53 protein-coding genes and 1 other annotated feature (2 of these 54 cut by a window edge) are annotated in these 57,671 nt (G+C 44.8%); of the genes, 14 read left to right on the top strand and 39 right to left on the bottom strand.

Going from position 1 to position 57,671, the window contains the following annotated elements; translation table 11 throughout:
- The 3 genes from SB658_RS00585 to trmB all read right to left on the bottom strand — a co-directional run.
- On the bottom strand, window positions 1-748 hold the beginning of the coding sequence (locus tag SB658_RS00585) for an NAD-dependent malic enzyme (protein WP_003229258.1). It extends 953 nt beyond the left edge of the window; only the first 748 of its 1,701 coding nucleotides appear in the window; its start codon is at window positions 746-748; the stop codon falls past the left edge of the window.
- Window positions 749-830: 82 nt separating this feature from the next.
- A complete protein-coding gene (locus SB658_RS00580) occupies window positions 831-1,676 on the bottom strand; it encodes a YtnP family quorum-quenching lactonase (protein ID WP_021480320.1) in 846 nt (281 codons plus the stop codon).
- Window positions 1,677-1,745: 69 nt separating this feature from the next.
- On the bottom strand, window positions 1,746-2,387 hold the full coding sequence (gene trmB / locus SB658_RS00575) for a tRNA (guanosine(46)-N7)-methyltransferase TrmB (RefSeq protein WP_021480321.1): 642 nt from the start codon (window positions 2,385-2,387) through the stop codon (window positions 1,746-1,748).
- Window positions 2,388-2,593: 206 nt separating this feature from the next.
- Here trmB and SB658_RS00570 point away from each other — a divergent pair, with 206 nt between their 5' ends.
- Window positions 2,594-2,872, top strand: a complete 279-nt coding sequence (locus SB658_RS00570; protein WP_003237926.1) for a YtzH-like family protein — start codon at window positions 2,594-2,596, stop codon at window positions 2,870-2,872.
- Here SB658_RS00570 and SB658_RS00565 read toward each other — a convergent pair whose 3' ends face one another.
- The 5 genes from SB658_RS00565 to thpR all read right to left on the bottom strand — a co-directional run bounded on the left by SB658_RS00565 (window position 2,873) and on the right by thpR (window position 8,501).
- Window positions 2,873-3,670, bottom strand: coding sequence for a phosphotransferase family protein (locus SB658_RS00565; protein ID WP_009967993.1), 798 nt, complete (start codon window positions 3,668-3,670; stop codon window positions 2,873-2,875).
- Between the two features lie 179 nt (window positions 3,671-3,849).
- Window positions 3,850-6,006 (bottom strand): type I pullulanase, encoded by a 2,157-nt coding sequence (gene pulA / locus SB658_RS00560; protein WP_049141017.1) that lies wholly within the window; start codon window positions 6,004-6,006, stop codon window positions 3,850-3,852.
- 25 nt (window positions 6,007-6,031) lie between these two features.
- Window positions 6,032-6,961 (bottom strand): YegS/Rv2252/BmrU family lipid kinase, encoded by a 930-nt coding sequence (locus SB658_RS00555; protein WP_021480323.1) that lies wholly within the window; start codon window positions 6,959-6,961, stop codon window positions 6,032-6,034.
- 48 nt (window positions 6,962-7,009) lie between these two features.
- The gene (locus tag SB658_RS00550; protein WP_077671506.1) at window positions 7,010-7,924 is read right to left on the bottom strand and encodes a hypothetical protein; all 915 of its coding nucleotides are present in this window, start codon (window positions 7,922-7,924) and stop codon (window positions 7,010-7,012) included.
- A gap of 25 nt (window positions 7,925-7,949) precedes the next feature.
- Window positions 7,950-8,501: an RNA 2',3'-cyclic phosphodiesterase gene (gene thpR, locus SB658_RS00545; RefSeq protein ID WP_124058867.1), complete on the bottom strand. Its 552-nt coding sequence runs from the start codon at window positions 8,499-8,501 to the stop codon at window positions 7,950-7,952.
- A gap of 148 nt (window positions 8,502-8,649) precedes the next feature.
- On the opposite strand from thpR, the gene cysK reads away from it, so the two are divergent.
- Window positions 8,650-9,585 carry a cysteine synthase A gene (cysK, locus tag SB658_RS00540; protein WP_003229237.1) on the top strand — a complete coding sequence of 312 codons (936 nt, stop codon included), beginning with the start codon at window positions 8,650-8,652 and terminating at the stop codon, window positions 9,583-9,585.
- A gap of 33 nt (window positions 9,586-9,618) precedes the next feature.
- Here the strand turns inward: cysK and pepV are convergent, their stop codons facing one another.
- On the bottom strand, window positions 9,619-11,010 hold the full coding sequence (pepV, locus tag SB658_RS00535; protein WP_086344208.1) for a dipeptidase PepV: 1,392 nt from the start codon (window positions 11,008-11,010) through the stop codon (window positions 9,619-9,621).
- A gap of 96 nt (window positions 11,011-11,106) precedes the next feature.
- On the opposite strand from pepV, the gene pbuO reads away from it, so the two are divergent.
- Window positions 11,107-12,405 carry a hypoxanthine/guanine permease PbuO gene (pbuO, locus tag SB658_RS00530; RefSeq protein WP_003229234.1) on the top strand — a complete coding sequence of 433 codons (1,299 nt, stop codon included), beginning with the start codon at window positions 11,107-11,109 and terminating at the stop codon, window positions 12,403-12,405.
- A 40-nt stretch (window positions 12,406-12,445) separates the two neighbouring features.
- On the opposite strand, the gene SB658_RS00525 is transcribed toward pbuO, so the two are convergent.
- Both SB658_RS00525 and SB658_RS00520 read right to left on the bottom strand, forming a co-directional pair.
- Complete coding sequence (locus tag SB658_RS00525) at window positions 12,446-13,603, bottom strand: ABC transporter permease (protein ID WP_015714538.1); 1,158 nt, start codon at window positions 13,601-13,603, stop codon at window positions 12,446-12,448.
- On the bottom strand, window positions 13,600-14,310 hold the full coding sequence (locus SB658_RS00520; RefSeq protein WP_015714539.1) for an ABC transporter ATP-binding protein: 711 nt from the start codon (window positions 14,308-14,310) through the stop codon (window positions 13,600-13,602). The genes SB658_RS00525 and SB658_RS00520 overlap by 4 nt, the downstream gene beginning before the upstream one ends.
- Window positions 14,311-14,599: 289 nt before the next feature.
- Between SB658_RS00520 and SB658_RS00515 the strand changes: the two genes are divergently transcribed.
- Window positions 14,600-14,821 (top strand): DeoR family transcriptional regulator, encoded by a 222-nt coding sequence (locus SB658_RS00515; RefSeq protein ID WP_003152337.1) that lies wholly within the window; start codon window positions 14,600-14,602, stop codon window positions 14,819-14,821.
- A 121-nt stretch (window positions 14,822-14,942) separates the two neighbouring features.
- Here the strand turns inward: SB658_RS00515 and SB658_RS00510 are convergent, their stop codons facing one another.
- Both SB658_RS00510 and murJ read right to left on the bottom strand, forming a co-directional pair.
- Window positions 14,943-15,662 carry a pseudouridine synthase gene (locus SB658_RS00510; protein WP_015714540.1) on the bottom strand — a complete coding sequence of 240 codons (720 nt, stop codon included), beginning with the start codon at window positions 15,660-15,662 and terminating at the stop codon, window positions 14,943-14,945.
- A gap of 68 nt (window positions 15,663-15,730) precedes the next feature.
- Window positions 15,731-17,365: a lipid II flippase MurJ gene (murJ, locus tag SB658_RS00505; RefSeq protein ID WP_014480588.1), complete on the bottom strand. Its 1,635-nt coding sequence runs from the start codon at window positions 17,363-17,365 to the stop codon at window positions 15,731-15,733.
- Between the two features lie 203 nt (window positions 17,366-17,568).
- Between murJ and SB658_RS00500 the strand changes: the two genes are divergently transcribed.
- Both SB658_RS00500 and opuD read left to right on the top strand, forming a co-directional pair.
- On the top strand, window positions 17,569-18,831 hold the full coding sequence (locus tag SB658_RS00500; RefSeq protein WP_074794674.1) for a BaiN/RdsA family NAD(P)/FAD-dependent oxidoreductase: 1,263 nt from the start codon (window positions 17,569-17,571) through the stop codon (window positions 18,829-18,831).
- Between the two features lie 188 nt (window positions 18,832-19,019).
- The gene (gene opuD, locus SB658_RS00495) at window positions 19,020-20,558 is read left to right on the top strand and encodes a glycine betaine transporter OpuD (RefSeq protein WP_015384403.1); all 1,539 of its coding nucleotides are present in this window, start codon (window positions 19,020-19,022) and stop codon (window positions 20,556-20,558) included.
- Between the two features lie 36 nt (window positions 20,559-20,594).
- Here the strand turns inward: opuD and SB658_RS00490 are convergent, their stop codons facing one another.
- The 6 genes from SB658_RS00490 to rmgP all read right to left on the bottom strand — a co-directional run bounded on the left by SB658_RS00490 (window position 20,595) and on the right by rmgP (window position 25,427).
- A complete protein-coding gene (locus SB658_RS00490) occupies window positions 20,595-20,777 on the bottom strand; it encodes a sporulation protein Cse60 (RefSeq protein ID WP_003223398.1) in 183 nt (60 codons plus the stop codon).
- A gap of 67 nt (window positions 20,778-20,844) precedes the next feature.
- Complete coding sequence (locus SB658_RS00485) at window positions 20,845-21,513, bottom strand: YesL family protein (protein WP_015251427.1); 669 nt, start codon at window positions 21,511-21,513, stop codon at window positions 20,845-20,847.
- A gap of 21 nt (window positions 21,514-21,534) precedes the next feature.
- Entirely contained in the window at window positions 21,535-22,821 is a 1,287-nt protein-coding gene (locus SB658_RS00480; RefSeq protein WP_015714542.1) for a Gfo/Idh/MocA family protein, read from the bottom strand.
- A gap of 11 nt (window positions 22,822-22,832) precedes the next feature.
- Window positions 22,833-23,336, bottom strand: a complete 504-nt coding sequence (gene rmgS / locus SB658_RS00475; protein WP_074794659.1) for a rhamnogalaturonan transport/degradation protein RmgS — start codon at window positions 23,334-23,336, stop codon at window positions 22,833-22,835.
- Window positions 23,333-24,454 carry an unsaturated rhamnogalacturonyl hydrolase gene (gene rmgQ / locus SB658_RS00470; RefSeq protein ID WP_133516487.1) on the bottom strand — a complete coding sequence of 374 codons (1,122 nt, stop codon included), beginning with the start codon at window positions 24,452-24,454 and terminating at the stop codon, window positions 23,333-23,335. The genes rmgS and rmgQ overlap by 4 nt, the downstream gene beginning before the upstream one ends.
- 7 nt (window positions 24,455-24,461) lie before the next feature.
- The gene (rmgP, locus tag SB658_RS00465) at window positions 24,462-25,427 is read right to left on the bottom strand and encodes a polygalacturonan/rhamnogalacturonan ABC transporter permease (protein ID WP_015251423.1); all 966 of its coding nucleotides are present in this window, start codon (window positions 25,425-25,427) and stop codon (window positions 24,462-24,464) included.
- Window positions 25,428-25,636: 209 nt separating this feature from the next.
- Between rmgP and SB658_RS00460 the strand changes: the two genes are divergently transcribed.
- Window positions 25,637-27,961 (top strand): helix-turn-helix domain-containing protein, encoded by a 2,325-nt coding sequence (locus tag SB658_RS00460; RefSeq protein ID WP_144500635.1) that lies wholly within the window; start codon window positions 25,637-25,639, stop codon window positions 27,959-27,961.
- A 40-nt stretch (window positions 27,962-28,001) separates the two neighbouring features.
- On the opposite strand, the gene SB658_RS00455 is transcribed toward SB658_RS00460, so the two are convergent.
- The 10 genes from SB658_RS00455 to SB658_RS00410 form a co-directional block, all read right to left on the bottom strand.
- Window positions 28,002-29,498 carry an extracellular solute-binding protein gene (locus SB658_RS00455; RefSeq protein ID WP_014480599.1) on the bottom strand — a complete coding sequence of 499 codons (1,497 nt, stop codon included), beginning with the start codon at window positions 29,496-29,498 and terminating at the stop codon, window positions 28,002-28,004.
- Between the two features lie 24 nt (window positions 29,499-29,522).
- The gene (locus SB658_RS00450) at window positions 29,523-30,383 is read right to left on the bottom strand and encodes a carbohydrate ABC transporter permease (protein ID WP_010886597.1); all 861 of its coding nucleotides are present in this window, start codon (window positions 30,381-30,383) and stop codon (window positions 29,523-29,525) included.
- A 205-nt stretch (window positions 30,384-30,588) separates the two neighbouring features.
- Window positions 30,589-31,350 carry an NAD-dependent epimerase/dehydratase family protein gene (locus tag SB658_RS00445; RefSeq protein WP_003245974.1) on the bottom strand — a complete coding sequence of 254 codons (762 nt, stop codon included), beginning with the start codon at window positions 31,348-31,350 and terminating at the stop codon, window positions 30,589-30,591.
- A 76-nt stretch (window positions 31,351-31,426) separates the two neighbouring features.
- Window positions 31,427-32,614, bottom strand: a complete 1,188-nt coding sequence (gene bioI / locus SB658_RS00440; RefSeq protein WP_120363493.1) for a biotin biosynthesis cytochrome P450 — start codon at window positions 32,612-32,614, stop codon at window positions 31,427-31,429.
- 68 nt (window positions 32,615-32,682) lie between these two features.
- On the bottom strand, window positions 32,683-33,690 hold the full coding sequence (gene bioB / locus SB658_RS00435) for a biotin synthase BioB (RefSeq protein WP_120363494.1): 1,008 nt from the start codon (window positions 33,688-33,690) through the stop codon (window positions 32,683-32,685).
- A gap of 2 nt (window positions 33,691-33,692) precedes the next feature.
- The gene (gene bioD / locus SB658_RS00430) at window positions 33,693-34,388 is read right to left on the bottom strand and encodes a dethiobiotin synthase (RefSeq protein ID WP_046663901.1); all 696 of its coding nucleotides are present in this window, start codon (window positions 34,386-34,388) and stop codon (window positions 33,693-33,695) included.
- Window positions 34,385-35,554: an 8-amino-7-oxononanoate synthase gene (gene bioF, locus SB658_RS00425; RefSeq protein ID WP_046663902.1), complete on the bottom strand. Its 1,170-nt coding sequence runs from the start codon at window positions 35,552-35,554 to the stop codon at window positions 34,385-34,387. The genes bioD and bioF overlap by 4 nt, the downstream gene beginning before the upstream one ends.
- Window positions 35,544-36,890, bottom strand: a complete 1,347-nt coding sequence (bioA, locus tag SB658_RS00420; RefSeq protein ID WP_032726441.1) for an adenosylmethionine--8-amino-7-oxononanoate transaminase — start codon at window positions 36,888-36,890, stop codon at window positions 35,544-35,546. Before bioA ends, bioF begins: the two co-directional genes overlap by 11 nt.
- Window positions 36,880-37,656 carry a 6-carboxyhexanoate--CoA ligase gene (gene bioW / locus SB658_RS00415; protein ID WP_032726442.1) on the bottom strand — a complete coding sequence of 259 codons (777 nt, stop codon included), beginning with the start codon at window positions 37,654-37,656 and terminating at the stop codon, window positions 36,880-36,882. Before bioW ends, bioA begins: the two co-directional genes overlap by 11 nt.
- A 209-nt stretch (window positions 37,657-37,865) precedes the next feature.
- Entirely contained in the window at window positions 37,866-38,765 is a 900-nt protein-coding gene (locus SB658_RS00410; RefSeq protein ID WP_017695465.1) for a dienelactone hydrolase family protein, read from the bottom strand.
- Window positions 38,766-38,982: 217 nt separating this feature from the next.
- Between SB658_RS00410 and SB658_RS00405 the strand changes: the two genes are divergently transcribed.
- The 5 genes from SB658_RS00405 to melA are packed head-to-tail and all read left to right on the top strand — an operon-like array spanning window position 38,983 to window position 44,380.
- Window positions 38,983-40,017 carry a LacI family DNA-binding transcriptional regulator gene (locus SB658_RS00405; RefSeq protein WP_003229188.1) on the top strand — a complete coding sequence of 345 codons (1,035 nt, stop codon included), beginning with the start codon at window positions 38,983-38,985 and terminating at the stop codon, window positions 40,015-40,017.
- A 33-nt stretch (window positions 40,018-40,050) separates the two neighbouring features.
- Entirely contained in the window at window positions 40,051-41,331 is a 1,281-nt protein-coding gene (locus SB658_RS00400; RefSeq protein ID WP_086344219.1) for an ABC transporter substrate-binding protein, read from the top strand.
- Window positions 41,324-42,235, top strand: a complete 912-nt coding sequence (locus tag SB658_RS00395) for a carbohydrate ABC transporter permease (RefSeq protein WP_015251409.1) — start codon at window positions 41,324-41,326, stop codon at window positions 42,233-42,235. The genes SB658_RS00400 and SB658_RS00395 overlap by 8 nt, the downstream gene beginning before the upstream one ends.
- Window positions 42,232-43,062, top strand: coding sequence for a carbohydrate ABC transporter permease (locus SB658_RS00390; RefSeq protein ID WP_014480612.1), 831 nt, complete (start codon window positions 42,232-42,234; stop codon window positions 43,060-43,062). Before SB658_RS00395 ends, SB658_RS00390 begins: the two co-directional genes overlap by 4 nt.
- A gap of 19 nt (window positions 43,063-43,081) precedes the next feature.
- Window positions 43,082-44,380: an alpha-galactosidase MelA gene (gene melA / locus SB658_RS00385; protein ID WP_144500634.1), complete on the top strand. Its 1,299-nt coding sequence runs from the start codon at window positions 43,082-43,084 to the stop codon at window positions 44,378-44,380.
- Between the two features lie 21 nt (window positions 44,381-44,401).
- Here melA and SB658_RS00380 read toward each other — a convergent pair whose 3' ends face one another.
- The 3 genes from SB658_RS00380 to SB658_RS00370 all read right to left on the bottom strand — a co-directional run bounded on the left by SB658_RS00380 (window position 44,402) and on the right by SB658_RS00370 (window position 48,003).
- Window positions 44,402-44,713, bottom strand: a complete 312-nt coding sequence (locus tag SB658_RS00380) for a rhodanese-like domain-containing protein (RefSeq protein ID WP_015714554.1) — start codon at window positions 44,711-44,713, stop codon at window positions 44,402-44,404.
- Between the two features lie 115 nt (window positions 44,714-44,828).
- Window positions 44,829-47,243: a leucine--tRNA ligase gene (gene leuS / locus SB658_RS00375; protein ID WP_015251406.1), complete on the bottom strand. Its 2,415-nt coding sequence runs from the start codon at window positions 47,241-47,243 to the stop codon at window positions 44,829-44,831.
- A gap of 107 nt (window positions 47,244-47,350) precedes the next feature.
- Window positions 47,351-47,565: a binding site (T-box leader), on the bottom strand.
- Between the two features lie 102 nt (window positions 47,566-47,667).
- Complete coding sequence (locus tag SB658_RS00370; RefSeq protein WP_003246114.1) at window positions 47,668-48,003, bottom strand: DUF4257 domain-containing protein; 336 nt, start codon at window positions 48,001-48,003, stop codon at window positions 47,668-47,670.
- Between the two features lie 404 nt (window positions 48,004-48,407).
- On the opposite strand from SB658_RS00370, the gene ytvA reads away from it, so the two are divergent.
- Complete coding sequence (gene ytvA / locus SB658_RS00365; protein ID WP_144500633.1) at window positions 48,408-49,193, top strand: YtvA family blue-light photoreceptor; 786 nt, start codon at window positions 48,408-48,410, stop codon at window positions 49,191-49,193.
- Between the two features lie 235 nt (window positions 49,194-49,428).
- Here the strand turns inward: ytvA and SB658_RS00360 are convergent, their stop codons facing one another.
- Window positions 49,429-50,622 (bottom strand): MDR family MFS transporter, encoded by a 1,194-nt coding sequence (locus SB658_RS00360; RefSeq protein WP_015714556.1) that lies wholly within the window; start codon window positions 50,620-50,622, stop codon window positions 49,429-49,431.
- A 188-nt stretch (window positions 50,623-50,810) separates the two neighbouring features.
- Here SB658_RS00360 and SB658_RS00355 point away from each other — a divergent pair, with 188 nt between their 5' ends.
- Entirely contained in the window at window positions 50,811-51,557 is a 747-nt protein-coding gene (locus SB658_RS00355; protein ID WP_106611040.1) for an LMBR1 domain-containing protein, read from the top strand.
- Between the two features lie 36 nt (window positions 51,558-51,593).
- On the opposite strand, the gene bceB is transcribed toward SB658_RS00355, so the two are convergent.
- The 6 genes from bceB to ytrE form a co-directional block, all read right to left on the bottom strand.
- Window positions 51,594-53,534 carry a bacitracin ABC transporter permease BceB gene (gene bceB, locus SB658_RS00350; protein WP_106611039.1) on the bottom strand — a complete coding sequence of 647 codons (1,941 nt, stop codon included), beginning with the start codon at window positions 53,532-53,534 and terminating at the stop codon, window positions 51,594-51,596.
- Window positions 53,524-54,285: a bacitracin ABC transporter ATP-binding protein BceA gene (gene bceA, locus SB658_RS00345; protein ID WP_003229137.1), complete on the bottom strand. Its 762-nt coding sequence runs from the start codon at window positions 54,283-54,285 to the stop codon at window positions 53,524-53,526. The genes bceB and bceA overlap by 11 nt, the downstream gene beginning before the upstream one ends.
- Before the next feature lie 101 nt (window positions 54,286-54,386).
- Complete coding sequence (bceS, locus tag SB658_RS00340) at window positions 54,387-55,391, bottom strand: two-component sensor histidine kinase BceS (RefSeq protein ID WP_015384427.1); 1,005 nt, start codon at window positions 55,389-55,391, stop codon at window positions 54,387-54,389.
- Window positions 55,384-56,079, bottom strand: coding sequence for a two-component response regulator BceR (bceR, locus tag SB658_RS00335; RefSeq protein ID WP_070547660.1), 696 nt, complete (start codon window positions 56,077-56,079; stop codon window positions 55,384-55,386). Before bceR ends, bceS begins: the two co-directional genes overlap by 8 nt.
- A gap of 96 nt (window positions 56,080-56,175) precedes the next feature.
- Complete coding sequence (gene ytrF, locus SB658_RS00330) at window positions 56,176-57,486, bottom strand: ABC transporter permease YtrF (RefSeq protein WP_021480351.1); 1,311 nt, start codon at window positions 57,484-57,486, stop codon at window positions 56,176-56,178.
- Window positions 57,476-57,671, bottom strand: partial view of an ABC transporter ATP-binding protein YtrE gene (gene ytrE / locus SB658_RS00325; RefSeq protein WP_144500632.1) — the final stretch only. The gene runs 500 nt beyond the window's last position; 196 of the gene's 696 nt are visible here — the last part of the coding sequence; its start codon lies beyond the right edge, outside the window; the stop codon is at window positions 57,476-57,478. Before ytrE ends, ytrF begins: the two co-directional genes overlap by 11 nt.

Here is a 57,671-nt window from a genome sequence, read left to right as displayed (position 1 = left end):
CCTCCCAATGCAGCAATGCATTCGGAAATGTTTCTCTCGCCAGCGCAACGTAGTCGTCAATAAATTGGTCATAGCGTTCTCCGCGCACTCTAGAATGCTGGTTGCCGACATAAAGCGGGTCGTTCAAGAGGCTCTCCTGATTTGTCCCCGCATCTAAAACAACAGCCAGCACTCTGCTCGGATCAATGCCCGCAGCCGCTGTATAAACCGCCAGCTTGCCAATAGAAATTGCGATTCCTCCGACGCCCCAGTCACCGATTCCTAAAATTCCTTCCGCATCAGTTGCAACAATTAAATCGATCGTATCGCTTTGATCTTTATACTGTTTAAATGCTTCTTTCATACCGTCCGGGTCATCGATTGACAGATAGAGCCCTCGTGGTTTTCTGTATTCATGGCTGTATCTCTGGATTGCCGTTCCGACTGTCGGTGTGTAGACAATCGGGAGCATTTCCCCTAAATGGTCATTTAACAGGCGGTAAAACAGCGTTTCATTCCGATCGTGCAGCGCCGTTAAATAGACATTTTTGCTCAAATCGTCAGGCTGTGCGGAATATTGCTCATACGCTCTTTTCGCCTGATCATCAATTGTTAATACCTTGGGCGGCAGAAAGCCTTTTAAACCAAGTTCTTTTCTTTCTTCCTCAGTAAAAGCAACACCTTTGTTCAAAAAAGGAACAGAGAGCACTTCAAGGCCTCTTAATGTTGTTTGAATGTCTCCTTCGTTTGTTACTCTGAATTGTTTCACCCTGCCTCTTCCTTTCTGAGCATAATTAGTACTAGGTTTGCATTATTAGCCGGAAAACATGCAGGGTAAACATAAAAATATGCTATTGCTTCATTCGCTTGACTGAATCTTTGATGCTTCCGTCCTCCTCCCATTGAAGGGCGCGATACTCGGCATCATGATAAAAAATAAACCAAGCGTCTTTTTCTGCTGCGAACGCCTGCCATTTCTGCTTTTGCGGGATAGAGGTCATCGGATAATCATCGTAAGCCAGCACCCATAGCGGATTGCGGTGGGCATGTGTCGGCATCAGATCTGCCATATGTACGGCAGTTTCACCCGCATCCTCGCATATCAGGACACTGTGTCCGTCGCTATGGCCTCCGGTGTGATGCATTGTAATACCCTCTGTGATCGTTAAGGTGTCTTCAAAGGTTTTGACTTGGCCAGCTACAGCCTCCCAATTTTCTTTCCAATACGTATTTTTCGACCTGATATTCGGATGGCGCATTTCGTCCCATTCAACAGCTGATGTATAAATCACTGCATTCGGAAAGACAGAGACGAGCCGTTCACCTTCATATTCCGTTAAACCGCATGCATGATCAAAATGAAGGTGTGTCATTGCGATCACATCTATATCGGCAACCGTTAATCCGAGTGCAGCTAATGAGGGTTTCACATTCGACTCTTGTGTCACGCCATAGTTTCGTTTTTGTTTATCAGTCAGCTTGCCGGACCCAATTCCGGCGTCAACGATGATATTGAGCCCATCCTTTTGAATCAAAATAGGGTCTGTCCTTAGTTCAATCTGGTTTTTTTCATTGACTGGATATTTTTTAGACCAAAGCGGCTTTGGCACAACGCCGAACATGGCGCCTCCGTCCATATGCGTCACGCCTCCGTCAAGCCAGGTCAACGTGATGTTTCCAATTTTCATTGTTTCCATTTTCATCCCCCCTGTCATCATGGTAGCAAACGGCCCATAAAAAAAACAGACTCCTGTCAGAGTCTGTCTTTACGTTCTCCATTCAACCTCAGCCCGATAGATCGGCTGGCCGAGTGCAGAGAATTTTTCTTCATATTCTGTCATAATATTGCCTTCGAGATTGCTGTTATGCAAATCAAGACTGACGTATGTCAGCAGGAGGCCGTACTCAGAGAAGCTCTTCAAAGAGTACTCAAACAAACCTCGGTTGTCCGTTTTAAAATGAATCGCTCCGCCTTTGCCCATTACTTCTTCATATTTTTTGAGGAAGTGGGAATATGTCAGGCGGCGTTTTTCATGCCGTTTCTTCGGCCAAGGATCAGAAAAGTTCAAGTAGACCCGTTTCACTTCCCCCGGCTCAAACACATCCGTCAGCGTGTCCGCATCTATATTCAGAAGCTTTACATTCTGCGCTTCGCTGTCTTTTACTTTTTGGACGGCTGTCACGATGACGCTTTTAAATAACTCAATACCAATATAATTGATGTCGGGATTTTGTTTGGCCATACCAGAAATAAATTGGCCTTTTCCTGTACCAACCTCGATATGGATCGGATTGTCGTTGCCAAACACTGTGTTCCATTTCCCTTTATAATCAGCAGGATTGCTGATGGCAATATCTGCGTTTTCAGCCAAAAAGTCATCAGCCCAAGGCTTGTGGCGCATTCTCATATGATTGACACCTCTATCTATTATTTCGACTAACAACATACCATGAATTAAAAAGACCCGCAAGCTCGTTTTTCCAGTGTATCTCTCTTAAGGCCGAGCGCATAAAAAAAGAGGGTCCCGTCTGCTGGAACACTCCTTTCACATGTATAAAAGCGCTCTGTTTTGAACAATTTAACCCGTATGATACTGAAGGGATGTGTACCGTTATGGGTTTACATTATGAGCATCAAGTTCATTTATTGAAGGATATATTGACTGACCATCAATTGGACTGCTGCGGAACAGTCGCAGAGTACGAGCAGCTTGAGCGTGTGATTAAATCACTGATGGCAAACACCGAGCTTGATTCAAATTTCAAAAACGTGCTTGAAGATGTTTACCGCTACAGCCAATCAGGAATATCGTCCAAATCCATCGACTCACACATACAAGAGCATCAGAATAGCCTGTCTCAATGGGTAGAGCAAATGGATTCGTATTCCTGATTAATCAACAATTCGTTTCATGAGGATATGCAGCTCTTCCATTGCATCATGAAATTCCTTATCATTGCCTTTTGCTTTATGCCAGGCAATGAAAGTAATTGTTTCAGATAACACATACCAAGCCATTCGCAACCGAAGGCTTTCTGTCAGCTCTATGCCGTACATGCTCAGCCAGCTCTCCCAAGCTGGCTTTTCGACGTAGTGGTACAGCAAAGGCCCGAGGTCCATCGCCGGATCAGCGATCATGGCGCCGTCCCAGTCAATTAAATACAGCTGGTTGTCTTCAGACAATAGCCAGTTATTATGATTGACATCACAATGGCAAACGACTTTCTCACCGAAATGCACTTCATGCAGGTGTTCTTCCAAATACTTGATCCCTTCTTGAATCAGCGGCGAAGATTGCTGCACAGCAAATACAGCCTGCTTCAGCTGAGACAAAAGAGCCCCCGGGTTCAGCGGTTCTTTTCCAAGTCTCTTCAGCATGTCCAGCAAGGCTTTTGATGTGTGTATTTTACGAAGCAATTCAGCAACGGGCCGTCCGCTCATGTCTTTAGGCTTCAGCTCTCTGCCGGTCATCCAGTGCTGGGCCGTAATGACGTCCCCATTTTCCATCCGTTTTGTCCAAACCAGCTTCGGAACAATGCCTTCGGCGGATAAAACAGCTAAAAAAGGTGAGCTATTACGTTTTAAAAAAAGCTGCTGCCCGTTATGTTTCGCATAATATGCATCTCCTGTAGCTCCTCCGGCGGGGAAGATCTCCCAATCGCTACCTAGTAATTGTCCCAACCAGTTCATATCAATGTTCAACCCATCATTTCTTAAAATATTTTAGAATTAAGGCTAATCGTTTCTAGTCTATCCAGCGAATGCCTTTTTCGTACGAATCGTATAAAAATAAAAAAGACAGCTATTGAGAGTCTCATATGCTAATCAATAGCCGTCCTTTAAATTTTAGCGCTATAGCACAAACTTCGTCAAGCAAAACTCTTAAGATCTGATGCTAAATATAAGATAACTGTTCCGATGCCGTTTACTGCAACCGTTTTCTTAATTTCTGCCGGGTCTTCCTGAAATCCTGATGGATCACATAAAAGCCGATAAGGTATGTCGTTTGGCAGCCTCCACTCGACGGAGTCAGGACTCGCGTGATGGATAACAATGATATCTTTCCATTCGTCAACCTCGTCAAGATCATAAAGCCTGTATGCGATAAGGTGTTCTTTTAGCGTCAAGCATTCAAGATGGCGCCGGATGTCTGCAGCGGACCTAAGACGGAATGCAGGATGCGCTTTTCTCAGCGAGATCAGCCTGCGGATATAGTGAACATCTTCTTTGAATGTTTCACGGCGATCCCAGTCGAGCTGGTTGATGCTGTCACTGGATTGATAGCTGTTTTCCACTCCCTGCTTCGTCCGGAAAAATTCCTGGCCGCTGTGAATAAACGGCACCCCTTGGGCAAGCAAAATAATCGCGGCTGCAAGCCTTTGCCTGCTTCGCTTTCGGCTGTCATTTTCTTGAGGAAGCGCAAAGCTCATTTTATCCCAAAAGGTGTGATTGTCGTGTGATTCGACATAATTGATGGACTGGCTTGGTTCCGGAACAATCGGTGCTAATGCCTTCCATCCGGAAGACCCGGCAATTCCATGCATCACAGCTTGTGCTGATTCACCGCTGCCGAGCGCAAACCCTACTGCCTTAAGGTGAAAGGTGTTCCCTTTTACAGCGTCACGAAACATATCATTAAAAAAGCCGATGCCCGGCATTCTTGGCGCGTTCGCCAAAGCAGCTTTCTGTTCATGCGGCAGCGGTGTAGCCAGATCCCACCCTTCTCCAAAAAGCAGGATTCCGGGCTTTGCCTTAGTTGCTTTCTCTTTCATATAAAGCACGGTGTCAATATCTAAAATCCCGAGGAGATCAAAGCGGAAGCCGTCAACATTGTATTCTTCAAGCCAATAGACCAAGCAATCCGCAATGAATTTTCTTGCCATCCTTCTTTCTGATGCAATATCATTGCCAACGCCGGTGCCGTTTGATGGCATCCCACATTCGTCGTGCCGGAAAAAATAACCGGGCACTGTCTTTTCAAAGGGGGAATTCTCCCTCTTATACACATGGTTAAAAACAACATCCAGAATGACTCGCAGACCGTGCTGATGCAGGGTATTGATCATTTGTTTCAGCTCTGTTTTTCTCGTTTGAGGATCATGAGGATTTGAGGCATAGCTTCCCTCCGGGGCAAAGAAATGAAGCGGGTTATATCCCCAATTGTATGCATCAAGCGGCTTCTCTTCATCAACTCCGGCAAAATCATTCACCGGCAGAAGCTCCACATGTGTCACACCAAGCTCTTTTACATACGCTAATCCCGAAGAACTGCCATTTGCGGTTTGTGTATCAGTTTCCGTCAGCGCTAAGTATTTTCCCTTGTTTATCATGCCGCTGTTTTCATGGATGGAGAAGTCGCGAAGATGCGTCTCATAGATGACGGCATCCACAGGGTGTGAGAATGGTTTAAGAGGAGCAGTCCATTTCATTTGATCCGGGCGCAAGACGACGCCCTTCTCTCCATTTACAGTCACAGCCTTGGCATACGGGTCAACTGTTTCCATCCATTCTGAATTGTTGCAGATGCAAAACAAATACTCATATCCGTGAAGGTCACCTGTGACCGTAACGGCATAGACGCCTTTTTCCAACCGAGTCATTTGGAATGTGCGCCCGCTTTTATTGGGGTATGAAAGCTTGACAGCAGCTGAGGTTGCAGCAGGCGCCCATACTTTAAATACGGTATGATCCGCGGTATAAACGGCGCCCAGCTCTCCGTCATAATAAAATTCGTCATCAAACGCAGCCGTCCGGATGACCGCGCCAATTTGGAGATCCGTTTTGTGGCCGCTGGATGCTCTGACGCAATGGATTTTTCCAAATGTCACAGGATGGTCGGATACGCAGACGTACTTGTATTTTGCTTCAAGGGAGTATTCCTCCCTGACAGCCAGAGGAAAAACTGTTGTTTCTGTCTCAAGCCGAAACGGCGGTGTCATGATTCCCTTTTGTTCAGCAGGAATCAGAACAGTAATGATATTCATGTCATCGACATACGCTTCGAAGCTGCGGCGGATGCTGACCATCGGAAGCTCTCTCCTTCAAACACGTTTATGTTTTGATCCTTAGGGGTGAAGGACTAGAAGCCAGACGAAACGGGGTAGTGCCCATGATTTCTCCGTCAGCATGGAACGGGATTTTGTCCTTCGTGTAAAATGTAATGTCCTTCGCTTTAAACATCGTAACGCCATCCATCTTTGTATGTTTTCCAAATGCCATGAGACATAAAAGCCAATATTTTTTCAAAAACGGCTGGTTTTCAACGATTACAATATCAAATGTCTTCTCGCGCGGATTTGCTAGGGGCGCCGCCTTCATGCCTCCCCCGTAAAACGGATGGTTGGATACAACGGCAAACCAGACATCATGAAATTCGAGCGTCTCGTCTTCCGTCGTACAAGCTAACGTAAACGGCTTAAAGGTTGCCGAAGCGTGCAAATGAGAAAGCGGATACACCAGAAATCGAAGGCGGAGAAAAAGAAAAACCCGTCTCAACGGAAATTCCATCGCCTTTTTATTGACATATGCGTCAAACCCGATCCCGATATGATTCATAAAATAAAGAATCTGTGATTTATCCTGAAGGAAATTGACGCTCCCTAAATGAAAGGTTCTTGTTAACGGGCGCTTTACCTTCTTGATTTCCTGTATCAGATCGATTTTTTTAATAGAGAATCCTCGCGAAAAATCATTATATGCGCCCGCCGGCACAAAGCTCAGCTCAATATCGTCAACATCTTTCAGCCCGTTGACAACTTCATGCATGGTTCCGTCTCCGCCAATGACGATCAGGCGCTTCAGCTTATATTCTTGTATCGTTGAAATCTGTCTGGCGAGCACCTCGGCGTGTCCCGGATGTTCAGTTAAAAATGAACGGTGCTCAACCTTTCGTTTGATCAATTCTTTTTGAATGGACTTCCAAACACGCAGGCCGTTTCGATGTCCTGCTGTCGGATTAATAATAAAAAACCAATGGCTCATCTTTCTCACCTGCTTATGTTATGAGAAAACCGCTCAAATCGTTCTCTTTTACTCCAGCCACTCCTGTCTGCGATAGGAGTCAGACATGCAGTAAGACAATAGAGCCTTTGCAGCCTTTACCTGATGATGTTTGATCGGAGCAGTGTTTTTCTTCTGCCGCTCAATCCATTCTTCCGCGCTCCGCTTATCCGCTATTTCTAAGCCGTATGGCGGCTCCGGGTAATCGATGTACGACGTTCTGCTCAGAAGCAATTTTCGAACCGGAATCTCAGCCTGTTTTTCCTTTACGATCTTTGACACAACCGAGTCCGTACGAAACAGGCTAAGCCCTGGATTTAACACTGATGCAGTCTGAGAGGCTGTTTTCTTGTCCCAAAAACGATTTTTAGACCCTATGTAGACACTGTCTTCCTCAGCCTCTAAAAAAGAAACGCAATAAATTTCCAGAGGAGAAATAATCACAATGCTTAATTCAACCGCCGCCTGCTGAATTTTCAGCACAGGCTTATACATAATAAAATAAGAATCAGGCAGCTGCTGGGTCAGATAACGCAAAATGCGGTCCTGCTTCACCTGGTTTGAGAGTTGAGATATTTCTGAAAGAGTAGAGCTTGCCCATTTGAGCTGAAAATCATATAAATGCCTTTTATAAAAAGAAGCAAGCGCCACCCTGCTCTTCGGGAGCCTTACATGAATATCTTCTTCGTCCTCAAACCATTGGTGTCTCTCTTCTTGTATATCGGCTTTTATCTCTTCTTTTCTTCTTTTCAATGAAAATTTTTTTCGTTTCTGCACCGGTTCCGGTTCTTCAGCAATGGCTTGCCTTTCTTCATGCTGGCGCTCCGCTGCTTCTACTAGTGAAAGCCAGCGCTCTTTTTTCAGACGTACAAACTGGTTGATATAATGGTACGGATCAAGCTCATATCTCGATATATAATCATGAATTTTGATGATTTGTGCCATGTTTGTTTCTCCACTCCGCAATGAATTAAGATAATTGAAATTTGAATATTTCCTCGTATTTTGGTGATTGGTTCAAGTGTATTTGAAAGAGCGAAAACCGTTCAGCCATCATCGAAACCTCGCCGCTTTCAAACGGAACATGAGCCGGAAATCCTTCTTCGCCTGTCCATTTTCTTGCCAGCGTCATATGAGGATGATACGGTCTTTTTTCCACTTGAAAGCCGGCCTGAAGTACAGCCTGCTTCGTATGTTCCCGCAGTCTTTCTAGCGTTTTGTTTTTCTTTGGCTCCAGGTGTAAAACGCGCGGCCTTTTGCGGTCGCCGAATACATCTATCTTGCCAAACTCAATTGAAAATGGATCGATTTCTGAAGCAATCTCGGCTAGCGAACCTTCAAGCTTCTTTATTTGTGTCTCATCCGCCGCTCCGAGAAAAATTAACGTGATATGATAGTCAAGCGGGTGCACCCATTTTTGAAACGCCAATACCGGTTCGTTTTTCGCAGCCTGGTAGATCGGATTTGCAATTCCCTCAGGTATGGGAACGCCGATGAAATAATGAGGCCGTATATCTGGCATCCGTCTGACACTCCCTTCTTTGACAGCTATTATTTTATCAATAAAGAGGCTGTGCGGATAGAGGAACAGTGTATGAAAACACTCTCGCACAAACGTTTATTATGTTAGGATATTATATGACACTTGTTTTATTCAGAAAGGAATGACAATGTTGAAAATCGTTGCAAACACAGCTGATCTGATAGGAGATACACCGCTAGTGAGATTGAATCGGCTTCAGCCGGAAAATGCGGCACAAGTCTATTTAAAGCTTGAATTTTTCAATCCGAGCGGCAGTGTGAAAGACAGAGCCGCTTATCAAATGATCATAGAAGCTGAACAAAACGGTTTACTCAAGCCGGGATCAGTTATTATAGAGCCGACAAGCGGAAATACCGGCATCGGGCTCGCCATGAATGCGGCAGCACGCGGATATAAAGCAATTTTAGTTATGCCTGATACAATGACGAAGGAACGGATCAACCTGCTTAAAGCTTACGGCGCAGAGGTTGTATTAACTCCCGGAGAGGAAAGAATGCCGGGCAGCATCAAAAAAGCGAAGGAGCTTGCCGAACAAATTCCGAACAGCTATATTCCAATGCAGTTCGATAACACTGCCAATCCTGATGCGCACCGGAAAACAACAGCGCCTGAAATCGCCCGGGCAATAGAGGAAATCGGAAAACCGCTCGGCGCTTTTGTAGCCTCCTCTGGAACGGGCGGAACCATTACCGGAACAGGTGAGGCGCTCAAAGAGCTTTTTCCGGATATCACGGTCCATGTTGTTGAGCCAGCGGGTTCGCCTGTATTATCCGGCGGTAAACCTGGCGCGCATAAACTTGTAGGAACGAGTCCAGGCTTTATACCGCCGATTTTAAACGAAGACGTTTATGATGAAATTATCAAAATCTCTGATGAAGACGCGTATACGACGACAAGACGGCTCGCTGCTGAAGAAGGAATTCTTGTCGGTCCTTCATCAGGCGCTGCCTGCTTCGCGGCAATCGAAACAGCGAAACGCCTCTCTCCTGACAAAGTTGTGGTCTGCATGACAGCTGATACAGGAGAACGGTACTTATCAACTGATTTATGGTCATTTATTTAAAAAAAGGACTGGCTTCAGCAGAAGCCGGTCCTTTTATTTTGCAAGCTCGTAAATGGCCTGAGCATATAACGCTGTCGATCTCAGCAGGTCATCAATTTCGATATATTCATCCTTTTGGTGTGCGCTGTCAGGGCGTCCGGGGAACAGCGGGCCAAACGCGACACCGGCTTTTAAGGATCTCGCATAAGTCCCCCCGCCGATTGAGATTAAGTCAGCTTTTTTACCCAGCTGGCCTTCATAAACCTTTTGCAGGGTTTTGACTAACGGATGATCTGCGGACACGTGATGCGGCTTGCTGTCTTTGAATTCTCCCAGCTCAAATTCAGATGCGCTTTCGAATGTATCGCGGATCACTTTGCTTTCTGCTGTCACAGGATAGCGGATATTGATCCCGAGCTCGCCTCCTTGCCCTTCTTTATAGCGCAGTGTTCCGACATTTAATGTCAGCTCTCCGCTGATTTCATCCTCACAGTCGATGTCCAGTTTTTTTCCTCTTGTATCACCTGAGAACTTATCTGTCACAACTTGCACAAACCGCTTTCCTGCATCGTCAAGCTCAGTCTGCTGGAGAAATTCGCACAATAAAATGCCGGCATTGATCCCATTGTTCGGTTCCATCGCATGGCAGGAAAGACCGTACATACGCAAAATGAGCTGTCCGTTCTCTATTGCAGCTTCCCCTTTTTGGTCCGTCGTGCGGAGCATGTCTTTAAATGAAGACATAATCTCTTCTTTTTTCAGCCCTTCAATGACAGCTTCCGCAGCGTCAGGCACCATGTTTAAGCGAAGGCCTGATTGAAACGAGACAAGCACTGCCTTTGGTTCTGCTTGATTTGGGCGGTGCGGAATAAGTAAAGAAGCATCGATGATCCCTTTTTCCGCATTAATGATCGGAAAATCGGCGTCAGGCGCAAAGCCCATTGTTGGCATTTCTTCATGCTTGAAATAATGCTCTACGCATCTCCAATCACTTTCTTCATCTGTTCCGATAATCATTCTGACTCGCTTGGACAGGGGCAAATTCATGTCTTTCACGATTTTCAGCGCGTAGAATGCCGCCATTGTCGGGCCTTTGTCATCAATGGCGCCCCTTGCATAAATCCGTCCGTTGCGGATTTCAGCTGAAAATGGATCACTCGTCCACCCATCTCCCGGCGGCACGACGTCAACATGGCAAAGTACGCCGATAATGTCATCGCCCTCCCCCCATTCAATATGACCTGCGAAGCCGTCAAGATTTTTTGTTGTAAAGCCTTCTTTTTCTCCAAGCTCCAGCAATGAAGTCAGGCTGGCATTTACCCCTTCTCCAAACGGTTTACCGGGTCCGGCGGTTGTTTCGTCCATGACACTGTTGATTCTCAAAAATTCCTGTGTATCACGAATTAAATCCTCTTTTTTTCTGATTACTTCAACTTCCCAGTTCATAATGATCCCCTTTCCGCAAGAAATGACTTGCAAAAACCAAATAAAACGAATAATATTAATGGTGTTTTGTTAAAACGTTCGTAATTGGAGGATACTATGTTTCATCTAAAAGAGCAGCAAACATCCATAAAGCAAGAAATCATAGCAGGGCTGACGACCTTTTTCACAATGGTCTATATCGTCGTGGTCAATCCGGTCATTCTGGCTAACGCCGGGGTTCCTTTCGACCAGGTTTTCACCGCAACGATTATTGCCTCCATTGTCGGAACGCTGTGGATGGCCCTGGCAGCAAATTATCCGATTGCTATTGCGCCCGGCATGGGCTTGAACGCTTATTTAGCCTTTCATGTCGTAAGCGCAAGCGATGGCGGCATCACGTACGCAACAGCTTTCAGCGCAGTATTTACAGCAGGGGTTCTCTTCATTATTCTATCGTTAACGCCTTTAAGAAAACAACTTATAGAAGCGATTCCAAACAATTTAAAATACGGGATCACAACAGGGATCGGGCTGTTTATTGCTTTTATCGGTTTGCGTCAAGCGGGAATTGTGGCAGCTGATGAGTCAAACCTGGTCACTCTCGGCAATCTGCATTCACCTGGTGTTATCTTAACGCTGGTCGGCCTTTTGATCAGCGTGGTCCTGATGGTGCTGAATGTAAGCGGCGCTTTATTTATCGGAATGGCAGCTACCGCTTTGATCGCCTTTTTCACCGGTCAGCTCCATTTTTCAAAGGGATTTATGTCGCTTCCTCATTTGCCGGAAGGATTGATGATCTCAAATCCATTTACCGCTTTTGGCGATGTCATTCATCACGGCCTGTACGCTGTCGTCTTTTCTTTTCTATTAGTCACCATTTTTGATACGACAGGCACGATGATCGGAGTTGCCGAGCAAGCCGGGCTGATGAAGAACAACAAGCTGCCGAACGTGCGAAAAGCGCTGCTTGCTGATTCAACCGCGACGACAGTAGGAGCTGTTTTCGGCACAAGTCCAACGACTGCATTTATCGAGTCTTCCGCCGGTGTTGCAGCCGGGGGAAGAACGGGGCTTACGGCTTTGACTGTCGCGGTGATGTTTGCGGCTTCAATGTTTTTCAGTCCGCTTGTCAGCGCCTTGTCAGGTATAGCCGCCATCACCTCGCCTGCTTTGATTATCGTCGGCAGCCTGATGATGGGCTCGGTTTCCAATATGAACTGGAAAGAGATGGACGAGGCATTTCCAGCGTTTCTCGTCATTCTGGCCATGCCTTTGACCTCGAGCATTTCTACAGGAATCGCGCTTGGCTTTATTTCGTACCCAATTGTAAAAGCGGCGCGGGGAAAATGGAGAGAGATTCATCCGCTCGTCATCGTTTTCGCCATTCTGTTTTTCATCCAGCTGTTTATTTTATAAGGATAGACCAAAAAACCCAAACGTCGCCGTTTGGGTTTTTTTATGTAAACAATAAAGAGACAGCGGCCGCTAAAAAACAACAGGCGGCAAACGCATAGTGCAGGATGTTGATACAGTTTTTTCTGGCCCGATAATATTCATCACTTTCCTTATCGGCGCCAATTAAAAAAGGGGCATCCATGACCTTGTCAAAAATAAGCGTCAGGATATAACGGCAAACCCCTGTATACACCAGCAGCGCAATCACCTTCAGCCAAATTGGGGAAACAAATATGAGAACGGTGAAAGCTGACAATAGCATGTACATCTGCCTCGCATACTCGCCATTCCTCAGCATGACTTTAAAAAACAATTCCTTATAGCCTGTGCAGATCGTTCGTCTTTTAAATATCCTTTTTGAATTTCGGTATAATAACGGTTTTCTTCTCATCCTGTCTTTTACTTTTGGCATTCCCGCCTCCTGACTCATCATCATCACAAGTCCTGCAAGGGCAAGCCTGCTTTTTTTCTCTTCAGTCACCTCAGCTTCAAAAGCCGTGAACGAAGCCGTCTTTTTCAAACTGCGGATAACTGAGAAAAGCAAAAATAAAATGCCAAAAAGCGCAAGCAAGTGCCACTGAGTCAAAACAATCAGGATAGCAGAACCAGCAAAAAATATAGCTCTGACAAGGATATCACCAATCCATCTCGAAATAGAGCGCGGCTTTCTGATCCTGTCTTGCTTTAAGGATAAAAAGAATATATGAAGGCCAAACAAATAACACAATAGAGCAGTGCTTTCTGCGAATGTGATGTGAACAGAATGACTGATCAAGGGAAGGACAATGAAAAAGAGAAGCAGCCATTTAGCCATCGTGACGAGAAAAGAATACAAAAGCGCGTACCGTTTGAGCTGATAGATGATTTCTTTCTTTTGCAGCAAAAACACTTTGTCCGCTTCCATTAAAAATGTACGAATCGAGCCTGTAAACATGATCAGCCCACACACAGCGTACAGCCATCTCCACTCCGCCACTTCAGACCACTCATAAAGAAGACCTCTTCCATTCATCAAATCAATATACTGATAGATGACAAAAGCAATCGCCGGCAAAACAATATAGAGAGCGACTGTCCAGTCAATGACCGCATGCAACACTTTAAACTGATACTTGTAATAGTCAAACAGCCTTCGAAAAAAGAGCGTACGCCCGTTCATGGCCGATCACCTTGAACTGCCTTATAAAAACAGTCAAGCAATGACTGCCCCTCTAATCCGGTCTTGTCCTGAATATCTTTTAACGTGCCTTGGAGAAATAATGAACCTTTCTCAATCATATAAAACCGGTCACAGATTTTTTCCGCGGTATCGAGTACATGCGTGCACATAAGAATTCCGGCTCCACGTTCTTTTTCAGCCTTAAGCATGTCCACAAAGCGTTTCGTCGATATCGGATCAAGGCCGATAAACGGTTCATCAATCACATACATATCCGGCTTAGAGAGAAAGGCCTGGATAAGCATTAGTTTTTGCTGCATGCCCTTCGAAAAGGTGACAGGCAGCTCATGTTTGACATGATCAAGCGAAAACGTCTGCAGCAGGCTTTGGGCCCGATGCGCAAATTCTCTCTCTTCAATGCCGTGGAGTGTGCTGATCAGATCCAAATGCTCCCACAGCGTCAGTTCTTCGTAAAAGGACGGATGCTCCGGAATATATGCAAATGAACAGTCGTTCCAGGCAATATGCCCTTTAAAATCTTCTGAAAGGCCGAGTATCGCCTTGATTGCGGTGCTTTTTCCGGCGCCGTTAGCTCCGATCAGTCCAACTAGTTCCCCTTTTCTGACTTCCAGAAAAACATCGGTGAGCACTTTTTTTCGGCTTGTATACCCGGCCTGTTCTATTGAAGCTTCAAGCAAATTTGTCAAAACTCACCCACCTCCAAAATTTACTACGAAACAGAATAAAAAAAGTTTCTTTAACCATAATAATATTGAGCCGAAATACATAGTAATCCAACAAGGATGGCTGCCCAACGCGAATTGGAAAAAATTAATAGGAGTTATCCCTAGATTCATCACTGCAATATCGTGTATAATGAGGGCGAATTATTTTAACAATTACAGATGTCTGCCTTTGTTGCTATTTCGTACGCAGTTGATAGTCGTGAGTTGTGGTTAGTCAAGTCCATCCGATCTTATGATAGGGAGTGGTTTTTTGAAACCTTCAACAAACCGTATGCTAACTCGAATCAAATCAGTTTACATGTTTATCCAAGAAAAAGGTCTTGTGACAACACAGGAACTGGTTGACGAATTCGGCATTACACCTAGAACGATTCAAAGAGACTTAAATGTGTTGGCATATAATGATCTTGTTCATAGTCCAAGCCGTGGCAAGTGGGAGACAACGAGAAAGAAAGTAAAGATTACCTCATAAATTGAAAAATTACATAGGGCCGCCTGAGAGCGGCCCGATAGATAATAGGGCGCAGAAACTACTGAGCCTTGTTTTTGTGTGCTTATAAATAAAACCCCGCATTCGATATGCGGGGTTTTTGTCATGCTTGCGGCTCATTGAGCAAATGAAGCTCTTCCTCTGTCAGCTCACGGTATTCTCCGGGTGCCAGAGCGGGATCTAGGGAAACGCGTCCCATCGAAAGCCGCTTCAGATAAACCACTTCATTGCCGACTGCCTTTGCCATTTGCTTGACCTGATGGTATTTTCCTTCTGTAATTGTCAGGTATATCACGGTATTGCCACTGTCGTTTGTTTTGATTTCCGCTCTTGCCGGCTTTGTTTTATAGCCGCCCTCTATGTAGACACCCGTTTCCAAATCGGAGATGTCTTCCCGAGAAATCTGTGATTTTAAATGGACTTCATACGTTTTTGGAACATGCTTTTTAGGAGAAAGGAGCCGATGTGCGAGCTGGCCATCATTTGTGAGCAGCAAAAAGCCCTCTGTATCTTTATCAAGCCTGCCGGCTGGAAATGGCTCAAATCTCATCTCCTCCGGCGTCAGCAGATCGACCACTGTTTGCTGCCGGCTGTCCTCAGTCGCCGACAGCACGCCCTGCGGTTTATTCATCATAAGATAAATGAACTCTCGATAATCAACCGGTTCCCCGTATACGGTCACCTCCTGCGTATCAGGATTAACGTGCGCCTTTACATCTTTGGCAGGTTTGCCGTCGATCATCACGGCTCCAGCCTTCACAACGGCTTTGACTTCTTTTCTGGAACCATACCCGCTGTTGGCAAGCAGCTTATCAAGTCTCATTCCCAATCTCTCCTTTATAAAAGAAAGCCCGCAGCATGCGAGCCCTCAGTTTCATCATATCTAGTTCATCAGCCTGCATGTCTGCCTTTCCTTAAGAAACCTGGCAAACGGCGGCCTAAAATTTTCTGTAAAAATCCTAATCGGTAGCCGCAATACAGGTAGACAGCTCCGCCAACAGCGGCCGCGATCACCACAACAATCGCAGCTTGCAGCTGGCCATCCTGATAGGAAATAAAGAAGCCTAATACCCACTGCACGATTTTCACGGCAATACCCATAATGGCTGATAAGACAAGCATCAAAACAGTTCGTTTAACTAGTATCTTATACGAATAGCCTGCATGGCGCTTAATCATGATAAACCCATATAAAAGTGAAGCGATATATCCAAGCGCCGTCGCTAAAATCGCTCCGTCAGCCTGCATCAGCTTGATCAGCGGAACATTCAGCACAAGCTTGATCACGACACCGATCACAAGGCTGACAACCGCAAATTTTTGCTTATTGATGCCCTGCAGAATGGCTGCGTTGACTGTAAACAAAGAGAACAAAATCGCGACTGGCGAATACCATAGCAAAATGTTTGCCCCCAGTTCAGGGTGAAGGCTCTCTGACCCGTAAAAGAACGTATACGTCGGTCCTGACAATAGAGAGATCCCGACAACAGCCGGAATAATTAAAAACAGGATCGTCTGCATCGTTTGATTAATCTGCTGATTTAACAGCTTATAGTTTCCGCTTGTAAACGATTCAGTAATCGTTGGAATTAATGTCAGTCCGAAAGCAGTTGCTAGGGAAACCGGGATCATCACGAGCTTCTGAACATACAGGGTTAGAATCGCAAGCATGTCTTGGCTGATGGCTTGATGACCGGCTTCAATCATCGCTTTGTTAAACGTATTTGTATCAATATAGTTATACAAAGGGATGGCTAGTCCGACAAAAACGTACGGAGCAGCATAGCTGAACAGCTCGAAAAACATTTTCTTGTAGCTTAGGTTTGCTGTCGGACCCGTATTCGGCATCATCGCCAGCAGGCTGCCCTTCCGTTTGTTCCAATAAATATAAAGCACGACCAGCCCTCCGAAGGCACCGATCAGCGCTGCGAAGGTTGCATAGCCCACAGCGATGACAAGGCCGCCGTTGAAAACCTTCAAAATCAAGAATGTCGCACTCAATAGAAAGATGATGCGGACAATCTGTTCAACGACTTGGGAAACAGCTGTCGGACCCATCATTTGGTGCCCTTGAAAGAATCCGCGGACAAGGCTCATAATCGGTACGACCAAAAGCGCTAAGCTGACCATGCGGATGACATAAACGACATGATCAATTGTCAAGCCGTTATTATCCTTGCCTCCCAGCGATATTTCCGCAAACATCGGAGCCGATAGATACAGAATGAAAAAGGCTATCATTCCTGTGACGAGCATAACCGACATGCCCGCCTTGAGCATTTTCCTGCTTGTCTCATAATCCCCTTTTGAATTATATTTGGAAACAAATTTAGAAACAGCGGCCGGAAAGCCCATCGTAGCAATATTCAAAAATAAAGTGTATTGGTTGTATCCGTATTGAAATAATGCACCGCCTGTCGCCCCGACCATAATGCTGAAGGGAATTAAATAGACCATCCCCAGAATCCGCGATATATATGTACCGAGCGTTAATACAAACGTGCCTCTTAACAGTTTGCTTGACATGTTTCTTCATCACCATTTTCTACGAAGATTCAACTTTTCTATTTTACCACAACTGGGCATTTAGACGGTAATAAATACAAAAGCAATCCTGTGAACATTCATGTCCGCGGCAAAAGACGTTTAAGGAGCGGCTTTCTTTCGCTATAATAGTACTGCGGACGGGGGTGTCCGCACACGAAATGAAAAGAAAGTTGATGATAAAGATGAAACAATATGACGTAATCGTAATCGGCGGAGGCCCTTCAGGCTTGATGGCTGCAATTGCAGCAGGAGAACAGGGCGCTGGCGTATTGCTGATAGATAAAGGAAATAAATTAGGACGGAAACTCGCGATTTCCGGGGGCGGCCGCTGTAATGTGACGAACCGCCTTCCTGTGGAAGAAATTATCAAGCACATCCCCGGCAACGGGCGTTTTTTATACAGCGCGTTTTCTGAATTTAATAATGAGGACATTATCAAGTTTTTTGAAAACCTCGGCATTCAATTGAAGGAAGAGGATCACGGCCGGATGTTCCCTGTGACCGACAAAGCCCAAAGTGTCGTTGACGCGCTGTTAAACAGGCTGAAGCAGCTCCGCGTAACAATCAGAACGAACGAGAAAATTAAATCTGTTATATATGAAGATGGACAGGCAGCAGGGATTGTGACGAATAATGGCGAAATGATCCTTAGCCAGGCAGTCATTATCGCTGTCGGCGGTAAAAGCGTGCCTCATACCGGAAGCACGGGAGACGGCTATGAATGGGCTGAAGCCGCGGGCCATACCATAACAGAGCTGTTTCCGACAGAGGTTCCCGTCACTTCTGGCGAACCGTTCATTAAGCAAAAAACACTTCAGGGCTTATCACTAAGAGATGTAGCCGTCAGTGTGTTAAATAAAAAAGGCAAACCGATTATCACACATAAAATGGACATGCTGTTTACCCATTTCGGCCTCTCAGGACCTGCCATTCTCAGATGCAGCCAATTTGTCGTAAAAGAGCTGAAAAAACAGCCTCAAGTGCCGATCAGAATCGACTTGTATCCGGATATCAATGAAGAAACGCTTTTCCAAAAGATGTATAAAGAACTGAAGGAAGCACCGAAAAAAACCATTAAAAACGTGCTGAAGCCTTGGATGCAGGAGCGCTATCTTCTATTCCTGCTCGAAAAAAACGGCATCTCTCCGAACGTATCGTTTTCTGAGCTGCCGAAGGATCCTTTCAGACAATTTGTAAGGGACTGCAAGCAGTTTACTGTCCTCGCAAATGGCACACTGTCACTTGATAAGGCATTTGTCACGGGAGGCGGGGTATCTGTAAAAGAAATTGACCCGAAAAAGATGGCTTCTAAAAAAATGGAGGGGCTTTATTTTTGCGGTGAAATTCTGGATATCCATGGCTACACAGGCGGATACAATATTACCTCCGCCCTTGTCACAGGCAGGCTTGCAGGGCTAAATGCCGGGCAATACGCCCGTTCTTAATCATTACTCTTTAAATCTCTTGCCTCCAAACTCACATTTGAACATTCCCCGCATTCATGTTAGGGTGAGACTTGTTTTGTTTCACCTGATTGCGGGGTAATTTTAAGAGAGGAATGAGCTGCCATCGTACGACCATACTAAGCCTGCGAGCAAGATATAGGCGTACACAAAAAATTAGAGGGTGAGAAATGTTGAAACATATATCTAGTGTATTTTGGATTGTGATTGCAATCACAGCTGCAGCTGTATTATGGGGTGTTATTTCTCCTGACAGCCTGCAAAATGTGTCTCAATCGGCACAAGCATTTATTACCGATTCATTTGGTTGGTATTATCTTTTAGTTGTCTCTTTGTTTGTCGGGTTTTGTCTCTTTTTGATTTTCAGCCCGATCGGAAAAATCAAACTCGGAAAGCCTGATGAAAAACCGGAATTCGGGTTATTATCATGGTTTGCCATGCTGTTCAGCGCAGGCATGGGAATCGGCTTAGTATTCTACGGTGCGGCTGAACCGATCAGCCATTACGCAATTAGCTCTCCATCAGGTGAAACAGAAACCCCCCAAGCCTTCAGAGATGCACTCCGCTATACGTTTTTCCACTGGGGTTTGCACGCTTGGGCCATTTATGCCATTGTGGCATTATGCATTGCCTATTTCCAATTCCGCAAAGGCGCACCCGGGTTAATCAGCAGCACACTGTCACCGATTCTCGGGGATAAAGTAAACGGACCGATCGGAAAGGCCATTGACTGTATTGCAGTTTTCGCCACTGTTGTCGGGGTGTCAACAAGTCTTGGTCTTGGCGCAACCCAAATTAACGGCGGTTTGAATTACCTGTTCGGCATTCCGAATGCGTTTATCGTCCAATTGGTTTTAATCATTATTGTGACAGTGCTCTTTTTACTTTCTGCGTGGAGCGGACTCGGAAAAGGAATTAAGTATTTAAGCAACACAAACATGGTATTGGCCGGATTGTTAATGTTGTTTATGCTCGTTGTCGGTCCTACAGTGCTGATCATGAACTCATTTACAGATTCTATCGGACAATACATTCAAAATATCGTTCAAATGAGCTTCAGACTGACACCGAATGATCCTGAAAAACGCGAATGGATTAATAGCTGGACGATTTTCTATTGGGCATGGTGGATTTCCTGGTCTCCATTTGTCGGCATTTTCATCGCCCGTGTATCCAGAGGCCGGACGATCCGCGAATTTTTAATCGGCGTCTTGGTGACACCTTGTATTTTGACATTTCTATGGTTCTCCATTTTCGGCGTATCAGCCATGGATCTCCAGCAAAAAGGCACGTTCAATGTAGCAAAGCTGTCCACTGAAACGATGCTGTTCGGAACACTTGATCACTATCCGCTGACAATGGTGACATCGATCCTTGCATTGATTCTGATCGCAGTATTCTTTATCACGTCAGCTGATTCAGCTACATTCGTGCTGGGCATGCAGACGTCGTACGGTTCTTTAAATCCGGCGAATTCTGTGAAACTCAGCTGGGGTATCATTCAGTCCGCCATGGCGGCTGTGCTCCTATATTCCGGAGGGCTTGCCGCTTTGCAGAACACAGCGATTCTGGCAGCGCTGCCGTTTTCTATCGTTATCCTGCTGATGATTGCCTCTCTCTATCAATCGCTCTCAAAAGAAAGAAGAGAGATCAAAAAAGCGGAGAAACTCGATAAACCGAGAAGTCCAAGAGTGAAAAAAGCATATTAACAAAAAAGATCTTTCCGCAGGCGCGGGAAGATCTTTTTATTTGCGATATAAAATAAGGGCGGAAAAACAGTAAAGCTGCTCGCCGTCTGGGTCGCACGCCGCCGAAACCGTATATTTGATATCAATCAGCTGCTCCTCCGATATCCCTTTTAAAAATGAATTGATTTCCGTTTGTAAGTCTTTTTCATGCTCTTCATCAAATACCGCTACCTTCAGCATTTTATCCGCTCTCCTTTCTCTATCAATCTATTCCGTTTGGAACAGCGTTATGATAGAGAAATGATGATTATCTCGTTTCCGGATAAAAAGCTTTCCGTATATGGGATTTCCTCTGTGGCTCGCCGCCGTGCTGCTCCACTTTCAGCAGCACGGCATAAACAATGCGCATATGACAGTAGCTGATCAGGCTGACGCTGAAAAAAGGGACAATGCCCGGCAGGTACGCAAGCAAGAAAAAGAGAGCAACAGTCAGCGCAAGCATAGCAAGCGTATATTGCAAATACGCCACACTGAGCAAGAGCGAAAATTTCACATACAGACGTTTTTTCCAGTCAAAATGGACAAGCAGCGGAAACACATAAAAAAGCATGGATACGAACAAAAAGCCAAATATCATAATGGCGAAGCGCAGGATGTGCAGAAGAAAATGACTTGGATAGATGAAGGCCAAATCAATATAAATGATCACTCCGATGAGCGCCAGTACAGCGCCGAGCAGATTTGAACGAAAAAATTCACCCTTGTATTCCTGCCAAAACGTTTTGAGCACCGGAACGTTGTCCTGCCCCTGGATCCACTTCCGCATGACAGCGAATAAAGCCGCGGTCGCGGGCATGATGCCAAACACACCGAGACCGAGCAACGTAAAAAACAGCCACAGCAAGTTTGTATACGCAAATCTCATAATCCATTCGCAAAAACGCAGCATCCGTCCCAGTGAGCCATCATGTTCCATGGCGCCCCCTCCTTTTTTGCATTATACATTCTGCATCTGAAAAAGCTCTTTCATGCCGATCGGCTTCTTTTCGGCAACCGAGCGCCACATTCCCTCACCAACCGCGATGGAGTAGGCTCCAGCTTCAGCCCCGGCTAAAATATCATAGCGGCGCAGCGGGTCTTTTCCTAAAAAAAGATCCTCAAGCAAAAGCGGATCACCTCCGCCATGCCCCCCTTCATTTTTGACCACTTGTATCGTCTGCTTTGATTCAAAAAGCGGATAGTAATCGATTGTCTGCTCAGGAAAAGCAAACGGAATTCTGGAAGGTTCGTGAAATTCATTTGATTCAATACGCCCTTTTGTGCCGTTGATCGTCAGCCGGTAGCCTTCATATGGGGCCGAAAAAATAATCGAGTAGCTTAACAGTGCGCCGCCATCATATTTGACTGCCGCCACGTACGTATCCTCGATGTCAATTTCCTCGTCAAAAATACACGCGTCAGGCCTGTATGCAGTATATAAGCTAGACTGGTCTCCTGCTTCGAGATGATCATCTTTTATAGAAGCTTTAGAGGAACGGGGATGCCACCTTGAATAGTAGTGGCATTTTTCTTTGACCCGGCACGTCCCGCAAAAACGCCCGTCTTCTTCCGGCAAGGGGTTCCACTCACTGTCCGGCCCATAGTAATTCAAGGCGCCATAAGCAAATACCTCTTCCGGATTTTGCCCAAGCCACCAATTGACGAGATCAAAGTGATGTGTTGATTTATGGACAGAAAGACCGCCGGAAAACTGTCTCGACCTGTTCCAGCGTTTAAAATAGCTGGCGCCATGATACGTATCAATATACCAATTTAAATCAACGGAGGTGACCCTGCCTATTTTTCCGTCCAGAATCATTTCTTTTATTTTCCGATGAAACGGGCTGTAGCGATAGTTAAACGCGACGGTGACTTTTCCTTCGCTTTTGGCCTCTGCTTCAAGCACCCGATTCGCATCCTGCACTGTTGTCACCATTGGTTTTTCAGTAATTACATCTGTATCCCACTGAAGGCTTTTTACAATATATGTGACATGCGTATCGTCCCTGCCTGCCACAATGACGATATCAGGCTTTGAGACGCGCATCATCTCGTCAAAAGCATCTTCGCTAAACTCAGGCACGTGGGCCAGCTCGGGAAATTTCTTCTTGCAAACGGCAAAACGTTTCGGATCGGCATCCAGCAATCCCGTAATCTCATAATGAGTTGAAAACCGCTCCAACAGCGGTTTGATAAACATACTGAATGCTCTGCTGCTCAATCCGCAAAAGACGATGTTCTTCAATATCCTCACCTCTATCGGGCTTCAGTTAGTTGAGAAATCAGCTGCAGCGCTTCCTCTGTTTTTTCAGCATACACAGGGATAAACGCCGCCATATCGCGATTCAATCGAAAAGAATAGCCGTTCAGCTGTTTTTTCCCTTTTTCGATCTGAACGGCATAGATCGTTTTTTCTCCTGTTTTTTTATTAACAGTTGTATAAGGAGATGTTTTTTCAGGAGGCAATCCGTTTAACGGCTGAAAATTTTCCGGATCATCGTAAGCTTGAAACATGTCTTCAGGCACGATGAAAACATCTCCCTCATGGGCGGTAATTTCAGTCAGCAGTTTTTCCTGAAAAGCTGGAAAGATATCGACCTTCCCGGCATTCTGCTCGGCGGCCTTTTTTATTTTTTCCTGTACGCCAGCCTGCATATCAGAAAAGAGAATGACATGCATTCCGTCCGGCCTGCTTGAGCATGATGCCAAAAAGAGGACTGAGACGATCACACACAAAGCCGTACGTATACCTGTCATCATTTCTCTACTGACCTAAAAAGAGTCTCCAGCTCTGTCATAGCCAAAATAAACGCACCAGCCCCGTGCAGATCGTTTGTGCTTCTTTCGCGGCTGACATAATAGTCATAAAAACCGGCTGACGTTCCGACACATATGTCTTTGACGAGAAACGCGCCGTCTTCTGATGTTTCGGTTTTATGCTGAATCAAGCCTTGATACGCTTTAAGTAGTGTTGTTTCGTAAGCTCTGTCTAGATAGCCTTCATTGATTCCTTTTGCGATTGCGTACATGTACAGACAGGATCCAGAGCTTTCCAGCCAGTTATCAGATCTGTCTCCCTTATCAACGATCTGATACCATAGCCCCGTCTCTTTGTCTTGATAGCGGCAGATGCTTTCCATCATGTCCTGCAGCGTGTTTTTCCACACATGACGGTTTGGATGCTTCTTCGGCAGCTCTTCAATCATGTCAGCAAGAGACATGACGTACCAGCCGATGGAACGTGCCCAAAATTCCGGTGAACAGCCTGTCTCTTCATTGGCCCAAGGCATTTTTTTCGCTTCATCCCAGGCGTGATAAAAAAGTCCGGTTTTTGCATCCTTCGTATGCTTTCTCATCAATGACTCCTGCAGCACGACCTGATCAAACAGCTCCGGCTCCTGCTTCAGATTGGCATATTTCAGTGCGAACGGCCCCCCCATGTATAAGCCGTCAAGCCACATTTGGTAAGGATAACCGTCTTTGTGCCAAAAACCGCCCTCAGACGTCCGGTTCAGTGTTCCATATAAGCCGCGCAGCCTTTTTGCCGCTTTGACATACCGTTCATCCTTCGTCTGCTCGTATAATGGAAAAAGAATGAGACCCGCTTGAATGGCGTCCAGTTCGTCTCTTCTAAATAATAGATTGCCATAATCATCGATTAAGAGATCTGCATAAGCCTTCGCATACTCAAAATACCGCTTTTCCCCGGTTGCTTCCCACAGCCGCAATACACCGCATAAGAAAACACCCTGGTGGTAGTGCCAGCGGTTTGCAGGAGGCAGCTCCTCGACTGTGTACGTATTCATAATGGTTTTTGCCAATGCCTCCGCGTACGTAAGAGGCGATTTTACAGCGATTGATTGATCCATTGATCCCATCCCTTTCTTAATAAATTCCTTCCTCGCCAAATTTCTTCGCCAAACGATTCGCAAGCATGACCAAAATCAGCCCGACCGCTGCTTTAAATACGCCGACTGCTGTACTGTAGCTGAATTGGCCCTGTTTCAGCCCTGCAGTATAAACATACGTATCAAAAATTTCCGCCACTTCCCTGTTTGTCGCATTTAACAGCAAATACACATGCTCGAAGCCAAGCTCCAGCGTGTCTCCGATTTTCAAAATCAGCAAAACGACGATAACGCTTTTAATGGCGGGCAGCGTAATATGCCACATTTGCCGCAGCCGTCCCGCTCCGTCCATTTTCGCCGCTTCATACAGCTGGGGGTCAACCGCTGTAATGGCCGCCAGATAAATGATCGTCGACCAGCCTGCTTCCCTCCAGATAACCTGCAGAATATACAGGGGCCGGAACCATTCTTCGTTCAGCAGAAAATTGATTTTTTCACCGCCAAAAAACACAATCAGTTCATTAATCAAGCCTCCGTCTACCGTTAACAGCACAAACGAAAGCGATACAACAATGACCCAAGACATAAAATGCGGGATATAAATCAGCGTCTGAACAAATTTTTTAAAGAGAGCAATCCGCACTTCGTTCAATAAAAGCGCCAGCAGTATCGGCACCGGGAAAAATATGGCCAGGTTCAAAGCAAATAACACGAGCGTGTTTTTTAACAAGAGAAAAAATGTAGGCTCAGTAAACAGCCTGATAAAATGCTTCAGCCCCACCCACTCACTGCCCAAAATGCCGAGGAACGGCTGATAATCCTGAAATGCAATCACAATTCCCCACATCGGGACATACTTAAAAAGCAAAAAATAAATACACCCCGGCAAAATCATCAAGTACAAATATTTTTGCTGAATCAGCTTACTTAGTAAGCGCTTTCTTTTTTCTTTTTTAAAAATGACTGTATCAACAGCCGGCGCTTGCGCTTCTGCTGTTTTCATTTTTTCCCAGCCTCCTTTCACGAGTTCTTGCATTCACTGTAGCGCAGAGGCAAAAGTCCGTCTACAATCATATGATCACATCCTGTTTTATCCCTTTATAATCAAGGGTTCAGCCGGTCCACCTGAAAAAAAGACACCGATATTAGAAAATGATTATTGACAATATCTATCAATCTTTGGATTAATTGTATTAAGGTGAAGTGGATGTTATGAAATGGGGGGGTTTTATGAAAAGAAGCCAATACAAGTTTTACTACAAACTGATCACGTTTTTCTGCCTGCTCAGCACCATTCCGGTTATTTTGGTCGGATTGTTTTCGTACGAGCACTCTCAGAAAACGGCTATTTCCAACGTTTCGGAGGAAAAATTCGACACACTCCAGCAGACCCAGCAAAGCATCGAGCATATATTGAAAACCGTCGATCACTCTTTAACCCACTATGTGAGTTCGCCGCCTCTCCTTCGCACATTGTCCGAGCCTTTGCACTCAGACCAATTTCAAATCTATAACCAAGTGAACCAAGAGCTCAATTATCTGCAAAGCTTTGATACCGATCTGTCCAACATGACGTTAGTCAGTTATACGAAAAAATGGTACATGAACAATTCCGGTTTGTACCGTTTGAATACAGACACTCTTCATGAAGCAGCCTCAGCGTACACGAAACACAAAGCGAGCCGCTCCTATTGGACGCTTGAGGAAAACAATCATTTGATTTCAACCAAAGAAAGCACAGCAGAAAACTGCCGCTACAATATCAATTTAATTAAGCAGCTTCCTTTGAACAGCACAAATACAAAAGGATTGGCCGCCGCAAGCATTCCGAGCTGTTCGCTTGTCAAAAATATGCCTGGCTATTCAAACGCCAACAACCTGTTTATCATCGATGAAAAAGGCCGCATTATCCTTCATAACAACATGTCTGATGTCGGTGAATCTCTTCATAACGACGGCTTTGTCCAAAAAGTGCTGGCGCAAACCGCCAATAGCGGACAGTTTGAAACAGTGATTGACCGGATTCATTATAAAGTCACCTATCAAAAATCTGACTATAATACATGGACTTATTTTTCTCTCGTTTCCCTGCCCGAGCTAAAAAAAGAAGCCAAGTCAATTGGCTGGATCACTTTTGCAGTATGCCTTATTTTGTTAACGCTTTCATTATTGTTCTCTTGGCTGGGCTCCCGCCATTTTTACAAGCCGATCAGGATGCTTTACGAATCATTCGCAAGACATGGAGCCATACAAGAGAAACAGCAGCCTCCTCAAAATGAATTTGAGTTAATTGAACAGAGCTTTAAGCAACTGAAGGACAGAAATGACGACCTTGAGGAAACGATGAAGCAGCAGGCCACTCATCTGCAGCAATATTTTATGGTCAGGCTTATGCTTGGAAAACTGACGGATGAGGAGGTTGATAACCGTTTTGAAAGCCTCGGCTTAAAGCAAAATTGGCGGCACCTTGCCCTGCTTGTGCTCCAAATTGACACACTGAATCATACGCCTTATGAGAAAAAAGATATGGATCTGCTTTTGTTTGCCGTCAACAGCATGATTGAGCGCAGCATCCCGACGGACAAACATCTTGCCCCCGCCGTAGTTGACAAACAGCAGGCGACGATTTTGATCAACCAAAGCGGGACAAAAGAAGAATTCATAGCTGAGCTGAATGAGACTGCAAGGATGATTCAGGAAAAAGCGGAAGCTGAGCTGCAGCTGTCTGTCAGCATCGGCATCAGCCAGCCGTTTGATGTGCTGACAAAAGCGAAAACAGCCTATGCGGAAGGCTCAGAAGCGTTGAAATACCGGCTTAAAGCGGAAAACAAGTCGATCATCTTTTACGAAGACCTTGACCAGAAAAAAACCTTCAAAACCCATTTTCCAAAGCAGCTTCAGCATGAGCTGTTCGATGCTGTCAAAGCAGGAGACAAGGAGAAAGCGGATAAATGCCTGCACGCGATTTTGCAAGCCATTTTCACCCAGAACACCAACCCGTATCAATTTCAAATCGCCATCGCCCGTTTTTTGAACCATGTGATTGAGCTGATGCATGTACTCGGGATCGAATTGTTTGAGCTTGAAGAAAACAAAATGCTGTATGATCAAATTTTTGAGCTGAAAACGTTCGAGGATACCGAAAACTGGCTAAAGAATGAGTTTATTGATCCGATGACAGACAAAGTGAACGCCCGCGCGGATGCCCAGTACAAAAATATTTCCGACAACATCATTCATATCATCCATCATGAGTTTGAATCCGAATTGACACTGGACGAAATCGCGCGCAGGCTGCATTACAACCCAAATTATTTAAGCAGCATTTTCAAAAAAGAAATGGGTATTTCATTCAGCGAGTATGTCTCAAGCTACCGACACCATATGGCGAAAAGCTGGCTTGCCGAAACAGACATGGCGGTCAAGGACATTGCCGAAAAGCTGAAATATAAAAACTCGCAAAATTTTATCAGGTCTTTTAAAAAGCTGGAGGGGATTACACCGGGAAACTACCGCCAGCAAAAAAGAAGCATGTAAAAAACCCAAAACCGCTTGCGCGTTTTGGGTTTTTCCAACATTATTTTGTTTGTTTAAATGCTTCTTCGTATTCCTGAATAATTTGTTTTCCTCCGCTTGACTCCCATTTTTCCACTTCTTTATCGAACTGGCTTTCTGTGATGTCTCCAATCATATATTTGTAGGTCGCATCATCAATGATTTTCTTCAGTTCATCCCCCCGTTCCGACTCCGATGCGGAATACAGGCTTTCAGCCGGGTTTGAGACGATAATCTTTTCATTGTCCTCGGTCAGCTCCTCGTACGCCGTCCGAAGCGGATCTCCAGTGTTTTTTAAGTAGGCTTTATCAATGGCAATTAAGGCGGACAGCGGCTGAATATCAGTCTGCCAGTCTTTTACCTGGCTTTCTTTGCGTGTGAACGTTTTGTCCTCACCTTTGTTGTAATGAACGCCGTCAATGCCATAAGTCATCAGGCTATAGACATCTTCTTCGGCAATTCGGTCAAAAAAAGCCAAGATCCGTTTAAGCTCAGCTTCCGTTTTCACACTCGTTTTCGGGAAAGCAAACACGCCGTTATGGCCTCCTGATGCCCATACCCGCTCTTTCCCATCTGGGCCTTTTATGCGGTTGACGATCTCGAGCTTCATCGATTTATCAGAGGCATGGTCGCGCAGATTGACCGCATCTACCATATTGCCAATATAAATTCCGGCTTTTCCTTGCGAAAACAGCTCCTGCTGCTGGGTTTTGCTTGTGACGGGAAAATCCTTATTCATATACCCGTTATCACGCAGCTTCTTCATATAGTTCATCGTGTCTTTGTATTCCTGTGTCATGAAATCAGGCGTGAATTTGCCGCCTGATTCCTTCCAATCTGTCGGCATGCCTTCATACGAGCCAATCGTTTTAAACGCGCCGTAAATCAAGTCATTACGGTCTGCCAGCCCGAATGTATCATCTTTCCCATCCTTGTCCGGGTCGTCCTCCGTAAATGCTTTGGCCACTTCATAAAGCTCATCCAACGTTTTCGGGGTTTTCAGATTTAAATTGTCCAGCCAGTCCTTCCGAATGACAATCCCCTGTCTGGAAAGCGGGCGCTCTCTGTATATCCCGTAGAGCTTGCCGTCAATTGTCACATTTTTATTAATGAGTTTGTTCATTTTGTTTAAGTTGGGATAATCCTTGATATAATCACCAATTTCCCAAAACATTCCTGACCGGAAGGCATTCATGACTGACGAATTTTTAATATCCTGGATCGTCACGATTTGCGGAAGATTCCCGGCTGCAAGCGCTGCATTCAGCCTGTCTTCTTTCACCGCGTCTGGAACCCAGGTGATGTCGAGTTCTGTATTTGTCAGCTTTTCAATTTCTTTAATCGCCCTGTCTTTCGGCGGCTGCTGGTGATACAAAATCGCCATCCAAGACAGCTTTACCTTTGAATCCGGGCCAGCTTTGCCTTCAGCCGAAGACTGATCAGCTCCTTTACAGCCCGCCAGCACTCCGCCGAGTGCCAGTACAAGCACAATCAAAAGCACCCTCCATTTGTTTCCCATCGTACCCCTCCGTTTCATATTTCTTTATCCTTTGACAGATCCCAGCAAAGCTCCTTTTGCAAAATGCTTTTGTATAAACGGATAGACAAGCAGAACCGGGATGGTCGCCACCACTATGACCGCCATTTTAATGGTTTGCTCAGGCGGCGGGCTGCCCGACCCCATTTCAGACATATCCCCCTGCATACCGCTTGATACAATGACGATTTGGCGCAGAAGCACCTGAATCGGCCATTTTGCTGAATCATTTAAGTACAAGATCGCTGTCATATACGTGTTCCAATACGTGACCGCATAAAATAGTGAAATCGTTGCGATCGCAGGAAGAGACAGCGGCAGCACAATTTTAAAGAATATGCCCAGATCATTGCACCCGTCAATTTTCGCGGACTCTTCCAGGCTTGACGGGATATTTTGAAAGAAGTTTTTCAGAATGATCAGGTTAAAGGCATTAATGGCTGTCGGCAAAATAAGCGCCCAGTAAGAATCGAGCAATCCAAGCGATTTGACCACAAGGAAAGTCGGAATCATGCCGCCGCTAAACAGCATCGTAAATACGACGAGAAACATGAGCGGCTGCCGGCCGATTAAATCACGGCGGGATAACCCGTAAGCCATCAGTGAAGAAAGAAACATGCTGACCGCAGTGCCTATCACTGTCACAAACACAGAAACAAGCAAACTCTTATAAATAATATCTGTTGAAAAAATGTAGCGATAAGCATCTAGCGAAAAAGTGGTCGGTATTAAAATAAATTTTTTCGACACGACTTCTTCTACTGTCGCGAAGGATGCTGCGATGACATGAATGAACGGAAGTACGCATATTAAAGCGAACATCAGCAAGAAACCATAAATCAACATATCAAACAGACGGTTTTTCAGTGAATGTGCGATAGCTCCCACCTCTCTTTGTAAGCGTTATCATATTTTGAAAACCGAGCTCAGCATGTGACGATATCGTGTCTAAAATGTAGCAAATCTGTGATTGCCATGTCTATAATCATTTGAACAGAGTCCCTGGCCGGGCGGGGGCTTCCGCGAATTGAGACCGATAACAAAAGAAAAAGAGCATAATCTTAGAAAATGATTATGCTCCGTTCTCCTCCTCGTTCAGAAGTTCGGCCGTATTGATTTGTGGCGAAAACCCAAGTTCATTCACGGCAGATTCAATGGACCATGGCCGGCCCGGATTATCAGAGACGGCGTAATAAGTGCCGTACCGGATATTGGTCTCAATAGCGGCTTTAAAAATCGACAGCAGATCGGGGTGAGAAAGCAGTGTCTTTTTCGTCCGTTCTTTTTCATGCAGCGTATCCATTTCATCTGTCACGACTGTTCCGATTCGAAGGTTGATTACTGATAGCTTATTTTCCAAATAAAACAAATGGCCAATCTGTTCAGAGGTCAGCTTTAATACACCGTACAAGTTTTTTGACAGCGGATAATCGCTTGTTGTGATTTCCCGTCCTAAGAGCGAGCGCCCGTCTTTTTCGTATACATCTGTGACATGATTGCTGCTGGCGAACACGAGCTTTTGAATGCCGAGCTCCGCTGCCGCGCGGCACAGATAATAGCTTGCCCTATAGAAAACATCCGTCATTTTTTCAAACTCAGCGATGTCCATAATATCGTATTTGATTTTAACAGCTAGTAAATTCAAGATGGCATCGGTATCTTTTGGAATCTTCTTCAACAGCTCCTCATAATTTGCCGCGTCAGCCTGAATGGAAGAGGCTTTGCCATCGAAATGATCTTTATCAAGCACTGTCACTTCATAGTCTGAAATAAGCCCTTCAGCAAGCAGTCTCCCAATCACACCATTTCCGCCGGCGATCAGCACTTTTTTCACGATGTTCACTCCCCTTTTTTATAGATTGCCCATTTTCGGCGGGGCTGACACTTTTTTGGCACTCATATTCTTAGGCTTATTCAAAAGTCACCGGCAGCTCCTCAAGCGCCCGAAATCCAAAAAGCGGCCGATACCGCCATTCAAAATCCGCGAGCTTAAGGCTGGGCATCCGCTGCAGAAGAGTGTTAATCGCAATTTGCGCTTCTAATCGTGCCAGCGAGGACCCTAAACAAACATGATGGCCATGACCGAATGAAAGATGCTGATTAGGACTTCTCGTAATATCGAAGACATCCGGGTTCGTGAAAATGCTTGGGTCTCGATTAGCCGCTCCTAACAAAAGATAGACTTGCTCTCCTTGACGGATCGTCACCCCGCTGATGTCAATATCCTCTGACGCAACTCTGGCTGTCATTTGCGTGGGGCTTTCATAGCGTAAACATTCCTCAACTGCGGTACCAATAAGATCTGGATTTTCTCTCAGTTTCAAAAGCTGTTCTGGATGCTGCAGCAGACAAAGGACTGAATTGCTGATGAGATTAACCGTTGTCTCATGTCCGGCGATCGCCAGCAATATGCACGTAGATGCCGCCTCCTCTTCCGTCAGCTTATCATTTTCTTTCCCCTTCAAGAGCATGCTGATCATATCCTGTTGAGGGTGGCGTTTTCGCTTTTGAATCAGCTCTTTGAAATATGCCATAGCCTGCACAGCCATATGATTGCCCTCTGTTAATGCCTTTCTTGACCGGGTAAAATCAATCGTTTGAATGAGACTCGCAGCCCACTCCTTTAATTGCTTCCTATCTTCCTCCGGTACACCTATAATGTTAGCTATGACAAAGCTTGCTAAAGGAAAAGCAAAGTCCGAAATGACCTCCATCTTTTTTTCACCTTGCACTTGATCAAGCAAATGATGGACAGTTTCAATGATATACGGCTGATAACTCTCTGTCGCTCTCGGCGTAAACGCTCCGCTGGCAAGCGTCCGCAATCGTCTATGATCAGGCTGGTTCTGAAACAGCATCATTTGATTTTGCACATGTGAAAGGTCCTGATATTTGGTTGAGCTCTCAGGCAGCGGGGTGCGGACTTTGAATCTCGCATCTTTCAAAATAGCAGCCGTTTCTTCATATCCCGTGACATACCAGCCCGGATATTTAAAGAAACTCCCTTTATATATGGGATGAACAGCTCGCAATGTGTCGTAAAAAGGATATGGATTTTTCAAAAACTCATAGGATGCATGTAAAGATGCAATTGTCATGTGACCTTCTCCTTTCTGTTCAAAAATAAAAGCAATCGACATCACACCGATTGCTTTTATTGATTCTTTCAGCTTTTCGCGCTTAAACTAGCCTTCATTTCTTCGACTGATTCAACTTCAAAGCCTAAATCACTCAGCATTTTATGATCCTCCGTCTCCTCTTGCCCGGCAGTTGTTAAGTAGTCTCCGACAAAAATGGAGTTTGCGGCGTAAAGCCCTAATGGCTGCAATGTGCGGAGATTGACCTCTCTTCCTCCGGAAATGCGAATTTCTTTTGATGGATTGATAAAACGGAACAGCGCCAGCACTTTTAAACAATACAGCGGGTTTAATTCGTTGACGCCTTCTAACGGCGTGCCATCAATTGCATGCAAAAAATTCACAGGAATGGAATCCGCGTCAAGAGCCTTCAAGCTTTTGGCGATGTCAATGACATCCTGTTTCGTCTCCTTCATCCCGATAATGGCGCCTGAACACGGAGACAACCCCGATTCTTTTGCGATTTCAACCGTATTGACTCTGTCATCGTATGTATGTGAGGTCGTGATGTTTGAATGGTTCCTCTGTGACGTATTCAAATTATGATTATAGCGGTCTACTCCGGCATCTTTGAGACGCTTCGCCTGCTCTGGCTTCAACAGTCCGAGACACGCACAAACCTTCAGTCCATACGTCTCTTTAATTTCCTGAACCGCATCTACGACCTGATCCACTTCTCTGTTAGACGGCCCTCTGCCGCTTGCCACGATACAATATGTGCCAATATTCAGATCGTGCGCCCGCTTTGCGCCTTTAAGCAGCGTTTCCTTATTCACCATCCGATAAGACTCAATCGGCGCTTTCGAAATCGCAGACTGTGAACAATAGCCGCAGTTTTCCGGGCAGAGCCCGGATTTCGCATTCATAATCATATTGAGCTTTACTTTTTTTCCATAAAAGTGTTTTCTGATATGAAAAGCTCCATGCATTAATAGCAAAATATCTTCATCAGGACAATGTAATATTGAAAGCGCCTCTTCGTCAGTCACTTCTGCTCCAGCCAGCACCCGGTCTGCAAGTACCATCCATTGATTCATTCTCATACCCCCACTTGATTCATCAGTAATGATAGATTGATATGGTCTTTTACCATATGTAGAACCGTTTCTTTCGTAACGTTGGCAAGCTTTGGCGTAACCCCTAAAATCGGAACACCGCATAAGCGCTCAATCATATCAGGATTGGTTTTTTCATCTTCATCAGGAGAGTCACTGATTCCATTGATGATAATTCCGGCAATTGGAAGCCCCATGCTTTCTGCATATTTGACAGTTAAAAAGGTATGATTAATGGTTCCAAGGTGAGGACGTGCCACAATAATCATGGGAAGCTGCAACGCTTTTATGACATGACTGACCAAATAGTCCTCTCCCAATGGCACAGAAATACCGCCTGCACCTTCTACGATGAAGCATTCATGTTTTTCTTTAATCCGCTCCCAATGGCTTAAAACCTCTTCCATGGTGACAGTCTTTCCCTCGAGTTTCCCTGCAACGTATGGTGCAAGGGGCGCTTTGAAGGCAAAAGGCGTAATGTCTTCATGGGAGAGACCGGTCTGTGACATGTCTTTCAGCAAACTTGTATCACTATCTGGATGATGACGCGATATCCCGCTTAAAAATGGTTTATACACACCGACATCTCTATTATGTTCTTTCAATAAGGCAGCAAGACCGCTGGATATAACCGTTTTCCCTACTTCTGTATCAGTTCCCGTCACAAAAAAACCCCTCAAATGATATGCAGCTCCTTTCCGATTGAATGAAATGTTTTCAGCAAATCATCAATATCACCCATACTGTGGTCAGACGTGATTGTGATTCGAATCCGGCTTTCACCCGGCGCAACGGTCGGCGGCCGAATGGCAGGAGCATAAATTCCCTTGCCCTGCAGTTTTTCAGCAAATATGACCGTTTTATGGGCATCGCCAATGACTACAGGAATAATCGGTGTGTGATCTCCTTTCACCACATACCCCATATTCATCAGACTGGTTCTGATCGTACTGATATAAAAAAATAAAAGCTGTCGTTTTTCCCTGCTGGCTTCAATGATGTTCAAAGCCTCATGAGCAGCCGCACAACTGGCTGGCGGAATAGCGGTTTGAAAGATAAATGTTCTGGCATGGTTCAGCAAAAAGTCGATGAAGACCGCTGATCCTGCCGCAAAACCTCCTTCCGTACCAACAGCTTTGCTTAAGGTGCCGATCACAATGTCAGGACAAACACCAAAGTATTCACTCGTTCCTCGTCCCGAATCACCCAAAACTCCTGTTGCATGGGCATCATCAACGACCACGAAGGCATGATAGCGTTTCGCAAGTGAGATGATCTGATCAAGAGGGGCGATTGTGCCATCCATGCTGAATACCCCGTCTGTTACGATAAAACGGCGCTGATAACGCTGTGTTTCATTCAGCTTGTTTTCAAGATCATTCATATCAATATGCCGATAAACAACTGTATCAGCCTTAGAAAGTCGGCAACCGTCAATAATACTTGCATGATTGAGCTGGTCACTTAAAATGACATCTTCCTTTTCTGGCAAGGATGAAAGGACACCGACATTGGCCAAGTAACCGCTCGAAAACAGCAGGGCCGCTTCTGTCCGTTTAAAGCTGGCAATCTTCTTTTCTAGCTTTTCATGCCAGACCGAATTGCCTGTCGTTAAACGTGAACCGCTGCTTCCTGTCCCAAATTGCTGCAATGCTGTTTGGGCTGCATCGATCAAACGTCTATCGCTTGCGAGCCCTAAATAATTGTTTGAGGACCAGACAGTTTGATTTTCGCCATCAATGTTCCTCTCTGGAACCGGTGCCCCATTCATTGACCGCAGGTTACGGTGTACGCCGGCTTCCTTTGCTATGTCTAACCGCTCGTTTAACCAGGAATCAATCTTCAAGGCTCGTAACCTCGTGGATCGCTTGTTTCATAATGGCAACCATTTCCGAGAGCTCTTCAGCTGTGCTGGCGAGAGGAGGCAGAAATGCAATCACATCCCCAAGCGGCCTTGTCAGCATTCCAAGCTCTCTCATTTTTAAGGAAACTTTGTATCCAATCCGCCGATCAGCCGGGTAAGGTTCTTTGGTTTCCTTTGACCGGACAAGCTCTGCACCGCACATAAAGCCAAGCTGCCGAATATCCCCAACATGAGGAAGAGCGTGCAGATCTTGAAGAAGAAAATGGAGCTTTTTACTTTTTTCCGCTACTTGTTCCACAATGTTTTCAGATTCAAATAATGCCAGATTTTCAAGCGCAACCGCACAGCCAAGCTGATTGCCTGTATAGGAATGGCCATGGAAAAAGGTTTTTAGGTTTTCATAATCATCATAAAATGCCTTATAGATGTCTTCAGTGGCAAACGTAACGGCAATTGGCAAATAGCCTCCTGTAATGCCTTTACCGGCAGCCATCAGATCAGGCTGGACATTCTCGTGCTCGCACGCAAACATTTTTCCTGTACGGCCAAAGCCTGTAGCGACTTCATCAACGATCATTAAGACATCGTATGTTGTACATAGCTCGCGCACCCCTGCCAAATATCCTTCCGGCATCACGATCATACCGGAAGCCCCTTGTACCATTGATTCAATGGAAAGCGCGGCAATTTCCTCGTGATGTTCCTTAAGCAGCTGTTCAAGCTCTCGGAGGCACTGATCACGGCACTCATCAGGATCACCGCTTTCAGAGCGATACACATAAGGAATCGGAGCCTTGTAACTCTCGAACATCAACGGGCCGTATACGTGGTGAAAAAGCTCAATTGAACCGACACTGACGGCGCCAATCGTATCACCGTGATACCCGTTTTTCATTGCGATGAATTTTTGTTTCTCGGGCTTCCCGATGTTCTTCCAATACTGAAACGCCATTTTTAGGGCTATTTCCATCGCTTCTGCGCCGCTGTCTGAATAAAAGACCCGCGTGAGCTTTTTTGGGCTGATGTCGATTAATGTTTCGGCAAGCTGGGTTGCTGGAACGTTGGTCATGCCCAATAACGTGGAGTGCGCAATTTTTCCGAGCTGTTTTTTTATGGCGTTATCTAGTTCTTTTTTGCGGTGTCCGTGGACATTAAGCCAAACTGATGAAAAACCGTCATAGTATTCCTTGCCATTTATGTCTTTGACTTTGATTCCAGTCCCGCTTTCGATGATTAAGGGGTTTTCATCATAATCTTTCATTTGGGTAAATGGCAGCCAGAGGTGCTTTTTACTTTTTTCTATCAAATCATGAGTCATGATCTTCCTCCCACTCTATTAAAATAGGCTGCTTCTCCAGATCATGTATGTACGTGTTTACATCATTGGATCCATCAATAAAAAAGACTCGGCAGCCCTCTTCAGTCCCGTATTCTTTCATTGCTGTAATACGCTGATAGCCCATTTTCTTACCCGCAACATAGCCTGTTATGTAATCCGGATCGTCCGACCAGCATAATTCTGCAACTGCTGCCGGGTGCCAGCTTACCTTTGAAGCGAGCGCAAGGGCCTCTTTTATTCTTGAATGAGCTGGCACGTGACTGTGAAGCGCCCATTTTTCAAAATTAGCGTCCGGCCAATCCATTCTGGAGACCCGCACCCCTTTTTCTTTTGTTTGATCCATTCGCTTTCCTGTATGAATATCAAACAACACCGCACCCCTGATATCTGACCATTCAGGGATTTGTTCATATGCTTTTTCAATCACGTCTCGTGAAACGCCTTCTTTTTCCAATAACAATCGGGCAAGCTTTTGTCCTTCTTCCGGGCAGCTCACTTCATTCGTATGCACAGGCAATGGCTGAATGGTTTTTATCGATTCATGTACCTCTTCAAATTGAATTTGCATAAAATCAGGTTTTCCTCTTGAATGGGATAACCCTTTTTCTAATAAAGCATTGACTGTATGCTTCATCTCATGGAAAGGAATAAGCCGTTCTCCGCCGGATATATGCTTTCCGCCGTCTTCATGAGATCCATTCATAGAAGCCCTCATTCTGACACTATAAAAAGTTTCTTCTTGCATCATTCCTCGCCCTTTCACTGATAACTGAAGAACGTGTAGTGCTTCTCACCTTAATTGTTAACCAATTATATTTTAAGGTTAACAATTAGAATATATTATTCTCTCCTGTTTCTGTCAATAGAAGAAAGCATCGATTTATGGCAGTTGGTTAAAAGGAAACAAAAAGACCGTTTTCACATAAAACGGTCTTTTTCGATTTCTTTTAACAGTCACAGCCACTTTTGCAAAAACCGGACAGCTTCATGCCTCATAACTGCTGTTTCGAAATGTCCCGAAGCAGAACGGACCACTCGGTAGCAATCAGAAGCTCCCTGTCCAGCATAGACAGCTGTCAATTCTTTTTCGATTTTGTCCACGCCCTCGGCCGGCGTTAACCGATCGTGTACACCAACAAGACTAAGGTGCGGGCGCGGCGCGATCAGGCCTTGGATCTCCGATGCGGAAAAATGCTTTGCAAGCGATGGGACGTAATAATAAAAGCCGTGCCTGTCAAGATTCTGTGTTTTGATCAGCACGTGATGATCCACTTGGCTGCACAAATCCACACACACCTTAATCCGGTCATCGAGCGCCGCTGTCCACCACGCCATCAAACCTCCCATAGACATTCCGATGGTTCCGATCCTGTCAGGCTGAACATCAGAGCGTGACTGCATATAGTCTAACGCACTTAAACTGTCATAAATCATCATCCCCCACATCACTTTTCCGGTGAGAAGCATTTCTTTAAATATCTCGCTTTCCGCTTTTCCCCGCCGATCTCCAAATCCCCAATGATCAATCGCAAGAACGCCGTATCCGAGAGAAGTAAGCTCATCAGAAAAAGAAGGCGTTTTCAAATAATCCGCTCCCTCAATCAGCTCACTTTTTCCCCTATCATACTGGCCCCCATGCGAATGCTGAAACAATACGGCTGGGCACGGTCCTTCTGTTTTCTTCGGCTTCACAAAATAAGCGGGCACCTTTTCATGTCCATTTAAATCGAGCAGGAGCGTTTCAACGATATTTTCTTCTCTTTCTTCAATACGTAATGTCTCAACACTGATTGGCCTCCGATCAGGCAAATCACCAAGCAATCGAAACAGTTGCTTTCTTCTTTCGGCTCTCATCCCATCACCCTTCCTTATTCGCTTACTTCACATTTACGAGACAGATCTGGGTTCCCCTTTATTTTTCCAACATAAATCACATCATTTACTAAATATTTAGTAAATATTATGAAATATTTTGAAAACAATTATTGTAACCGCTTACTTTTATATGATAGTATCAATTTATCAAAAACAGATGAGTTAATATTTTACTAAATAGATGAGAGGGATACCCATGGTTCGTATTAAAGATATCGCCTTGAAAGCTAAAGTTTCCAGCGCAACTGTGTCCAGAATTTTAAATGAAGATGAGTCGCTTTCTGTTGCGGGCGAAACGAGACAAAGAGTCATCAACATCGCTGAAGAGCTTGGTTATCAAACCGTTGCCAAACGCCGAAAAGCCCGCGGGCAAAAACAGCGGGCCCAGCCGCTGATCGGTGTGCTGAGTTGTCTGTCCCCTGATCAGGAAAGGCAGGACCCTTATTTTTCTTCCATTCGGAAAGGGATTGAAAAGGAATGCTTTGAACAGGAAATTTTCATTACAAATTCGATTCATCTCGGCTCCTTTCAGGAACATATCTTTCGGGAATTGGATGGTGTCATTGTCATCGGCCGTGTTCATGATGAAGCGGTTAAGCATATCAGCGGGAGGCTGGAGCATGCCGTATTTATCAATCATTCACCAGATCCGCAAGCATACGATTCGATTGGAATCGATTTTGAATCGGCTTCACGCCAGGCGATTGATCACCTTTTCGACTCAGGCTACAAACGGTTAGGCTACATTGGCGGACAAGAAAAAGAGCATACGCTGAAGGACGGCCAAAGCATTCGCAGAACGATTGAAGATAAACGCCTGACCGCTTTTTTGGAGTCAGCCGCCCCCCAGCCTGAGCATGTGCTGATCGGAGAATACAGCATGCGTGAGGGCTATCGCCTGATGAAGAAAGCAATCGATCAAGGCCATCTGCCGGAAGCATTCTTTATTGCCAGCGATTCTATGGCGATCGGCGCATTAAAAGCGCTGCAGGAAGCCGGACTGCAAGTGCCGCGGGATACTGCAATCGTCAGCTTTAACGGCATTGAGGAAGCTGAATTTGCCAGCACGCCTTTAACAACGGTGAAGGTATACACAGAAGAAATGGGCCGGACAGGCGTAAAACTGCTGCTTGACCGTCTCAATGGCCGAACGCTTCCTCACCATGTCACCCTGCCTACAACATTAATTGTAAGACAAAGCTGCGGATGTACAGCAAAGGAGGTGACATAAGCAAAGATTCATCACGATGATAAGGAGGAAAAGATGAAACACACTTTTGTTTTATTTCTCTCTCTTATTCTGCTTGTTCTGCCCGGGTGTTCAGCAGAGAAAAGCTCAGCAGATACCGCAAAAAAGACGTTAACCATTTATTCTACAATGTCAACCGACAGTGAAAGAGATACGTTCAGAAAACTGGCAGCAGCATTCGAAAAGGAACACAGTGACATTCATGTCAGCCTTCATTTCCCAGGCAATGACTATGAAAATATGATGCGTGTCAGAATGGCGGCCAATGATTTGCCTGATCTATTCGATACGCATGGCTGGGGGAAAATCAGGTACGGAGAATATACAGCCGATCTCCGGGATATGGAATGGACTCAAGATCTTGATCCTAATTTAAACAGCATCCTCAAAAATAAAAGCGGAAAGGTGTATGCCTATCCAATCAATCAGGCAAAAGACGGTCTGGCGTATAATCGCAATATTTTAGACCGTTACGGCATTGCTCCGCCGGAAACCATGGATGACTTTATCAAAGCACTGAGAACGATTAAAGAAAAGAGCAAGGGAAGCATTGTTCCCTTCTGGTTTGCCGGCTATGACAAAAGCTCATTCGCTCAATATTACGACCAATTCGCTACACCTCTTCTCATCACAGACCCTGCCCATAATGAAAAAAAACAGCTCACCAATGGCACTTTCAAATGGAATAAATTTACTTACTTATCGAAAATCCTCAAACAAATGCAGAAAGAAAAATTGATTAACATCGACGCCGTCACGGCAAAAAAATCACAGCTCATTGAATTAATGGCCCAAAACAAAATCGCCTTTACAATGCAAGGCGGCACACTCGGCCAAGACGTTGCCCAGATCAACTCTAACGTCGAGGTCGGCATTATCCCGACACCTGCCATACATCCCGGTGATGACCCGATATGGATCGGCGGTGAACGCTACACGCTTGCAGCATGGAAAGATTCGCCTCAATTAAAAGAGGCAAAAGATTTTATCGCATTTATGGCCCGCCCGGCCAATGCCAAACAAATGGCTGAAGCCACATCGCTTCCTTCAGGGCTGACCAATGTGAAAGCTGATATTTTCTACGCAAACGATTATGAGCATTATCAAGATGTCAAAGTCGAGCCTTACTTCGACCGGTTATACTTGCCAAACGGAATGTGGGATGTCCTGGGCACGGTTGGGCAGGAGCTCGCGGCTGACATTTTGGCGCCTCAAGACATTTCGCAGAAGCTGGGAAGAGAATATAAACGACTCCGGGAGCAATCGGAAACACAGGGAGCTGAAAACAATGAGTGAGATCGCAAGGGACGTTCATGTGAAACAGGTTAAGCCAAAAAAGCAGTCCTCACTTTGGTGGATGTACATTCCTGCTTTGCTCTCCGTTCTGGTCTTTATGATTTATCCGTTTGTGAAAGGCACATTGATTACCTTTACAAACTGGAACGGCTTTTCACAAGTCTACCAATGGGTTGGATTCGCGCAATATGAAAGGCTGTTTTCTGATCCTGACACTTGGCATATCTTAAAAAACACGCTGCTTTACGGGCTTGGCAGCACTTTTTTTCAAAATGTGGTCGGGCTTCTATACGCTCTGCTCTTAAATCAAAGCATTAAAACGAAAGCGGTAACAAGAACAATTGTGTATTTGCCGGTGATGATCAGCCCGCTCATTATGGGCTACATTTGGTACTTTTTCTTCTCCTATGACGGAGGCGCGCTCAACGATTTGCTCGGGGTCTTCGGCATCAGCCCTATTAATGCGCTCGCCAGTCCATCACTCAATCCATGGATCATTGTCATGATTAACACCTATCAATATGTCGGGATCGCTATGGTTGTCTACTTAGCCGGTCTGCAAAGCATTCCGAAAGACTACTATGAAGCGGCGCAAATGGATGGCGCGAAACAAGGCCAGCAGTTTTTTACCATCACGCTGCCGCTGTTAATGCCCTCCATTACCATTAATATGGTCATCAACATTATCGGAGGCTTAAAGCTGTTTGACGTCATCATTGCACTCACCGCAGGCGGCCCCGGAAATGCGTCACAATCCATGTCCACGTTTATGTATGATTTGTATTTCAAACGGCAGGATGCCGGCTATGCCGCAACGCAAGGCATATTTATGGCATTTGTCATTTTGATCATCAGCTTTTGCGCGCTTGCGTACTTTAAAAGAAAGGAGACGGAAATGTCATGAGAGCCGCCCGTACAAAAAGCATGCGGATCATTACGCTTCTTGCAGCCATTGTGGCCTGTGCGCATTTTATTCCTTTTTATATCCTGCTGACCACTTCATTGAAAGCAAAAGGAGACTACAGTTCGAAATGGATATTTCCAGCCGACATCTCCTTTCATAATTTTTCAGAGGCGTGGGAGCGCGCTTCGCTAGGTAACTCTTTTATAAACACCATGATCATCACAGGTTTTTCTGCCTTGTTATTAATTATATTCGGCTCACTTGCCGCCTACCCGCTTGCCCGGCGGGAAACGAAACTGAATAAAGCTGTTTTTGCCTTGTTGATTTCCATTATGATCATCCCTCCGTTAACGTCCATGGTTCCTTTGTATCGAATGGTCGTGGACGCCGGAATGGTCAATACACACGCAATCGCCATTTTCATCAATACAGCGGCTTACATGCCTTTAACCGTATTCTTATATTCAGGCTTTATCCGATCGACCATTCCAAAAGAGCTTGAAGAAGCCGCAAGAATTGACGGCGCAGGCATGCTGAAAATCTTTTTTACGATTGTGTTTCCTCTGCTGAAGCCGATCACTGCGACCATCTGTATCATTTCTTGTGTCTTTATTTGGAACGACTATCAATTTGCCATTTTCTTTTTACAAGATCAAAAGGTTCAGACATTAACAGTAGCCATGGCAGGTTTTTTCGGAGAAAACGCAAACAACCTTCATTTAGTTGCCGCAGCGGCACTTATGGCAATGCTGCCAATGGTTGTTCTGTTTTTGGCGCTGCAAAAATACTTTATTGCCGGCCTGTCTTCCGGAGCGGTAAAGGGTTAACATTAAAGGAGGAAGCAATATGAAAAAGATTACATTTATCGGTGCAGGGAGCACGATTTTCGCCAAAAATGTTTTGGGAGACTGCCTGTTAACAGAGGCACTGAATGGATTTGAGTTCGCGCTTTATGACATTGATCCCAAACGCCTGCAGGAATCCCAGCTCATGCTCGAAAATCTAAGAGACCGTTATAACCCAAGTGTGGCCATCAACAGCTATGATGACAGAAAACTCGCCTTGCAAAACGCAGGCTATGTCATCAATGCGATTCAGGTTGGAGGATACAAACCGAGCACAGTCATCGATTTCGAGATTCCTAAACGGTATGGGCTGCGCCAGACGATCGCCGATACAGTCGGCATCGGCGGGATATTCAGATCTCTCAGAACAATCCCGGTCTTAATTGATATCGCAAAAGATATGGAGGAAATGTGCCCTGACGCATGGTTCTTAAACTATACAAATCCAATGGCCACTCTTACAGGCGCCATGCTCCGCTATACCAATATCAAAACAATCGGGCTCTGCCACAGTGTTCAAGTGTGCACGAAGGATTTATTTAAAGCTCTCGGAATGGAGCATGACGGAATTGAGGAACGCATTGCGGGCATTAATCATATGGCTTGGCTTTTGGAAGTCAAAAAAGACGGCACAGATTTATATCCAGAAATCAAAAGGAGAGCGAAAGAAAAACAAAAAACAAAGCATCATGATATGGTGCGGTTTGAATTAATGGATAAGTTCGGCTATTATGTCACGGAATCGTCCGAACATAACGCAGAGTATCACCCATACTTTATTAAACGGAATTACCCTGAACTGATCAGCGAGCTGCAAATCCCGCTCGACGAATATCCGAGAAGGTGCGTCAAGCAAATTGAAAATTGGGAGAAAATGCGGGATGATATCGTCAATAATAAAAACCTTACGCACGAACGCTCAAAGGAATATGGTTCAAGAATTATAGAAGCAATGGAAACAAACGAACCATTCACCTTCGGAGGAAACGTCTTGAATACAGGGCTGATTCCCAACCTTCCTTCAAAAGCGGTTGTGGAAGTGACATGCGTCGCCGACAGAAAAAAAATTACACCGTGCTTCGCCGGAGAACTGCCTGAGCAGCTTGCCGCCTTAAACCGAACGAATATTAATACACAGCTGATGACAATCGAAGCGGCTGTCACACGAAAAAAAGAAGCGGTTTACCAAGCTGCAATGCTTGATCCGCATACAAGCGCGGAGCTTTCCATGAAGGACATCATCTCCATGTGTGACGATTTATTTGCAGCACACGGCGATTGGCTTCCGGAATACAAATAAAAACTAGGGGACCGCTCTCCCCTAGTTTTTTGGTTTTGTTTCGCCTTCCCAGGCCATCATGCCGCCTTCAACATTGACTGTTTTAAAGCCTTGCTCATCCAGGTACTTGCAGACGTTCATACTGCGCATTCCTGAGCGGCAGATAAATACGTACTCTTTGTCTTTATCAAGGGTTTCCATTTTTTCAGGAATTTCCCCCATGCGAATATGAACGGCTTGCGGGATCATGCCTTCCGCTACCTCTTCATCTTCTCTGACATCAATTAAATATAATTCTTCGTCCGCCTCAATTTTTTCTTTCAAAGCGGCTGTGCTGATTTCTTTTATTTCCAAAGAAAACACTCCTATTCACAGTGATCATGTTCAGTATATCAAAGTCAGCTGAACGATTGCTATTCTGAGACTGATGAAAAAAATCCCCTTTTGGCAAAGGGGATTTTTTCTAGGCTTAGTTTGCCACAATATTGACAAGCTTCCCAGGCACCGCGATGATTTTCCGAATCGTTTTGCCTTCAAGCTGCTCTTTGACCTTTTCATCTGCTTGAGCAAGCTGTTCCAGCTGTTCTTTCGTTGCATCGGCAGGAACCTGTAATTTCGCTTTTACTTTTCCGTTCAGCTGAACAACGATTTCAACTTCATCATCCACAAGTTTTGTTTCATCATATACAGGCCAAGCTTCGTAGGCAATTGTGCCGGAATGGCCAAGCTTCTCCCATAGCTCTTCCGCTAAGTGTGGCGCGACAGGAGAAAGAAGCTTCACGAAGCCTTCCATATATTCTTTCGGCAGTTCTGTTGCTTTATAAGCTTCATTAATAAAGACCATCAGCTGGGAAATACCCGTGTTGAAACGAAGGCCTTCATAATGGTCTGTGACTTTCATAACCGTTTCATGATAGACGCGCTCCAATGTTTCACCAGCGCCTTCAACGATTTTGCCATTAAGCTCACCGTTTTCTTCAACAAATAGGCGCCATACACGGTCAAGGAAACGACGCGCACCGTCTAATCCTGATTCAGACCAGGCGATTGAAGCATCAAGAGGCCCCATGAACATTTCGTACAATCTCAGGGTATCAGCACCGTGAGAGGACACGATTTCGTCAGGGTTGACAACGTTCCCTTTAGATTTACTCATTTTTTCGTTATTTTCACCGAGAATCATTCCTTGGTTGTACAGCTTTTGGAACGGTTCTTTCGTCGGCACTACACCGATATCATAAAGGAACTTATGCCAGAAGCGGGCATACAGAAGGTGAAGCACGGCATGCTCTGCACCGCCGATATACATATCGACCGGAAGCCATTTTTCCAATTTTTCTGGTGATGCCAGCTGATCCGGATTGTGCGGATCAATATAGCGCAAGAAATACCAGCAGCTTCCCGCCCATTGCGGCATTGTATTCGTTTCTCTTCTTCCTTTTTTCCCTGTCTCAGGGTCTGTGACTTCCACCCACTCTTTAATGTTCGCAAGCGGTGATTCGCCCGTTCCGCTCGGTTTGATTTCATCCGTTTTCGGCAAAATCAGCGGCAGCTCCTCTTCAGGGACAGCTGTTGACGTTCCGTCTTCCCAATGAATGACCGGAATCGGCTCGCCCCAATAACGCTGGCGGCTGAAGAGCCAGTCACGAAGACGGTACGTCACTTTCTTCTCACCGTTTTTCGTTTCTTCCAGCCAAGCGATCACTTTCTCAATCGCTTCCTGTTTGTGAAGGCCGTTCAGGAAATCAGAGTTCACGTGCTCGCCGTCGCCAGTATAGGCTGCTTCCTCAACGTTCCCGCCTTTTACGACTTCCTTCACCGGAAGGCCGAATGTTTTGGCGAATTCAAAATCACGCTCATCGTGGCCTGGAACTGCCATGACAGCACCTGTTCCGTATGATGCAAGAACATAATCCGCAATCCAAATCGGCAGTTTTTCTCCGTTCACAGGATTGATCGCATACGCTCCTGTGAATACGCCTGTCTTTGTTTTCGCAAGATCTGTGCGTTCAAGGTCACTCTTTGATTGAATTTCTTTGATATAAGCTTCAACAGCTTCTTTTTGCTCTGCCGTTGTGATGTTTTCCACCAATGCGTGTTCCGGGGCAAGGACAGTGTATGTAGCGCCAAACAGCGTATCTGGTCTTGTTGTAAACACCGTAAAGGAATCATCATGTCCATCTATAGCAAAATGAACGTGAGCGCCTTCCGAACGGCCGATCCAGTTGCGCTGCATATCTTTAATGCTTTCCGGCCAATCAAGCTCTTCCAAGTCCTCAAGGAGCCTGTCCGCATAAGCGGTGATTTTCAGCATCCACTGCTTCATTGGGCGTCTCTCTACCGGATGGCCGCCCCGTTCGCTCTTGCCGTCAATGACTTCTTCGTTGGCAAGAACAGTACCGAGCGCAGGGCACCAGTTTACAGGCACTTCGTCAACGTAAGCAAGGCCTTTTTCGTATAGCTTTAAGAAAATCCATTGCGTCCATTTATAGTATTCAGGGTCAGTCGTATTGATTTCGCGATCCCAGTCATATGAGAAGCCAAGCGCTTGAATTTGGCGGCGGAAGTTATCAATATTCTGCTTCGTAAACACAGCGGGGTCGTTCCCTGTGTCAAGCGCGTATTGTTCAGCTGGCAGGCCGAATGCGTCCCAGCCCATTGGATGAAGGACATCATAGCCCTGCATTCGCTTCATGCGGGACAGAATATCCGTAGCTGTGTATCCTTCAGGATGGCCGACGTGCAACCCAGCTCCAGACGGGTAAGGAAACATGTCCAGCGCGTAGAATTTTTGTTTTTCATTATTATCAAGAGTGGCAAATGTTTTGTTTTCAAGCCAATATGTCTGCCATTTCTTTTCTATCTCTTTGTGCTGAAAACTCAAAGTAAAAACCTCCTTCTGATTGAATACGGCGTGTATGGTTCAAGTATTGACGGGAAGGAGAGGATTATTCAGAATATTCCCAAACTAAAAAAAACTCCCTCATCCCAAAAAGGGACGAGAGACTTTCGTTTTCCCGCGGTACCACCCTCGTTAGCGCGGCATACGCCGCACTCACTTGATACTTTTAACGCAGTTATGCGTCAGCGGCTTTTCACCGCTGCAACTCTGAGGTGAGTTCGGAAACAAACTTGATTGACTTTCACCAGCCGTCAACTCTCTGCAACAATATCTGTTTCTTACTGCTCCTCTTCATTGTTCTTATCGCAACCGTAATCTAACTGTATTTTATAGAATTCTGTTCATAAGTGCAAGCAGGTTTGTATACAATGGGAATGTACCCTGAACGGGCGGAGATTGAGGACAATTATTCGGGTGGAGTTTTGGTTTGACGTTTGGACTCGGCCGGTTCGCCGCCGCTGTTCAGTTCTCTCACAAAGTCAAAACTTCTGAGAACAGCTTCACCGCCGTAGCCTGAGATAATGGATAAGATGACAAGTTGAATTCCTGAATCGGGGTCAGCGGATAATACAAGTAAAATGGAAGCCGTCATGCCGATAAACCAATCTTCCAAAAATCCAAGGTAGATAAACCGCTTCGTCATTCTGGGCTTCTCCAGCCTGCCTCTCTTTTTCACATGACCGAGAATCCCCATGATTCCTCCAATTACACAAGCAATGAGTACCTGATGCAGCATCTTCATCATCACCTTCCTAAAGCCCTTATTTCGTAAAGCGACTTCAGGCCATCCAGCCCCCTTAAACGATTCCGATGATTTTCGATATCTACATACCGGCAAATCTGTAAAAAGCTTGTTTCTTCCATTATATGTGAACACATGATCGGTAAGCTTGATGCATTGGATTCATTTTTCACCCAGTGACATTGACCTAGTCACCTATTTAGCATGTAGAAAACCTTTCCGTTCATATGTTCAAATTCTGTTCTTATTTTTAGTGTATACGAGGACAAGCCCTAATGACAAACAACAAACTGCACTTGCTTGAATCAGAACATGTGTTGTGCTACGGTTACTGTAGAATTCATTTTTAAAAAGGGGAATATCAGGCTTTCGCATAGCAAGCTGACGGCCTAAGGGGGATTTATATGGCTAGTTTTCAATCATTTGGGATACCAGGACAGCTGGAAGTCATCAAAAAAGCACTTGATCACGTGCGAGTCGGTGTGGTAATTACAGATCCCGCACTTGAAGATAATCCTATTGTCTACGTAAATCAAGGCTTTGTTCAAATGACCGGCTACGAGACCGAGGAAATTTTAGGAAAGAACTGCCGCTTCTTACAGGGGAAACACACAGATCCTGCAGAAGTGGACAACATCAGAACCGCTTTACAAAATAAAGAACCGGTCACCGTTCAGATCCAAAACTACAAAAAAGACGGAACGATGTTCTGGAATGAATTAAATATTGATCCAATGGAAATAGAGGATAAAACGTATTTTGTCGGAATTCAGAATGATATCACCAAGCAAAAAGAATATGAAAAGCTTCTCGAGGATTCCCTCACGGAAATTACTGCACTTTCAACTCCTATTGTCCCGATTCGCAATGGCATTTCGGCTCTTCCGCTAGTCGGAAACCTGACAGAGGAGCGATTTAATTCCATCGTTTGCACATTGACGAATATCTTATCAACATCCAAAGATGATTATTTGATCATTGATTTATCCGGATTGGCCCAAGTGAACGAACAAACGGCCGACCAAATTTTCAAGCTGAGCCATTTGCTGAAATTGACTGGAACTGAGTTAATCATTACCGGCATTAAGCCTGAATTGGCCATGAAAATGAATAAATTGGATGCCAATTTTTCGTCGCTGAAAACATTTTCAAATGTAAAGGATGCCGTTAAAGTGCTTCCGATTATGTAAAAAGATCCCGCTCATCCGGCGGGATCTTTCAGATTGTTGACAAAATCCTAAAATGGTTTTCATTTTAGGATTTTGTCATCTTTTCAGCGTGATTGAAAACCCTTGAAGTCTAGGAAGGACGAGCATAGGAGCGGAGCGAATGTTCTAATTCGTGAGCCCGAAGCGCAGGCCTGACAACGAATGCGAGGGTTTGTCGACACGCTGAAAGATCCCGCTCATTCGGCGGGATATTTTATTATGAAGAGATTGATGCCTGCTTATTTGTTTCTTTAGCTGATTTTATCCGTTTGTCATATAGAAGCGTTGTGGCAATACTGATCAGCAGCAATACCAACAGAGATAAAACAAGGGCCTTAATGCCGTAATGATCGACAAGCACTCCTCCGAACAGGGGACCAATCATTCTGCCGCCTGTCGCCGCACTGTTGACAAAGCCTTGATAAAAGCCTTCTTTCCCTTTAGGGGCAAGCTGATTGGCAATTGTCGGCACAGCAGGCCAAACAAGCATTTCTCCGATCGTCAGGATCACCATCGCAGCGAGAAACATCGGAAATTGCTTTGCAGTCAGCAGCATGCTGAAAGACACAATAAAAATGATAAAGCCGATTGCCATTTGCGCTTTTAGCGACTCGGCCCATTTTTTCACCACAAAACTGACGAGCGGCTGGCCGAGCACAATGAGAATTCCGTTAACTGTCCATAGCACGCTGTATAAGGAAAGAGATATTCCAATGCTTTGTGTGTACGAAGCAATTGTGGTGGACCATTGAGAATAAGCCAGCCATCCGAGTACATAGCCTCCGCTTAAAATGATCAGTGCGGCAAATTTTGCTTTGCTGTTCACAGCATCATAATCAAGCACGGATGTTTGGGATGCATCGCCCGTCTGAATATTTCGAAATCCGAAATATACAACAAAGAAAAAGATCAGATACAATACGGCATTTGCCAAAAATACATATGAAAACGAGAAAGATGCCACGACACCGCCAAGCGCTGAACCGACGGCCACACCCGCGTTTTGCGCGACATATATCGCATTAAATGCCTTCCTTCCCCCTTCAGGCCATACCGATCCCGCCATTGCGTAGCTGGCCGGAAAAACTACACCGGAGCCAAAGCCCACAATCGTCAGCAGCACAATATAGGTCGGCCAATCATGAAAAAAGACAAGGCCCATCAGGCTTGCTAACGTAATGGCTATCCCAAGCATAATCGATTTAAAACCGCCGATTTTATCAAACAAAAAACCTCCGCATAAATTACCAGCCACACTGGCGCCGGAGTTCAGCATCAGGACAAGTCCGGCTACCGTTAACGACTTTCCTAAATGATTATGGATATAAATCGTATTCAACGGCCATAAAAAAGAAGCACCCGTCACATTGATAAACATTCCAATGACTAAAATTTTAAGAGCACGCGGCATACTTATCCCCCTTTCTTACCTAAAAAAGCTCATGAAAAAAACGAAACCTAAAACGGCTCCGTACGAATCCAGTTATCATAGCACATTCATTCTATCTATCTCTCTCACATTTTTCAACTGATGAACGTGAAAAAATCTAACAAATATTGTTTGAAAAATGTAAAATAAATAGAAAAAGGGGTCATATTATGGAAATGGTATTAGCATTCTTAGGTTTTCTGGCATGTCTCATTGCACTGGGCTATGGATTATATTACCTTGTCAGATATGTACTGAAAAAGGAAAAACGTTTCTCAAAGAGACTTTTTTGGCCGCTTTTCATTGGAGGCCTTGTGCTGCTCTTTACCGGAGCAGCATTGGCAGAACCTGACACTGCCGCAGCAAATGCCGAGAAAAAATATTCAGCGCTAAACGCCGAATATAAAAACCTCACAAAAGAACACGAAGAACTTGAGAAAGAATATAAATCTGTCAGCTCTGAAGCAAAGAAATTAAAAGACAACAAAGAAGATCAAGACAAGCTTGAGAAGCTTAAAAACGAAAATAGCGATCTAAAAAAGACTCAGAAATCATTAAAAGCTGAGATTAAAGAGCTTCAAGAAAATCAAAAGCAGCTCAAAGAAGATGCAAAAACGGCAAAGGCTGAAAATGAAACACTCCGACAAGATAAAACAAAGCTTGAAAATCAATTAAAAGAGACGGAAAGCCAAACCGCCAGTTCTCATGAAGACACTGGAAGTTCTTCAAACAATACGAGTAAAAGTGATGAAACCAAAACAGCTGACAAAGCAGAAGGCTGTAATATCAAAGGAAGCAAAAACGGCATCTACCACACGCCAGGCAGTACATACTATGACCAGACAACCGATCCGGCTGAAATGTTTTGCTCAGTTGAAGAAGCTGAAGCCGCCGGTTATAGGGCGCCAAAACGATAAACAAAAAGCTCCAGAATGTCTGGAGCTTTTTCTGTTTCACAACGACGATTTAATGACCTTCTTATAATAAAGAACTGACAGAAAACCAAAAATGGAATAGAGCGCAGTATATAATACCATCACCATAATCATAGGCGTCCACACCTCTGATCCAAATAAGAACCAACCGGATTGGACGGCAAAGTAACTGTGGAAGAGGCCGACAACGAGCGGAATGCCGAAGTTGTACATTTGTTTGATGCGTATTCCCTTTATCAGGTCGCCCTGCGTAAAACCGAGTTTTCTTAAAATCGTATAGCTCGGTTTTTCATCTTCACTTTCACCCATTTGTTTAAAGTAAAGGATACAACCTGATGTAATCAGGAACGTTAACCCTAAGAAGCCGACGATGAACATCACCATACCAAACAGTGATTTTTGCGCAGCGCTTGTATCCAGTCTTGATAAATGCTCGTTTTTCTTGTTCACCTGTTGAAAAAGCTCATTTGCTTTTTCCATTTGATCGTCATGTTTCACATTGACGCCGATAAAGGTAGATTGCGCCAGCTGAATGCGGGGGTCCTTATCCTTGTTCAGCTGTTGAAACAGGCTGTCATCCACAATGACAGCGGGCATGCCCCCGCTTGTAAACGTGTAGGATACAAGAAACTCTTCTCTTAATCCTTTATATTTTAATGGCTGCGTCTCATGTTTGCTTTTTATTTTAATAACACCAGAGTCCTTGAAAACCATTATTTTTTGCAGCAAGTCGGTGTATCCTGAGAAAACGGCTTCTCCAGCCGCCACATCGACTCCTTTTACATCTTTGTCGCTAACAACAGCAAGCTGCATATTGCTGGGATCGCCCTGCATCTCTTTCGGAGTTCCATCCATGATATTTGCAATGTCAACATTTGCTTGCAGGACAGGTGTTGCCTTTTTTACAAACGAGATGTTGCTTTCCCTCAATCTGTTTTCAAATAACTTGGCATCTTTCTCATTCATGAATGAAAAATCAGCCGCTACATTTTGTTCAGCGGTCTTTTCTGACGAGTAATACGAGATATATGCAAGAGATAACAGCCCGATCGCAAGTGCTGAAACGGTTGTAATAATCGTCAGCAGCAGCGCATTCGATTTCATTCTGAACATGATTGATGACAGTGACAGGACCTCAGAAATATTTAAATAGCCGCCCTTGCTTTTTCGAATGATATTCGAGATAAACGTAACTGATCCTTTATAAAACAAAAACGTCCCGATAATGACGCTCCCCAGAATGAAGCTCATCGCAACAAACAGTTCATTAATGGTCTTAAATTTTCCGCCAAACAGCTCAGAAGACACATAGTATCCTGTCAAAATCAACACGATGCCTAAAGCGCCGATTATCATTTGGAAAAATGATATTTTCTTTACTTTGTCTTCAGTGGAGGACGTTACTTTAAACAAAGATAAAATACTCTGTTTTTTGATAAACGTATAATTCATGATCATGATCAAAAGGTAAATGCCGCAGAACACAATGACCGTTTGGACCAAGGCCTGCTCAGAAAAATGCAGTTTCGCATCCGCTTTGACATCGACAATTTTGAACAGAATCATCAAGACAAGCTTCGATATCGAAAACCCGGCCGCTACCCCGATCGCTAATGAACCGAAATACAGCATGACATTTTCTGCACTTAAGATGCGAAAAATTTTATGCTTCGTCATTCCAATCAATTGAAACAGCCCGATTTCTTTACTCCGTCTCTTAATAAAAATCGTATTGGCATATAAAATGAAGATCGCCACAACAGCCACAAGCAAAATCGAAGCGGTTTTAATAGCCGCGGCTCCCTTGATCGAAGCCTTCACTTCGTTAATTGCTGGGTCATACTGCAGCGTGACAAAGGCGAAATAAAGCGCCACGCTAAAGATGAGCGCAAACACATACAGATAGTAATTACGAAGATTCTTTTTCAAATTTCGCAGGATGAGCTGATTAATGTTCATGCTGCACCCCGCCTAACACGCCTTGCGTTTTCATAATATCCTGGAAAAACGTCTGCCTGTCCTGGCCCCCTTTATTCAGCTGTGTATACATTTGCCCGTCCTTAATAAAAATGACTCTGCCGCAGTAGCTGGCAGCGACGGGATCATGGGTAACCATAATAATCGTGGCGTTTCGTTTTTGATTGAGCTGGCTCAGCTTATTTAATAGATCAGAGGCCGATTTCGAATCCAGCGCGCCGGTCGGTTCATCAGCGAAAATAATGCTCGGGTCATGAATAAACGCTCTTCCGGCGGATGTTCTCTGCTTCTGGCCGCCGGAAATTTCATTCGGGTACTTATCCCGCAATTCATATATTCCCAGTTCCTTTGCAACTTCCTCAAACTTGCGATTGGCTTCCTTTTTTGATAGTTTCGTGATCGATAAAGGCAGAAGGATATTCTCTTTCACTGTCAATGTGTCTAACAAATTGTAATCCTGAAAGATAAAGCCTAAATGCTGTTTTCTAAATTCAGCCAGCTGCTTTTCCTTCATAGCCGTCATGTCATTTCCATTAATATGAATGGTTCCGTGACTGACCTGATCGATTGAGGACAGAACGTTGAGCAAAGTGGTTTTTCCCGACCCGGAAGCACCCATAATACTGACGAATTCGCCCTTTTCAATGTGAATATCGATGCCCTTCAGCACTTCCTGTTTATTCAGCTTGTTTCCATAACTTTTTCGAATTTTATTCGCTTCTAAAATCACCATTTACGCAGTCTCCTTTATATTGGATAATCTCATTATAAAAAGGAATGCCGGGCTTTTCCTTCGATACGGCGAACAAAAAAGAAAAGCATGTGACATTTTCGTCACACGCTTATGACATGTTCAAATTGATTCCGTATTGGAAAGGTTAATGTAAAAACTGTCCCCGCACCGAACTCCGACTCAACATCAATAAGGATCAATAACGGCGCAGCTGCTTTTTTTGCCAAGTACAGGCCCATGCCAGTTGACGCTTGATCATGGTGATCCGTTGTGGATGTAAACCCTTTATCAAAAATACGCGGTACATCTTTTGGATCAATGCCCCTGCCACAGTCTTTCACTTGGAGCTGCGTCTGTTCCCCTTTTTGAAAGCTTTTGATCTCGATTTCAGAGGCTTCGCTGTATTTCACCGCGTTTGTCAGCAGCTGCCTGATGATAAACGCCAGCCATTTTGCATCGCTCAGCACTTCTTTGGCATCGAGCTGTATGTCAAAACCGATCCCTTTTTGGATACACCACGATTGTAAATCTTTGATTTCTTTAAAGATCAAAGGCTGAAGCTGAATGAATTCTACTGACAGGTCGTTTTCAATAAATGAAATGCGTTTTTGATGAAGCTGCTGATCAAGAAGCAGGTGAATACGCAGCCATTCATAGGACAGCTGGGATTTCAGTGCTTTTTCTTCCATTCTATCAATGATTAAATGCATCGCTGTTAATGGAGTTTTGACCTCATGGATCCATGCCATCAGCTCATCTTTTTCATTTTCCAATGCTAAGCGATGCCGTGCTGCGGTCTGCTTCAAGTGTTCTGTTTGCCCGGCAATGCTTCTTTCAACCATTGCTTCAAACGGCGTTTCCGGTTCATTTATGGCTGTCACATCGAGATTGTTCTCCCATGTTTTCAAGCTTTTATAAAACGCTGTTTCTTTCCGATAGCGGAACCAAAGGAATATGATAAAAAACAAGATGCACAAATACACCATATAAAGTACATTCCCGAATGATATGGAAGGATCGACAAAAGCAATGAACAGCATCAAAGCCTGCTGAAACAAAAACGCGGCAATCCAGCTCCGCCTTTCGATAAGGAATGCTTTAATCATAAAACTTGTCCTCTTCCTTCGCGATGTAGCCCTGGCCCACCTTTGTCTCGATATATGCGCCAAGCTGCAGGACGTCCAGTTTTTTTCGCAGGCGATTGACATTGACGGTCAGCGTATTATCACTAACAAAACGCTCATCGTTCCACAAGCTTCTGATCAGCTCTTCACGGCTGACGATCTTGTTTTTTTGCTCTATTAGTTGTTTAAGAATGAACATCTCATTTTTGGTCAGTTCAACAGATCCTTTGTCATTGCTGACGAGGTTCTGCTCCGCGTCTACAGCAGCGCCGCACCACGTTTTAATCGTACTCGGCTCCGTATTATAATGGTGCACACGCCGGAACATCGCTTGGATTTTCGCAATCAGCACATCAAAATGAAATGGCTTTTGGATAAAGTCATCTGCCCCGAGCTGCATGGACATCACCATATCAGCAGGATGATCCCGGGAGGATAAAAAGAGAATCGGAACATTTGACCGGGAGCGGATCTGCCGGCACCAATGAAAGCCGTCAAATTTAGGCAGCTGTACATCAATAATGACACAATCAGGATTAACCGCCGCAAATTCCTGCAGCACCTGACTGAAATCCTGAATGCCGTATACATCATAGGACCATCCCGTTAAACGATCCTTGATTTCATGAAACAGCGATTCATCATCTTCAATCAGCAAAAGTTTAAACAATCAATTCACCGCACTTTTTCCTTTTTTATCAAGTGTATAGCAAAACGCTATCATGTGCTATAGAAAAAGCCGGCTGTCTCAGCCGGCTCGTTCGCATTATAGTTCTCTTCTCAACGCTGTCAGCACGTTGGTTTTTGTTGCTTTTCTCGCCGGGTTCATTCCGGAAATGACTGCGACCCCTCCGCAAATCACAACGGCAATGATCACAAGACTCGCCGGGATGTAGGAGAATGTGTAATTCAAGTCGCCCGCATCGCTTCCGCTTGTAGCCGCAAGAATCATCGGAACGGCCAGGTTGACAAGGTAGCTCACGCCATAAGAAATGATAATCCCAATCACACAGCCTAAAATTCCGATATACGCGCTTTCCATCAAGAACATTCGGCGAATGATTGACGGGCTCGCCCCAATCGCTTTCATAATGCCGATCTCTTGCGTTCTCTCTGTCACCGCCATCGTCATCGTGTTAAAAATGCCGATCGCTGAAATGATAACTGCGATACATCCGACAAAGATCAGTCCGATTTTGAAGACCATGAAGAAGGTATTGGCTCCCTCAAGTTCGGTAGTCACTGATGTGACATAGTACCCGTCATCTGTTAGATCATTTGTCAGCTGTTCCACATTCTCAAACTTATCAGCAAAAACACCAATGTTCGTTTCAACATTTCCGCCTTTGAAGTCTAAGAATTCCGAAAAATCTTTTTTGAATTGATCACTGATAAAAATGTTTGAGTCCTCCATCCAGTCTTGAGATGGTTTTTTTGTAATACCGACAATTTTAAAGTCATATGCTTTTGTTTTTGTAACATCCCCTGTTTTAGGATCTGTCTTCGATACACTTAGTTCTATTGTTTTGTTCAGAATATCTTTCGTATAGCCCTTTGGTTCTTTTATATCTTCTGGATTTCCTTTTGCTTCTTCGATTTTTTTGTTATATTCTTCCGATTCTTTTTTCGTCAATAATCTCTTTGCGAAGTCGTATCCTACTACGATTTCATTTTCTGACTTTGCGACTCTTCCCTTTTCCAATTCCATATTGGCCTTTAATTCATCATTCATATTAGTAAAAATGAGATTTGAGCTTTCATTTGTACGATTGCCTAAAGTAGCTTTGTTTGGTTCATACACTTGCGTTCTTTCTACAACTGACCTTACGTGATCATACTTCTCTAAATCAGCTTTTTTAATAGGCTTGTCTCCTTCCTTGCCCATTACACTGACTTTCGTTACAATCTGCTGGCTCATTGTCATATCTGTAATTGTCTTTTGAATCCCAAATCCAACGGACGACAGCACAACCAAAAACGCACACGCCATTGTTGTCGCAAGAATCGTCATAAAGACGCGAAGTCTGTTTTTCTTCATATTTCTTCTGATAAAATGAACCTGATCCTTAAACCTCAACGGTAATTCCTCCTTTTAGCACACCATCATGAAGCTGAAATTTTGAATGTCCGATAGAAGCGACTTCATCATCGTGAGTAATGATCACAAATGTAATGCCACGCTCACGATTCAGCTGCTGGATCAATTCCAGCACTTCATGTTCCGTTTCTGAATCAATGCTTCCCGTCGGCTCATCCGCTAAG

Source organism: Bacillus sp. SIMBA_008 (assembly GCF_046535495.1).
Lineage (GTDB): Bacteria > Bacillota > Bacilli > Bacillales > Bacillaceae > Bacillus > Bacillus subtilis.
The sequence above is the reverse complement of the archived record's forward strand: the minus strand, read 5'-3'. Positions and strand labels throughout refer to the sequence as shown.

Coding starts and splice junctions, on each gene's coding strand:
- SB658_RS00460 (WP_144500635.1), top strand. CDS start 25,637: ATGAAATGGGGGGGTTTTATGAAAAGAAGCCAATACAAGTTTTACTAC.
- SB658_RS00500 (WP_074794674.1), top strand. CDS start 17,569: ATGAAACAATATGACGTAATCGTAATCGGCGGAGGCCCTTCAGGCTTG.
- bioB (WP_120363494.1), bottom strand. CDS start 33,690: ATGAATCAATGGATGGTACTTGCAGACCGGGTGCTGGCTGGAGCAGAA.
- rmgS (WP_074794659.1), bottom strand. CDS start 23,336: ATGATGACAGGTATACGTACGGCTTTGTGTGTGATCGTCTCAGTCCTC.
- bceS (WP_015384427.1), bottom strand. CDS start 55,391: ATGATTAAAGCATTCCTTATCGAAAGGCGGAGCTGGATTGCCGCGTTT.
- SB658_RS00485 (WP_015251427.1), bottom strand. CDS start 21,513: ATGGAACATGATGGCTCACTGGGACGGATGCTGCGTTTTTGCGAATGG.
- SB658_RS00580 (WP_021480320.1), bottom strand. CDS start 1,676: ATGGAAACAATGAAAATTGGAAACATCACGTTGACCTGGCTTGACGGA.
- SB658_RS00410 (WP_017695465.1), bottom strand. CDS start 38,765: ATGAGAGCCGAAAGAAGAAAGCAACTGTTTCGATTGCTTGGTGATTTG.
- thpR (WP_124058867.1), bottom strand. CDS start 8,501: ATGCCAGATATACGGCCTCATTATTTCATCGGCGTTCCCATACCTGAG.
- rmgQ (WP_133516487.1), bottom strand. CDS start 24,454: ATGGGATCAATGGATCAATCAATCGCTGTAAAATCGCCTCTTACGTAC.
- opuD (WP_015384403.1), top strand. CDS start 19,020: ATGTTGAAACATATATCTAGTGTATTTTGGATTGTGATTGCAATCACA.
- bioA (WP_032726441.1), bottom strand. CDS start 36,890: ATGACTCATGATTTGATAGAAAAAAGTAAAAAGCACCTCTGGCTGCCA.
- murJ (WP_014480588.1), bottom strand. CDS start 17,365: ATGTCAAGCAAACTGTTAAGAGGCACGTTTGTATTAACGCTCGGTACA.
- pepV (WP_086344208.1), bottom strand. CDS start 11,010: ATGAACTGGGAAGTTGAAGTAATCAGAAAAAAAGAGGATTTAATTCGT.
- SB658_RS00370 (WP_003246114.1), bottom strand. CDS start 48,003: ATGAAGATGCTGCATCAGGTACTCATTGCTTGTGTAATTGGAGGAATC.
- SB658_RS00555 (WP_021480323.1), bottom strand. CDS start 6,961: ATGAGCCATTGGTTTTTTATTATTAATCCGACAGCAGGACATCGAAAC.
- pulA (WP_049141017.1), bottom strand. CDS start 6,006: ATGGTCAGCATCCGCCGCAGCTTCGAAGCGTATGTCGATGACATGAAT.
- SB658_RS00510 (WP_015714540.1), bottom strand. CDS start 15,662: ATGAGACTTGATAAGCTGCTTGCCAACAGCGGGTATGGTTCCAGAAAA.
- SB658_RS00490 (WP_003223398.1), bottom strand. CDS start 20,777: ATGCTGAAGGTAGCGGTATTTGATGAAGAGCATGAAAAAGACTTACAA.
- SB658_RS00360 (WP_015714556.1), bottom strand. CDS start 50,622: ATGCCGCGTGCTCTTAAAATTTTAGTCATTGGAATGTTTATCAATGTG.
- cysK (WP_003229237.1), top strand. CDS start 8,650: ATGTTGAAAATCGTTGCAAACACAGCTGATCTGATAGGAGATACACCG.
- bceA (WP_003229137.1), bottom strand. CDS start 54,285: ATGGTGATTTTAGAAGCGAATAAAATTCGAAAAAGTTATGGAAACAAG.
- ytvA (WP_144500633.1), top strand. CDS start 48,408: ATGGCTAGTTTTCAATCATTTGGGATACCAGGACAGCTGGAAGTCATC.
- SB658_RS00455 (WP_014480599.1), bottom strand. CDS start 29,498: ATGGGAAACAAATGGAGGGTGCTTTTGATTGTGCTTGTACTGGCACTC.
- SB658_RS00400 (WP_086344219.1), top strand. CDS start 40,051: ATGAAACACACTTTTGTTTTATTTCTCTCTCTTATTCTGCTTGTTCTG.
- bceB (WP_106611039.1), bottom strand. CDS start 53,534: ATGAACATTAATCAGCTCATCCTGCGAAATTTGAAAAAGAATCTTCGT.
- trmB (WP_021480321.1), bottom strand. CDS start 2,387: ATGAGAATGCGCCACAAGCCTTGGGCTGATGACTTTTTGGCTGAAAAC.
- rmgP (WP_015251423.1), bottom strand. CDS start 25,427: ATGAAAACAGCAGAAGCGCAAGCGCCGGCTGTTGATACAGTCATTTTT.
- SB658_RS00395 (WP_015251409.1), top strand. CDS start 41,324: ATGAGTGAGATCGCAAGGGACGTTCATGTGAAACAGGTTAAGCCAAAA.
- SB658_RS00525 (WP_015714538.1), bottom strand. CDS start 13,603: ATGAACGGGCGTACGCTCTTTTTTCGAAGGCTGTTTGACTATTACAAG.
- pbuO (WP_003229234.1), top strand. CDS start 11,107: ATGTTTCATCTAAAAGAGCAGCAAACATCCATAAAGCAAGAAATCATA.
- SB658_RS00570 (WP_003237926.1), top strand. CDS start 2,594: ATGGGTTTACATTATGAGCATCAAGTTCATTTATTGAAGGATATATTG.
- bioW (WP_032726442.1), bottom strand. CDS start 37,656: ATGCAAGAAGAAACTTTTTATAGTGTCAGAATGAGGGCTTCTATGAAT.
- SB658_RS00550 (WP_077671506.1), bottom strand. CDS start 7,924: ATGGCACAAATCATCAAAATTCATGATTATATATCGAGATATGAGCTT.
- bioI (WP_120363493.1), bottom strand. CDS start 32,614: ATGACAATTGCATCTTTACATGCATCCTATGAGTTTTTGAAAAATCCA.
- SB658_RS00565 (WP_009967993.1), bottom strand. CDS start 3,670: ATGAACTGGTTGGGACAATTACTAGGTAGCGATTGGGAGATCTTCCCC.
- melA (WP_144500634.1), top strand. CDS start 43,082: ATGAAAAAGATTACATTTATCGGTGCAGGGAGCACGATTTTCGCCAAA.
- SB658_RS00405 (WP_003229188.1), top strand. CDS start 38,983: ATGGTTCGTATTAAAGATATCGCCTTGAAAGCTAAAGTTTCCAGCGCA.
- SB658_RS00390 (WP_014480612.1), top strand. CDS start 42,232: ATGAGAGCCGCCCGTACAAAAAGCATGCGGATCATTACGCTTCTTGCA.
- SB658_RS00355 (WP_106611040.1), top strand. CDS start 50,811: ATGGAAATGGTATTAGCATTCTTAGGTTTTCTGGCATGTCTCATTGCA.